We start from the raw sequence: 56,135 nt of genomic DNA on the forward strand, positions 1-56,135 counted from the left end.
GAACAAGTACAATCTAGTAGGGTTGTGCTTTTTTATGTGTACAAATGGTCAAGCACGAGGCGCAGAGGAGCTCTGTGCCGGGAGGAACAGCGTCATCTGCGAAAAAGCCGATGGATCATCGTGAAGAAGCACCAAGAGAAGCAACGTGTCCCCCTGTGAGACGAATGGTTCCTCTTCGTGAAGCACCAAGAAAGCCATCGAGGAGTGTCATCAAGTGAAACGTCCCCGTAGAAGAGGAAGCAAGAGCCAGGACGTTGCCGGGCGAACAAGTACAATCTAGTAGGGTTGTGCTTTTTTATGTGTACAAATGTTCAAGCACAAGGCATAGAAGAGCTCTGTTTGAATGATTGGTTGAAGTGAAAATGTAACAAATCTATTATTTTTAAAACCTAGTAACTAGGAATGATCCTATAAAAAGTGGGTATACTAAAAGCATTAGGGTTGCAATTTCAAAATAAAGTAATTATAATGTGTTTAAAGTCAAAGATAGTCAAAGTCAAATAATAATTAATTTATAGAAAGGGGGGATAACATATGCGAAATATTTCAGATATTATTGAAGAGTATCTCAAAGCAACCATTCAAAAAAGTGGAGGAACTCCACTTGAAATAAAAAGAAGTGAGATTGCCAAAAGATTTCAATGTGTCCCCTCACAAATTAATTATGTTATTCAAACACGATTTACATTAGAAAAAGGCTATCAAGTGGAAAGTAAAAGAGGCGGAGGTGGATATATACGAATTGTCAAAGTTAGTCCACATAATCAACTTGACTTATTTGAACATATGATTCAATTAATCGGAAAACGTATTGATCAACATACAGCTGAAAATATTATCATAAGGTTGTATGAGGAGCAGATCATTACTAAGCGCGAAAGTCTTTTAATGCTAAGTGTTGTTGATAGATCTAATTACCAATCGACTATAGCGCACCGTGATGAAGTCCGAGCAAATATGCTGAAATCAATGATTAATTGTTTGAAATACAAAGAATTACATTAATGGAGAGGAGGCTGTCTTGTGTTATGTCAAGAATGTAATCAACGTGAGGCAACATTACACTTTGCGAAGATTATTAATGGTGAAAAAACAGAATTTCATATTTGCGAAAAATGCGCAAAGGAAAAAGGAGAGTACTCGCCTGGTTCTAATAGTTTTTCCATACATCAGCTTCTTTCCGGATTGCTACATTTTGAACAACCAGTCCAAAGTGATAATGGCCAAACAAAAGCTCATGAGGATCTAAAATGTTCAAAGTGCGGGATGACTTATGTTCAGTTTACAAAAGTCGGCCGATTTGGCTGTGATCATTGTTATAAGAGCTTCTCTTCAAAACTAGACCCAATCTTAAAACGGGTTCACAGTGGAAATCATACACATGCAGGGAAGATTCCTAAACGGATTGGAGGAGGCATTCAAATACAAAGGAAAATTGATGGACTTAAGCAAGAGCTAAGGGGATATATTGATGATGAGGCATTTGAAAAAGCTGCCGAAATACGTGATCAAATACGTGCATTAGAAAAAGAAAAAAATGAGCAAAAGGGGGGATGATCGATGTCGCTTGAACAATTTATATCAGAGGCACTAAGTCCATGGATGAAAAAGGACGGGCCGGATTCAGATATAGTCTTAAGCAGTCGTATTCGTCTCGCCCGTAATATAGAAGAATATAAATTTCCAATATTAGCAACTATGGAAGAATCCTATGCTGTCATCAAACATGTAGGAGAGGCATTAACAGTAAGTCCTTATGAGAGATTGGCCCACTTGAAGTGTTTCATGTAGATGATATGAAAGCTAATGAAAAGCGAGTACTAGTGGAAAAGCACTTAATTAGCCCCCACCTTGCTGATCATGCTAAGCACGGAGCGGTGTTATTAGATCGTGACCAATCTGTCAGTATAATGGTTAATGAAGAAGATCATTTACGTATTCAATGTCTTCTACCAGGATTTCAATTAGATGAAGGGTTAAAGAAGGCAAGTAATATAGATGATTGGGTAGAGAAGCGTGTAACGTATGCTTTTGATGAAAAAAGAGGTTATTTAACAAGCTGCCCTACAAATGTTGGGACTGGTTTACGAGCATCGGTCATGATGCACTTACCTGCATTAGCGATGACACAGCAATTAAATCGAATCTTACCGGCAATTAATCAATTAGGACTCGTTGTTAGAGGGATTTATGGTGAAGGTAGCGAAGCTTTAGGTAACCTCTTTCAAGTTTCTAATCAATTAACATTAGGTAAATCAGAGCAGGATATTGTCGAGGATTTGCAAGGGGTTGTGGCCCAACTTATTCAACAAGAGCGAGTTGCTAGACAATTGTTAATTGAACAGTCTAAATTACAATTAGAGGATCGTGTATATCGTTCCTTTGGCATTTTAGCTCATAGCCGTATGATTGAATCGAAGGAAGCTACTCAACGATTGTCGAACGTCCGATTAGGAATTGATTTAGGTTTGTTAAAAGGTCTATCAGGTAATATTTTAAATGAGTTAATGATTTTAACACAGCCTGGTTTTTTACAGCAATATGCACAAGAGGTGTTAACACCGGAACAACGCGACGAACGAAGAGCCACTTTAATTCGTGAACGTTTAAAACTAGAAGAACAAATGGGGTAACTATTTTCGGAGGTGAATGAATGATGATGTTTGGACGATTTACAGAAAGAGCACAGAAAGTATTAGCATTAGCACAAGAAGAAGCTGTTCGATTAGGGCATAATAACATTGGAACAGAGCATATTTTATTAGGGTTAATTCGCGAAGGTGAAGGAATTGCTGCTAAAGCATTACAAGCATTAGGGCTTGGATCGGAGAAAATCCAAAAAGAAGTTGAATCGTTAATTGGAAAAGGGCAAGAAGGGTCTAAGACGATCCATTATACACCAAGAGCGAAGAAAGTAATTGAATTATCAATGGATGAGGCTCGTAAACTAGGCCATTCCTATGTCGGAACAGAGCATATTTTATTAGGACTCATTCGTGAAGGAGAAGGTGTCGCGGCTAGGGTTTTAAATAATTTAGGTGTAAGTTTAAATAAGGCGCGTCAGCAAGTTCTTCAATTACTAGGTAGTAATGAAGTGAACAACTCTTCGTCACAAGGAAGTGGAGCCCCTCATGCTAACACACCAACACTAGATAGTTTAGCTCGTGATTTAACGGCAGTTGCGAAGGAAGAATCACTAGATCCAGTGATTGGACGTAGTAAAGAAATTGAGCGTGTGATTCAGGTGTTAAGTCGTCGAACAAAGAATAACCCTGTCTTAATTGGGGAGCCAGGTGTAGGTAAGACGGCAATAGCAGAAGGGTTAGCACAAGCGATTATTAATAATGAAGTCCCGGAAACATTGCGTGGGAAGCGCGTTATGACATTAGATATGGGGACGGTTGTAGCAGGTACGAAATATCGTGGAGAATTTGAAGATCGTTTGAAAAAAGTGATGGATGAAATTCGCCAAGCACAAAATGTCATTTTATTTATTGATGAGCTTCATACTCTCATTGGGGCAGGTGGCGCAGAAGGGGCGATCGACGCTTCCAATATTTTAAAGCCATCCCTTGCTCGTGGAGAACTACAATGTATCGGTGCAACAACATTAGATGAATATCGTAAGTACATTGAAAAGGATGCAGCGCTTGAGCGTCGTTTTCAGCCTATTCAAGTGAATGAACCTACACTTGATGAGTCTATTCAAATTTTAAAAGGGTTGCGAGATCGATATGAGGCTCACCACCGCGTGACGATAACAGATGGTGCTATTGAAGAAGCAGTTAAGTTATCAGATCGTTATATTTCAGATCGTTTCTTACCAGATAAGGCGATTGATTTAATTGATGAGGCAGGTTCTAAGGTACGACTTCGTTCGTATACAGCCCCGCCAAACTTAAAGGAGCTTGAGCAACGTTTAGAGGAAACACGTAAGGAAAAGGATGCAGCTGTTCAAAGCCAAGAGTTTGAAAAAGCAGCTTCATTGCGTGATTCAGAGCAACGTTTACGTGAAGAATTAGATGAAATGAAGAATGAATGGAAGAAGAAGCAAGGTCAAGAAGCTACGGAAGTGACAGTGGATGACATTGCCCAAGTCGTTGCAAGCTGGACGGGAATTCCTGTATCAAAACTAGCTGAAGAGGAAGCAGATCGACTACTTAAGATGGAAGAAATCCTGCATGAACGTATCGTTGGCCAGGAAGAAGCTGTTGATTCAATTTCAAAAGCGATTCGCCGAGCAAGAGCTGGATTAAAGGATCCAAAACGCCCAATTGGTTCGTTCATTTTCTTAGGGCCAACAGGTGTAGGTAAAACAGAGCTAGCTCGAGCTGTTGCGGAAACATTATTCGGTGATGAGGATTCTGTTATTCGAGTAGATATGTCTGAATATATGGAAAAGCATGCGACAAGCCGCTTAGTCGGATCACCACCAGGGTATGTCGGTCATGATGATGGCGGTCAGTTGACGGAAAAGGTACGTAGAAAGCCTTATTCCGTTATCTTACTTGACGAAATTGAAAAGGCTCATCCAGAAGTCTTTAATATTTTGTTACAAGTATTAGAGGATGGGCGTTTAACAGATTCAAAAGGACGTTCAGTGGATTTCCGTAATACGGTTATTATCATGACGTCCAACGTTGGAGCAAGCACATTACGAAAAAATAAATTCTTAGGTTTTGCCGTTGATGGTGATAATCAAGAGTATTCTGATATGAAGAGCAAAGTGATGGATGAGCTAAAACGTAGCTTCCGTCCGGAGTTCTTAAACCGTATTGATGAGTTAATCGTATTCCACTCATTAGAGAAGAAGCATATTCGTGAAATTATTACGTTAATGGCTGATCAGTTGAAAAAACGCTTGAAAGAGCAAGGAATTGAATTTGAATTAACAGAAGCTGCAAAGGATAAGATTACTGACTTAGGCTATGATCCGGAATATGGAGCACGCCCATTACGACGAGCACTTCAAAAGCAAGTCGAGGATCGCTTATCTGAAGAACTTCTTAAAGGAACAATTGTAAAAGGACAAAAAGCGATTATCGATGTAAAAGATGATGAGCTGTTTGTTCAAACAAAAGAAGACGTGCAGGTGTAATAAGTAAAGTGAAGAGTACGCCACTTAAAAGAGTGATGTTAGACCGTAGACCAAACGCTTTGAGAATCAATTTCTCAAAGGCGTTTTTGACGTTATTTCGTCTATCTACTGTTGGCAACATTTGAGGATAGGTATTTCTTTAATGACATAGGGCTAATTTTATGGAGTTCATGACAGCATAAACTAACATCGCTTGTATGGAATTTTTCAATCTGTCAGCGCAACTCAAACCATTCTTTTGTTTCAGCTAGGCAAAGAAACGTTTAATCTAATCCTTTGCGTAAAGTTCTTTGTTTATATCTGTGTGCCGTAGTACCAGCTTTTGGTGCATTACCAACAAGATTGTGGCTCTAAAGCGAGTGGCTGAAGCGCAATGGAGCGACAATGCGGAAGCTCTCCAAAAAAATTTCACTGGCTTTCATTTCAGAGGAGGGTTTTGTCCCAGACTCACTTTATTGATTAAGAAAAGCTCTTTAGGTCATCCCGAAATGCTTTTTTGTCATATCAATGAATGCAGACAAAGGAGCGGAGAGTGTTTTATCGTTATGCCATGCAAGCTGAGTATAAATATTTCTCACTTGTCCTTTCCATATGATCTCCGAAACGATTCCTTGATTGAGCTCTTTTTCGACCGCCATTCTTGGTAAGAGGGCTACTCCTAATCCGGCGACAATGCACTGTTTTAATGCTTCAATACTAACAAATTCAATTTTGTCCAATGGATCAAGCTTTGAAAGGGAAAAGAGATCCTCTAGAGCACTGCGGTATGAGCATCCAGTTTCAGTAAGAAGCAATGTTTCTTTTGTGAGATCTTCAGGTGTAACATAATCTTTATGAGCGATCTGATGCTCAGGTGACGCGATAAGTACTAAATCTTCTTTGAGTAAAGGCATAATGGTAAAATTTTTGTTTTTAGTAAGGGAATCCATAATAAATGCAATATCTAATTTTCCATGGATAAGGTCATCTCTACCAGCCTCATTAGAATGAACCGGTTTAAAGACCATTTTTACTTGTGGAAAGGACTTTTTGAATGTTTTTAATATCGGGGGAAGACGATAAGTACACTGGCTTTCCTGAGCACCGATGATAAGAGTACCAGAAACCTTACTATGATTTTCTACAACCATTTTTGCTTGATGTGAGAGTGTCACGATGTTCTCTGCGTAATCTTTAAAGAGCTTACCAGTTTCTGTTAATATAATACGTTTTCCTAAACGTTCGAATAGCGGGCTTCCTAGTTCTTTTTCCAGTGTTTTAATTTGTGCTGTCACACTCGATTGGGCAAAATTTAGTTTCTTAGCTGTTTTTGTAAAGTTTAAACTTTCTGAAGCATCTATAAACGTTATTAATTGCTTGATTTCCATATTTCCCTCCTTATAAATCATAAATATCGATTGATTCAAACGAAATAATCAGCTTTAACGATTTATAATTCTAGTATAGGATATACCTATAGCGCATTTCAACTAGAGCTAATGAAACGAGATCGTCGATCGGTAAGGTAATAGAACAAGTTATGATGAATGTGAAGGAGTGTGGAATTCGTGAGTGTGGAGTCAGCTTCAGTTAAACAAGGTGTAATATTTCTTTTGGAAGAAGTTAATAGAAAAGGTACTCTTAATAAAGTTAGATTAGCAAGTTATAAGAAGTCCATGAATATTTTGATCGAGATAGATCTTTTAGAAAAAGGTGAAGGAGAAAGTTATTGTTTAAAGAAAGAGGAGATAAAGGAACTTTCTACTTTATTTAAACGGATTTGTCCTGATAGTGAGGATGATCTTTTAAGATTAAAGCCAAAGTATTATATGTTTTGAAAAAAATCTAAACGCCTTAGCACCAATTTTGGAGCTGGGGCGTTTAGATTCTCTTTACCCATAGACAGGTTTTCGTGAATAAAAAAATTGGTAATGTTTTTATCTTTTACATAGACTAAAGAGTGACTATTTGAGCATGAGGGAGATCCGTCGTTTTTCTCTAAAAACTTTGCTACAATAAAGAGGAAGTGACCGTAAAGGAGAGAACGGCATGGCGAAAAAGAAAACAAAATTTGTTTGCCAAGAGTGTGGTTATGAATCGGCGAAATGGATGGGGAAATGTCCCGGCTGTCAAGGCTGGAATACAATGGTCGAAGAGTTTGAACCAAGTGCGAAAAGCACAAGTCGAAGCTTTGTCACGTCAACAAGTACGGCAGGTTCAAAACCGCAATCGATTACTTCCGTAAAAAGTGAGACAGAAGCTCGTATTAGTACGACAATGCTGGAGCTTGATCGTGTACTTGGTGGTGGTGTCGTGCCTGGATCACTTGTTTTAGTTGGTGGAGATCCTGGTATTGGAAAATCAACGTTGCTTTTACAGTTAAGCTCGAAGCTTGCGGATGCCAAGCAACGAGTTCTATATATTTCTGGTGAGGAATCTGTTAAACAAACGAAGTTGCGTTCTGATCGATTAGGTGTGTCTTCTTCCGAACTGTATGTATTAGCTGAAACGGATATATCGTTTATTGAGCGTGCTATCGATGAAGTTGAGCCGACACTTGTAATTATTGACTCGATTCAAACGGTTTACCAAGAAGAGGTGACATCTGCGCCCGGAAGTGTGGCACAAGTGAGAGAATGTACGGCAGCATTTATGCGCATTGCGAAAACAAAGGGAATTGCGATCTTTATTGTTGGTCACGTAACAAAACAAGGGTCGATTGCTGGTCCAAAGTTATTAGAGCATATGGTAGATTCGGTTTTGTACTTTGAAGGAGAGCGTCACCATACATATCGAATTTTACGAGCGGTGAAGAACCGTTTTGGTTCGACGAATGAGATGGGGATTTTTGAAATGAAGGAAAGTGGCTTAGAGGAAGTGTTAAATCCTTCTGAGATCTTTTTAGAAGAAAGGTCGGATGGGGCTGCTGGGTCGATTGTAGTAGCTTCAATGGAAGGAACAAGACCTGTCTTAGTGGAATTACAAGCTCTTATATCCCCTACAAGCTTCGGAAACCCACGGCGAATGGCTACAGGAGTTGACCATAACCGTGTATCCTTGCTTATGGCTGTGCTTGAAAAACGCGTTGGTCTCCTGCTTCAAAATCAAGATGCTTATCTAAACGTCGCAGGGGGTATAAGATTAGATGAACCGGCTATAGATTTAGCTATTGCATTAAGCATTGCTTCGAGTTTCCGTAATCAAGTAACGAATCCGATGGATGTTGCCATCGGAGAGGTCGGTTTAACAGGTGAGATTAGACGGGTTTCACGAATTGAGCAACGTGTGAATGAGGCTGCGAAGCTTGGCTTTAAGCGGGCCATTATCCCTGAAAAGAATTTAGGAGGCTGGACTTATCCAAGCAATATACAGATTGTAGGCGTTCCAACTCTAGAAGAGGCGTTGGAAGTCGGACTAGGAGGATAGCTATGGCAGAAGCACAGAAAACAGAAGCGTTTGTTCAGAATTTATTGAAGTTTGTTGCACCTGGTACGCCATTGCGTTCAGGAATTGATAATGTGTTACGTGCTAAGACAGGTGGGCTGATTGTTGTAGGCTATAATAATGGGATGGTTCCGATTGTTGATGGGGGATTTTTCATTAACTCGGATTTTTCACCAGCTCATTTATATGAGCTGGCGAAAATGGATGGTGCGATTATTATAAGTGAAGATGCAAAGAAAATTTTATATGCAAATACACAATTAGTGCCAAACAATACGATTTCATCAAATGAAACAGGGATTCGTCATCGTACAGCTCAGCGAGTAGCGAAACAAACGGGTCATTTAGTTATATCGATTTCTCAAAGGCGTAATGTCATTACACTCTACCAAGGCGACTATCGTTATTCATTACGGGATATTGGGGTCATTTTAACAAAGGCTAACCAAGCGATTCAGACGTTAGAGAAGTATAAGGTTGTTCTCGACCAAGGCGTTACTAATTTAGGAGCACTTGAGTTTGAACAGCTGGTGACATTACATGAGGTGACACAAGTTATTTATCGGATTCAAATGGTATTACGCATAAAACGAGAAATTATTAAGTATGTCAATGAATTAGGTAGTGAAGGTAGACTTGTCTCCATGCAATTAAATGAGCTAGTAGGGAATACCGAGAGGGAAACACTCCTTTTATTAAAGGATTATGTGAAGGAGCAAGTAGATGATGTGGAAGAGGTTTCGAAGGAGTTATCGAAGCTAGATTCAGAAGAGTTGTTAGATGAACATGCGATTGTAAAAGTGCTAGGATATCCGAAAAGTGTCAATATTCATGAATATTCTTTGGCCCCACGTGGATATCGTATTTTAAATCGGATTCCACGGTTACCTGCTCCTATTATTGAAAATTTAATTGATAAATATGGAAATTTATCAAATATTATGTTCGCGAGCATGAAAGAATTAGATGAAGTGGAAGGAATTGGGGAACCGAGGGCGAAAATGATAAAGGAAGGATTAAACCGAATTCAAGAGCAGTTATTTATTGATCGACATATTTAAACATAATGATACGAATGCGGAATAATTCTCATAATTTATGTGAAATCCAGTTTGATAGGTTTTAAAACGGAAATCTTGTCTATACTAGTAGGAGGAGGTGAATATGGATGTTAAAAAGGATGGTGCAGCTTTTCTTTTTGATTACTGGTGGAACAATTGGATTTTTATTTATTCCAGATCTTATCCATATTTTAAATGTGGGCGAAATGCCTAGTTGGTTATTGCACCCATATGCAGGTGCTGTCATTGGAGCCGTTTTATTCTATGTCTTAACGTTTTGGTTAGCTGATTATATTGTTGATTTTATGAAGCTAATGGAAGAGGCGATCGTTAAAGCGCCTGTAACAGATGTCTTGTTCGGATCGATGGGATTAATTATCGGATTAATTGTTGCTTACTTGATTACAATTCCATTAAATGCTATTAATTTCCCTTTTGTAAGTACGGTCTTACCGATTTTCGTGACGATTTTCCTCGGTTATTTCGGCTTTCAAATTGGCTTTAAAAAGCGTGATGAACTTATTAATTTATTTACAATTACAAGGAATTTAGGTAAGAAAAAAGAGGAAGACGCTAGCGCAGAAGGAAAGCACCTGAAAATATTAGATACAAGTGTGATTATAGATGGTCGCATTGCTGATATTTGTAAGACAGGGTTTCTAGAAGGCACATTAGTGATTCCTGGTTTTGTGCTCGAAGAACTTCAGCATATTGCCGACTCTTCAGATGTGTTAAAGCGCAATAGAGGTCGAAGAGGATTAGATATCTTGAATAAGATTCAAAAGGAATTACCGATTGCAGTTGAAATATATGAAGGTGACTTTGAGGAGATTGCTGAAGTCGATAGTAAGCTAGTGAAGCTCGCTAAATTACTATCTGGTATGGTCGTAACAAATGATTTTAATTTAAATAAAGTATGTGAGCTTCAAGGTGTATCCGTCTTGAATATTAATGATTTAGCAAATGCAGTTAAGCCAGTTGTGTTACCTGGTGAAGAGTTGACGATTCAAGTCATTAAAGATGGTAAGGAGCAGCATCAAGGTGTTGCTTATTTAGACGATGGAACGATGATCGTTGTTGAAGGTGGTCGTGATTATATCGGTAAAGACATTGAAGTTGTTGTGACAAGTGTGTTGCAAACAAGTGCAGGTCGTATGATATTTGCGAAGCCTAAAGTACTTGAGAAAGCACTTTAAGAGGTTTAAAAAGGGCGGTTTTTGGCCACTTAAAAAGTCGTTTCTAGTAATTCAAAGAAGAGTAATGGCTCCGCTCGTTGCGCGCTTGATATGAGAAACCCACTCATATCAAGGCTTTCAAAATCGGGCAACGGCTACGCACATTACTTAAAGGCCACTGGAAAAGTGCGATTTTCACTTTTTCAGTGGCCTCTTCTATGATTGCGAGGAGGAACGTGCTAAAATAAGAACGATTTGGGATGTGTTAGGGGCGAGTGAGATGAAATATAGTGTAGTCATTGTAGCGGCAGGGCAAGGGAAAAGAATGAAAGCAGGAAAAAATAAAATGCTGCTGGAGTTAAGAGGTGAACCACTTGTGATTCATACTCTTCGCTTGTTTGTTCATGATGACCAATGTAATGAGATGATTCTTGTTGTGAATGAACATGAAATAGATGCTATGAAGAAACTAGTTGGAGTAGTTGAAATGAATAAGCCATGTAAAATCGTAGCAGGAGGTAAGGAACGTCAGCACAGTGTTAAGAACGGAATAGATCAATTGCATCATAAAGGAATTGTGTTAGTGCATGACGGAGCGAGGCCATTTGTACGAAAAGATGTCTTACAGAAGCTTGTTGCTCAAGCAAAGCAATGCGGAGCAGCAACAACGGCTGTCGCTGTTAAAGATACAGTAAAAAGGGTTTTGCGCCATCGAGTGGTCGAGACATTAAATCGAAGTGAGCTATGGGCGGTACAAACGCCTCAAGCGTTTGAAGTTGCATTATTGCAGCAAGCACATGAGAAGGCGGAAGAAAAGGGTTTCTTAGGAACTGATGATTGTAGTTTAATTGAGTGGCTTGGCCACGAGGTTGTGATTGTTGAAAGTGACTATCATAATATTAAGCTTACAACACCCGAAGATTTACTTTTTGCTGAGGCGATTTTACAAGAAAGGGAGAGGCATTTATGAGAATAGGACAAGGATTTGATGTTCATCAGTTAGTGGAGGGTAGACCACTTATTTTGGGAGGAATTGAAATTCCATATGAGCAAGGGTTACTTGGTCATTCAGATGCAGATGTATTACTTCATACGATTACAGATGCGGCTCTTGGAGCTATAGGGGAGGGCGATATTGGCCGCCATTTCCCAGATACAGATATGGCTTATAAAGATGCAGATTCTGCGAAACTGTTAATCGACGTATGGAAACTTGTGAAGCAACGGGGCTATCAATTAGGGAATATTGATTGTACGATTATTGCACAAAAACCGAAAATGTCCCCTTATATTGAACAGATTCGTGGCCGTATTGCTGAACTATTAGAAGCGGATGTTAGTCAAGTGAATGTAAAGGCAACAACAACAGAGAAGCTAGGATTCACAGGACGAGGGGAAGGGATCGCTGCACAGGCTGTGATCTTATTAGTTAAGTAACGAAAACTTGACCAATGTAGTGTAATTGGTGCTAAAATAGAACAATGAATGAGAGCGGAGGCTCGAATACAGGAGGTATAATGAGGATGGGAAGCGAAGTAAGAGTACGGTTTGCTCCGAGTCCAACTGGACATTTACATATTGGTGGTGCACGTTCGGCCCTTTTTAACTATTTATTTGCTAAAAGCCAAGGCGGACAATTTATTTTACGAATTGAAGATACCGACCAAGCACGAAATGTAGAGGATGCAAAAGAAAAGCTGTTAGAAAGCTTGAAGTGGTTAGGCATTCATTGGGATGAAAGCATTGATGTCGGTGGGGAATATGGTCCTTATAGCTGTATGGAACGTACTCATATTTATCAAGATTATCTTGAGCAGCTATTAAAGGATGGGAAGGCGTATTATTGTTATATGACGGAAGAGGAGCTTGAGGCGGAGCGTGAGGAGCAACGCTCACGTGGAGAAACGCCGAAGTATAGTGGTCGTGATCGTGATTTAACAGAGGAGCAGCGTAAAGACTATGAGGCAAAAGGATTAAAGCCAGTCATTCGCTTCCGTGTGCCTGAAGGACAAATCATCAAAATTGATGATGCGATACGCGGGGAGGTATCGTTTGAGTCCGATGGGATCGGGGACTTTGTCATTTCGCGAAAAGGTGGTATTCCGATGTATAATTTTGCCGTTACAGTTGATGATCATTTAATGAAAATTTCTCATGTGATACGTGGGGAGGAACACCTTTCTAATACACCTCTACAAGTATTATTATATGAAGCGTTTGGATGGGAGGTGCCACGTTTTGCTCATGCATCTTTAATCTTAAATGCTGACCGACAGAAGATGAGTAAGCGGGATGAATCCATTATTCAATTTGTAGAACAATATAAGGATTTAGGTTATAAACAAGAAGCATTAGTCAATTTCTTGGCACTGCTTGGTTGGTCTCCTGGTGGAGAAGAAGAAATCTTTACGTTGGCGGAGCTAGAAGAAATCTTTACATTAGAGCGAGTATCAAAGGCTCCAGCGATATTCGATACAGATAAATTAGCATGGATGAATAATCAATATTTAAAGGATGCTGATCTTGATGAGGTTGTTGCTTTATCATTACCACATTTAATTAAAGCAGGTAGACTTCCAGCTGATTTAAGTGAGGAACAACGAAATTGGGCAAGAGACCTTATTGCTCTTTACCAAGAACAGCTTCAATATGGAGCAGAAATTGTTGAGTTGACGGAACTTTTCTTTAAGAAGGAAATTGAGTATAATGAAGACGCACAAGTCGTATTAGATGAAGAACAAGTTCCTGAGGTACTCGCTCAATTTGCAAAAGAGCTAAGTCAGCTAGAGGACTTTACGGCGCAAGAAGTGAAGAGTGCGATTAAAGCAACGCAGAAAGCAACAGGACAAAAAGGGAAGAAGCTGTTTATGCCAATTCGTGTAGCAACGACAGGCTTAACCCACGGTCGGGACCTTCCAGAATCGATTGCGCTTATTGGAAAAGACGTTATTTTGGCACGTTTAGAGCAATTACGTGCATAAGATGGAACATCATCATAAAAAAAGCGATGAGAGGGAAAAGTAGAATGAAGAAAGCCTCACAGAGAGAACTACATTAGCTGAAAGTAGTTTAGGTAGACTTCCTTTGAACATGCACCCTTGAGCCTCTTTCTGAACGAATATCTGTGTAGGAAAGAGCGTGTTGCGGCGTTATTCGCATAGAGATAACAGATTTTGATCTGTTAAACAGAGTGGAACCGCGTAAATAAAGCGCCTCTGTGCTATGACGAGCACAGAGGCGCTTATCTTTTTATAGATAGAAAGAGACAATGAAGTAACGGAAAGGGGGAGATGAAGTTGAAGAGGATGATTCGAACATTGCTTAATGATGTTGATGTCGTTTTTGATCAGGATCCTGCAGCTAGAAGTAGAATGGAAGTCATATTCACTTATTCCGGTGTACATGCGATTTGGTCTCATCGGTTCGCTCACTGGCTCTGGAAACGACGTATCTTCTTTTTAGCACGATTTATCTCACAAGTTAGTCGATTTTTTACAGGCATCGAAATTCATCCTGGTGCTGTTATTGGCCAACGAGTGTTTATTGATCATGGTATGGGCGTAGTGATAGGGGAAACGTGTGAAATTGGCGATCATGTTACGATTTACCAAGGGGTGACTCTCGGTGGAACTGGAAAGGAAAAGGGCAAGCGGCACCCGACGATAGAAGATCATGTCTTAATTGCTTCAGGTGCAAAGGTGCTCGGTTCGTTTACAATTGGTCAGCATTCTCGAATAGGTGCAGGCTCTGTTGTATTAAAGGAGGTCCCTCCTAATTCTACCGTTGTTGGTATACCAGGGAAGATTGTTGTTCAAGATGGAATCAAGATTGAACACGGTTTAAATCATCATCAACTTCCAGACCCGATCGCTGATAAGTTAAAGGAATTAGAAGAAGAAATAAAAGAATTGAAGGCTGCTTTGAAGCAACAAGAGCACTCGTAAAAAGGAGGGAACTGAAGGATGTCAATACATCTTTATAATAGCTTAACGAAGAAAAAGGAGCGATTTGTTCCGTTAGAAGAAGGTAAAGTGAAAATGTATGTTTGTGGGCCAACGGTTTATAACTACATTCATATTGGAAATGCCAGACCGGCGATTGTATATGATATGGTACGACGCTATTTAGAATATCGCGGGTATGATGTTAAATTTATTTCCAATTTTACAGATGTTGATGATAAAATCATCCGTGCTGCTAAGGAAATGGGAGAGGATGTCTTTGCTGTTGCTAATCGTTTTATCGCTGCCTACCATGATGATACGTGTGCACTTGGAGTGAAAGAAGCTGATGTCCATCCGCGAGTGACAGATACGATGCCTGAAATTATAACCTTTATTGTAGGGCTTGTTGAAAAAGGTTATGCATATGAAGCTGATGGAGATGTTTATTTTCGCACACGCAAATTTAAGGATTATGGGAAGCTTTCAGCTCAGCCTTTAGAAGAGTTACGTTCAGGTGCAAGAATTGAAGTCGACTCTCGTAAAGAGGACTCGTTAGACTTTGTTTTGTGGAAAGCGGCGAAGCAAGGTGAGATTTCCTGGGAAAGTCCGTGGGGGAACGGACGTCCTGGCTGGCATATTGAGTGCTCAGCAATGGTCAAAAAATATTTAGGTGATACGATTGATATACATGCAGGGGGGCAAGATTTAACATTCCCTCACCATGAAAATGAGATTGCTCAATCTGAGGCTTTGACGGAAAAGCCAATGGCAAAATATTGGCTCCATAATGGATTTATAAATATTGATAATGAGAAAATGTCGAAATCATTAGGGAACTTCGTATTGGCAAAAGATATTATTCAACAGCATTCGGCAGAAGTTGTTCGCTTTTTTATGCTCACTGCACACTATCGAAGTCCAATTAATTTTAGCGATGAGCTTCTTGAAGGCGCGAAAAATGGTCTCGAACGATTGAAAACGGCTGTTTCGGCTATTGAACACCGTCTTGACAAATCAGCTGATTTAGGGGAGCAAGGAAATTGGATTGAAAAAATTGATCAGCTGAAACAACGCTTTATAGTAGAAATGGATGATGATTTTAATAGTGCTAACGCCATTTCAATAATGTTTGATTTAGCTAAAGAAGCCAATCGATATTTACGTGAGGAACAGACGTCCAAGGAAATTCTTTCACGCTTTTTTGAGCAATTGAAGGAGTTTGCTGATGTATTAGGACTCTCTTTACAAGATCAAAGTGAACTGTTAGATTCTGAAATTGAGAAGCTGATTGAAAAGCGTAATAGAGCGAGAAAGGAAAAAGACTTCTCGTTAGCGGACGAAATACGTGATCAATTAAAGGAACAAGGGATTATTCTTGAGGATACACCTCAAGGGGTTCGTTGGAAGAGAGGCTAATCCATTTATGAAAATTATTGATCCAACCATTGATTTGACACAAGTAAATGCCTTGGCCTTAGCATATATGGGGGATAGCGTACTTGATATGTACGTTCGCTATTTCCTCATCGCTAAGGGGAAGGTTCGACCACATCAATTACACGTAGAGGCGACGAAATATGTATCAGCTAAAGCACAAGCGAACGCTGTACGCTATCTTATCGAGGAGCAATTCCTAACCGAGCAGGAAATGGCGGTTTTTAAGAGAGGTCGTAATGCAAAATCTGGTACAATACCGAAGAATACCGATTTAAACACGTATCGCTATTCGACAGGGTTCGAAGCGGTGCTCGGATTTTTGTATTTCCAGGGGAATAATGAACGGCTAGATAAGATGATGACAAAAGCCATTTACTTTATCGAAAACGAGAGGAAAGGAGGCTAGGTGATGAGTCAAGAATTCATTTACGGGAAAAACCCTATCATTGAAGCGTTGAAGTCTGGACATGCCATAAACAAAATTTGGATTGCAGAAGGGTCACAGAAGGGGCAAATGACAAAGGTTATCCAATTAGCAAAAGAAAAAGGTGTTTTAATTCAAAATGCACCAAAGAGAAAGTTAGATCAGCTTGTTCAAGTTGAACAACATCAGGGTGTCGTTGCATCTGTGGCTGCCTATGAATACGCCGAGGTTGATGATTTGTTTAAACGCGCCAACGAACAAGGTCAGGAGCCTTTCTTCCTCATATTAGATGAAGTAGAGGATCCGCATAATCTAGGTTCAATCCTTAGGACAGCAGATGCTGTCGGAGCGCATGGAGTGATTATTCCTAAAAGGCGGGCAGTAGGATTAACGCAAACCGTTGCAAAGGCATCTACTGGTGCGATTGAATATATTCCGGTTGTGCGTGTGACCAATATTGCTCGGACAATGGAAGAATTAAAAAAGCAGGGTTTGTGGTTTGTTGGAACAGATGCAAAAGGGAAAGAGGATTACCGTCAAGCAGCGTTTGATATGCCAATTGGATTAGTCATTGGTAGTGAAGGCAAAGGGATTAGTCGATTAGTGAAGGAAAAGTGTGATTTTCTTGTGCAAATTCCAATGGTCGGTCGAGTTACTTCACTCAATGCATCTGTTGCAGCAAGTTTGCTCATGTACGAAGTATATCGAAATCGCCACGAGCTAGGAAGAACGTGATAACATGAAAGACATTTTACTAGTGGATGGCTACAACATGATTGGTGCATGGCCCGAATTGCGTGATATGAAAGAGAAAGACTTTGAATTAGCACGTGATCGCCTTGTGGAAATGATGGCTGAGTATCAAGCATTTACAGGATTTAAGGTTTACGTTATTTTTGATGCGCATATGGTTGAGGGGATTGGAAAGACGTATCATAACTTTCGAGTCGATGTGATTTATACAAGGAAAAATGAGACGGCTGATGAGCGTATTGAAAAGCTCGTTCATCAGCTTAAGCGAATAGATACAAGAATCCATGTGGCGACCTCTGATTTTACTGAGCAATCATTAATATTTGGTAGTGGAGCCTTGCGAAAATCAGCCCGTGAATTACTAATTGAAATTGAGTCAACTGAGAAAGGGATTGACAAAGAAGTACAAAATACTCGAAAACAACAGCGTTCGACAAACTTGCAATTAAAAGATGAAATTTTAGAAATTTTTGAAAAATGGCGTCGAGAGCGCTAAACAAAGGTTGACCGACTGGAAATATGTACTATATAATGTTTATAAAATTTCAATCAGAGCTGAGGTCGGAGGGGTTGTAAGTGGATATGAGCCTTCAAAGAACAGACGTAACGCCTATTTATGACAAGATTGATGATGATGCTTTAGTTTTATATGTTCGAAATGGTGATAGTGTAGCATTAGAATATTTAATTGATAAGTATAAGAATTTTGTTCGCGCAAAGGCTAGATCGTATTTTCTCATTGGTGCAGATCATGAGGACATTGTTCAAGAAGGGATGATAGGCCTCTATAAGGCTGTAAGGGATTTTAACGGGGACAAATTGTCTTCTTTTAAAGCGTTTGCAGAGTTATGCATTACAAGGCAAATTATTACAGCTATTAAGACGGCTACACGTCAGAAGCATATTCCATTAAACTCATATGTATCGCTGGACAAGCCTCTATATGATGAGGAGTCTGACCGAACATTACTAGATGTGATATGTGGAACGAAAGTAACAGATCCGGAAGAGCTATTAATTAATCAAGAAGAATTTCAAGATATTGAATTGAAGATGGGCGAATTGCTAAGTGATCTAGAAAGACAAGTGCTTATGCTCTATTTAGATGGACGAACATATCAGGAGATTTCCGTGGATTTAAATAGACATGTAAAATCGATTGATAACGCTCTTCAACGGGTAAAGCGAAAGCTAGAACGGTATGTTGAATTGAGAGGAGTATCACTTGCATAAGATTTTATAAAGAGGATACTGCTCGAATGAAAGGTACTGAAAATGGGTTCACTAGTTGCTCGCATGATACGAGAAATCCATTCGTATCATGCTTTTCAAAATTCAAGAACAAAAAAGGAGCGGTTCCTTTTGATCCATAAAACGATCACGATTCAAACGAAGCATACGGAAGTGCCTTTATATACATATTTTCTCAACCAATCACCGGAAATTGATCCAGAAAGAAAGCGGCCAATTGTGATCGTTTGCCCTGGTGGTAGTTATGAACGTACCTCAGATCGAGAGGCTGAACCAGTGGCTATTAAGTTTAATGCAATGGGCTTTCATGCGTGTGTCCTTAGATATAGTGTTAAACCTGCTCCGTTTCCAACGTCATTATTTGAATTGGCCAAAACAGTTGCCCTCATTAGGGAGAACGCGACAGAATGGAATGTTGACACGAGTAAAATTATTGTTGCTGGCTTTTCCGCGGGCGGACATTTAGCGGCGAGCTTAGGTGTATTTTGGAAGGAGTCGTTTCTCGCTGAATCTTTAGATGTATCGAGTGATGAACTGAAACCTAATGGCCTGTTATTAAGTTATCCTGTTATTTCGTCTACAGAATATGCGCATAAAGGGTCGTTTCGCGCATTGTTAGGAGATAAATATAAAGAACTTTTACCTCGAGTTTCATTAGAAAATCATGTTACGGCACATACTCCGCCAACTTTTTTATGGCATACATATACGGATGAAGCAGTGCCTGTTCAAAATAGTTTCATGTTTGCACAAGCCTTGCTCAAGTATCAAGTTCCGTTAGAGATGCATATTTATCCACGAGGAATCCACGGACTATCGCTTGGGACAGAAGAAACAAAGGCTTACAATAATCAAGCGACAGTTCAGGGTGAAGTTGCAAATTGGATTGATATGGCTGGTGTTTGGATTAGAGGCTTGTAGTCTATATGATAGAATGAATATGAATGGGAGTGGCAAACGATCATAGCGGTTTTGTCACTTCTTTTTTTGTAGGAGTGATTGACGTCCTGATTTGACAGATTTATGTAGTGTAGGCTTTTGGTCTATTAACACTTAATTTAAGCGCTTTCAAATTAGTAAATTGACATTGTAGGTTGTTTATACTAGAATAAAATAGTATGTATGTCAGAAGGTGATGGTGCAAAGTGCGAACAAAGGTTGTACTAGCTTGCGAGAATTGTCATTCTAGAAATTACACAACACAAAAGAATACGCAAACCAAACCAAACCGCATTGAGGCGAGGAAGTTCTGTAAGACTTGTCAAGAGCACACCCTTCATCGTGAGACGAAGTAATGGAGCGGTTCTTTTTTATGAGCGGAAATGAACCTGCCTGTTTGATGGACAAGTGATTGTTTTATTTGTCCGAATAGATTTTGGCTCGTTTGTCTATATTGAATTGTGCTGGAGGTGTCTGTCATGGCTGACGGAGAAAAGAAAGGAATTGGCAACTTTTTTAGAGGTGTTGTAGCAGAGATGAAGCGCGTATCTTGGCCGACGCGTAAGGAATTAACACGCTACACGTGGGTTGTTATTGGTACAGTTATCTTTATTTCTATTTATTTCTTTGTAGTAGATTTAGGAATTTCTGAACTAGTTCGCCTCCTACTCGGTTAATGAAGCCACTGAAAAAGTACAAGTCGACTTTTTCAATACCTTTCATTTGAATAGCAATGGCTTCACTCGTTACTCGCTTGATACGAGAAACCCACTCGTATCAGGCTTTTAAAAAAAGTAACGGTTTCGCTCATTGCTTTAAGGGTACCAAAAAAGTTTAAACCAAACTTTTTCAGTGCCCTCGGTTAATGTTGGTTGATTTTGGTGAAACTGCTAAAATAGAGAGGAGGGAAGGGCACAATTGTCCGATTAACTGTGGAGAAAAATTGGTATGTAGTACATACGTACTCTGGTTATGAAAATAAGGTGAAGACAAATTTAGAAAAGCGTGTCGAGTCAATGGAAATGGCCGACAAGATTTTCCGCGTGCTTGTTCCTGTTGAGGAAGAAACGGAAACGAAAAATGGGAAGAGTAAGACAGTTACCAAAAAGGTCTTTCCTGGCTACGTTATTGTTGAAATGATTATGACTGATGATTCATGGTATGTTGTTCGTAATACACCTGGAGTGACTGGGTTTGTTGGATCATCTGGTGCTGGCTCAAAGCCAACAGCGCTTCTACCTGAGGAAGCGGAAGTGATCTTGAAGCAAATGGGTGTTGAGCAACCGAAAGTAGAAGTTGATTTTGAGTTAAAGGAATCCGTCAAAGTCAAAGAAGGTCCTTTTGCTAACTTTATTGGGGTCATTGAAGAAATTCAGGACGATAAGCAGAAGTTGAAAGTTCATGTAAATATGTTTGGGCGCGAAACGCCTGTTGAGCTCGAATTTAACCAAGTTGAAAAGATTTAAGAAATAACTTGATATCTTTCTCTGGAAGTGATAAAATCTTCATGATTGACATTGGTTTATTACATGAGCCACCGGGTGCATGAATGCATCCGTTTTTTGAGTGGGAGGGTATGAGAATACGTACCCGATAACCACATCACGGACTAAGGAGGTGTGTCACGTGGCTAAAAAGGTAATTAAAATGGTAAAGTTACAAATCCCTGCTGGGAAAGCTAATCCAGCGCCACCAGTTGGTCCTGCATTAGGTCAAGCAGGTGTAAATATCATGGGTTTCTGTAAAGAATTTAACGCGCGTACTTCAGATCAAGCGGGTCTTATTATTCCTGTTGAGATCACTGTTTTTGAAGATCGTTCGTTTACATTCATCACAAAAACTCCGCCGGCAGCGGTTTTACTTAAAAAAGCTGCTGGAATCGATTCAGGTTCTGGTGAGCCGAACAAAACAAAGGTTGCTACATTAAAGCGTGATAAAGTACGCGAAATCGCTGAGACAAAGATGCCTGATTTAAACGCTGCAAACGTTGAGTCTGCAATGCGTATGGTTGAAGGTACAGCACGTAGCATGGGAATTGTGATTGAAGATTAATTAGTTTGATGAGATTCGCTAGCGTGAGGTTGCAACCAGTTGGTTCGCAACCTTTCATAGTGGGAGGTAACTACCGCTAAAACCACATTCGAGGAGGAAATAAACATGGCTAAGGGAAGTAAGAAGTATACAGATGCTCTTAAGCTTGTAGATCGTGATGCAGCGTACCAAGTAGAAGAAGCAATTGAATTAGTGAAAAAGACGTCTACGGCTAAGTTCGATGAAACAGTAGAAGTGGCTGTTCGACTTGGTGTAGACCCGAAGAAAGCAGATCAACAAATTCGTGGAGCTGTTGTCCTTCCGAACGGAACAGGGAAAACACAACGCGTATTAGTATTTGCTAAAGGTGAAAAAGCGAAAGAGGCAGAAGCGGCTGGTGCAGATTTTGTCGGAGAAGAGGATTTAATCAATAAGATCAACCAAGGTTGGTTTGACTTTGATGTAATCGTAGCGACTCCTGACATGATGGCGCAAGTTGGTAAGCTAGGTCGTGTGTTGGGGCCAAAAGGTTTAATGCCGAACCCTAAGACTGGTACGGTAACATTTGATGTTTCTAAGGCTGTTAATGAGATCAAAGCGGGTAAGGTTGAATACCGTGTTGATAAAGCTGGGAACGTTCATGTTCCGATTGGTAAAGTTTCATTTGAATCAGAGAAGCTTGTTGAAAACTTCAAGACGATCATTGAAACATTAGTAAAAGCAAAGCCTTCAGCAGCTAAAGGAACGTACATGAAGAATGTTGCTGTCGCTTCAACAATGGGACCGGGTGTGCGTGTGAACGCAACAGCTTTTGCAAAATAAAGATTGACTTCATTCATTCGTGTCTGTATACTGATTAAAGTGTCATAACAGATACGCTAAAATTTAAAAGTCATACCGTAGACAGTAGGAGTGCTTTGCACTTAATCGCCTACCGAGGTAAGCAATAGATGCAGATAATAAACTGTGTTTGTGTGCCCTCATGTCTACATGAGGGCACTTTTTATGCTTGAACGGTATAGGACAGCATAATAGGAGGTGTAAGGATGAGTGTATTAGAACAGAAGAAACAGGTTGTTTCAACGATTGCGACTAAGCTTCGTGATAGTAAAGCGACGGTTGTTGTTGATTATCGTGGTCTAAATGTTGCAGAAGTGACAGAGCTACGTAAACAACTTCGTGAAGCTGGAGTAGAATTTAAAGTATATAAGAATACGTTAGCTCGTCGTGCGACAGCTGAAGCGGGACTTACAGAGCTTGATGAGCAATTGGTAGGTCCGACTGCGATTGCCTTTAGTGAAGAAGATGTTATCGCTCCGGCGAAAGTGTTGAATAACTTTGCTAAGGAACATGAAGCGTTAGAAATTAAAGCAGGTGTTCTTGAAGGTAAAGTTGTTTCTGTTGCGGAAGTGAAGGCTCTTGCAGAACTTCCATCAAGAGAAGGACTTCTTTCTATGCTTGCGAATGTTCTTCAAGCACCAGTTCGCAACTTCGCGTTGGCTACAAAGGCCGTTGCCGATCAAAAGGAAGAACAAGGCGCTTAATAGTGCTTAGTGAAATGCGATTATTAATCGTATAGCTCGATTCGAAATAAAACCAATAAATAGGAGGATTTAAATCATGAGTAAAGAACAAATCATTGAAGCGATTAAAGAAATGTCAGTATTAGAGCTTAACGACCTAGTTAAAGCAATTGAAGAAGAATTTGGTGTAACAGCAGCAGCTCCTGTAGCTGTAGCGGCAGCTGGCGGAGACGCTGGTGGCGCTGAGCAAACTGAGTTTGACGTTGTTCTTGAATCAGCTGGTGGTTCTAAGATCAATGTTATCAAAGTTGTTCGTGAGCTTACTGGTCTTGGTCTTAAAGAAGCGAAGGCGCTTGTTGATGGTGCTCCAGCTCCAATTAAAGAAGGCGTTGCGAAAGAAGAAGCTGAAGAAGCGAAAGCTAAGCTTGAAGAAGCTGGTGCTTCAGTAGAAGTTAAGTAAGTTTAATGGTGATATGAAAGGAGACTCGCATTTGCGAGTCTTTTTCAATATAATCAAGATTTATAAGTAAAGCATCGAACAATATGGTGATGGCTTGGTTCGCTATGGTCTTGAGCTGAAATGCAATCGACACAAGGCTTTTAAGAGATATAGCGACTACTCTCATTGCTTCGGAGGCATTCAAATAAGGAGAAAAATCTTCCTTTTTGAACAACCCGTATAAGAAAAGGAGGATAAGCGAACATTGTCAGATCATTATTATAGTGAGAAGCCGACTGTCGAAAGTGATGTGAAGGAATGGTCGGTCAATTTAAAGGGTAAGGACTTTCTATTTGCGTCTGACCGAGGTGTCTTTTCGAAAGAAGGGATCGATTTTGGAAGTAGGTTATTAATTGAAACATTTGAGATGCCGTCATTTGCGGGTGACATTGTTGATGTAGGGTGTGGCTATGGGCCGATTGGACTTTCGGTTGCGTCCATGGACTCGTCAAGGGTGGTTCATATGGTTGATGTGAATGAAAGAGCGCTTGCCCTGGCTAAGGATAATGCCAAACGTAACCGATGCGGAAATGTTGAGATTTACAAAAGTGACTGCCTTACGCAGGTTAAAGGCACTTTCGCTGCTATTGTGACCAACCCACCGATACGTGCAGGAAAAAAAGTGGTTCATACCATCTTTGAACAGGCATCATCATTACTTAGGGAACAAGGTGAGTTATGGGTTGTTATTCAAAAAAAGCAAGGAGCCCCTTCTGCAATTGAACGTTTAAAACAATTATTTAATTCAGTTGAAGTTGTCGTAAAGAAAAAAGGTTACTTTATTTTATTAGCAAAAAAAGTTTGACCTGACTTGTCTTTTGTGATATTGTTATTTAATGCGTATAACTACCTATTTTTAGATCAAATCGTTCAAGAAAGTCAAGACTTTTTTGATGAATAGACTTGGATAAATGTGGTTATACTGGAGTAATCGTAGGGAAACGTACATAATTGTGTGTGCGCATTTTTGTGTGAATCTTAAAAATCATTCATTTCCCTTCATTATATAATGAAATTGAAGATGAAGAGATTTGATTGTTTTTAGATACTATAACGCCAGATTTGAGGGGTGAATCAGTTGACAGGTCAACTAGTTCAGTATGGACGCCACCGCCAGCGAAGAAGTTATGCAAGAATTAATGAAGTGTTGGAGCTGCCGAATTTAATCGAGATTCAAACAGCATCCTATCAGTGGTTTCTTGATGAGGGATTAAGGGAAATGTTCCAAGATATTTCTCCTATTCAAGACTTCACAGGAAATTTAGTCCTAGAATTTATTGACTATAGTCTTGGAGAGCCGAAATATCCAGTCGATGAATCAAAAGAACGTGATGTCACTTATGCAGCACCATTACGAGTGAAGGTTCGATTGATTAATAAAGAGACTGGGGAGGTCAAGGAACAAGAAGTCTTTATGGGAGATTTTCCATTAATGACTGAGACGGGTACGTTTGTTATAAATGGAGCAGAACGTGTCATTGTTTCACAGCTTGTTCGTTCGCCAAGTGTTTACTACAGTCAAAAAACGGACAAAAACGGTAAAAAAGGTTTTACAGCAACTGTTATTCCGAATCGTGGGGCATGGTTAGAGCTTGAAACAGATGCGAAAGATATCGTTTACGTTCGAATTGATCGTACGCGAAAGGTGCCTGTTACAGTTCTAGTGCGTGCGTTAGGTTTTGGATCTGATCAAGAGATCATTGATTTATTAGGGGAAGATGAGTATCTTCGTAATTCGTTGGAGAAGGATAATACAGACGGGACAGAAAAGGCACTTTTAGAAATTTACGAGCGCCTTCGTCCGGGTGAACCGCCAACTGTTGAGAATGCGAAGAGCTTACTTGATTCGCGTTTCTTTGACCCTAAAAGATATGATTTAGCTAATGTTGGTCGCTATAAAATCAACAAAAAGCTTCATATAAAGAACCGCTTATTTAATCAGCGTCTAGCAGAAACGCTGATTGATCCTGAAACAGGTGAAGTGATTGCTGAAGAAGGAACGTTATTAGATCGACGTACGTTAGATCGTATACTTCCTTATCTTGAAAACAACGTAGGCTTCCGCCGTGTACGCGCATCTGGTGGGGTTGTTGAAGATGCTGAGATTGATATTCAGTCAATCTTAATTTATGCACCAGATGATCAAGATGGAGAGAATACTATTCGAGTTATTGGTAATGGATTAGTAGAGCGTGAAGTGAAGCATATTACACCTTCAGATATTATCGCTTCTATTAACTATTTCTTTAATTTATTACACAGTGTCGGTGACACAGATGATATTGATCATTTAGGAAACCGTAGACTTCGTTCAGTTGGAGAGCTTTTACAGAACCAGTTCCGTATTGGTTTATCACGTATGGAGCGTGTTGTTCGTGAACGGATGTCTATTCAAGATCCGAACATGATCACACCACAAGCGCTTATTAATATTCGTCCGGTCATTGCTTCTATTAAGGAGTTCTTTGGTAGCTCGCAGTTATCTCAGTTTATGGATCAAACGAATCCGTTGGCAGAGTTAACTCATAAACGTCGTCTTTCAGCGCTAGGACCAGGTGGATTGACTCGTGAACGTGCTGGCTTTGAAGTGCGTGACGTTCACTATTCTCACTATGGTCGTATGTGTCCGATTGAAACACCAGAAGGTCCTAATATTGGTCTTATTAACTCGTTATCTTCTTATGCTAAGGTGAATGAGTTTGGATTTATGGAAACACCTTATCGTCGTGTAGACCCTGATACGGGTAAAGTTACCGATCAGATCGACTACTTAACGGCTGACGAAGAAGATAACTACGTTGTTGCACAGGCGAATGCATCTTAAAAGATGATGGGTCATTTGTGAATGATAATATTATTGCTCGTTTCCGTGGTGAAAATACAGTTGTTCCACGTGAACGTATTGATTATATGGATGTATCACCAAAACAAGTTGTTTCAGCGGCGACATCGTGTATTCCGTTCCTAGAAAACGATGACTCTAACCGAGCATTAATGGGAGCGAACATGCAACGTCAAGCGGTACCATTGCTTGTCCCTGAAGCGCCGTTTGTTGGAACAGGTATGGAACACGTTTCAGCGAAAGATTCCGGTGCTGCAATTGTTTCGAAGACGAAGGGTATTGTTGAGCGAGTGACAGCGAAAGAAATTTGGGTACGTCGATTAGAAGAGGTTGACGGTAAAGAAGTCAAAGGTGATTTAGACAAATATCGATTACAAAAGTTTGTCCGTTCGAACCAAGGTACTAGTTACAATCAACGTCCGATTGTTGCGGAAGGTAATGTTGTTGAGAAACGTGAAATCTTAGCTGACGGTCCTTCAATGGAACAAGGCGAAATGGCACTAGGACGTAATGTGCTAGTCGGGTTTATGACTTGGGAAGGGTACAACTATGAGGATGCCATTATTTTGAGTGAGCGTCTTGTGAAAGATGATGTTTATACATCTGTCCACATTGAAGAATATGAGTCAGAAGCACGCGATACTAAATTAGGTCCTGAGGAAATCACTCGTGATATTCCGAATGTTGGTGAAGATGCGTTAAGAAATCTTGATGAACGTGGAATTATTCGTGTCGGTGCTGAAGTGAAGGATGGAGACATTCTTGTCGGTAAAGTAACGCCAAAAGGTGTAACGGAATTGACAGCAGAAGAGCGTTTATTACATGCGATCTTCGGTGAAAAGGCTCGTGAAGTTCGTGATACGTCGCTTCGAGCACCTCATGGTGGTGATGGAATTGTCCTTGATGTGAAAATATTTAATCGTGAAGATGGCGATGAATTACCTCCGGGTGTGAATCAGCTTGTACGTGTTTACATTGTACAGAAGCGTAAAATTCATGAAGGGGACAAAATGGCTGGACGTCACGGTAACAAAGGGGTTATATCACGAATTCTTCCTGAAGAAGATATGCCTTATTTACCAGATGGAACACCAATTGACATCATGTTAAACCCATTAGGGGTACCATCACGTATGAATATTGGGCAAGTACTTGAGCTTCACTTAGGTATGGCTGCAAGGAAACTAGGTATTCATGTTGCTTCACCAGTATTTGACGGTGCGAGTGAGGATGATGTGTGGGATACGTTAGAAGAAGCGGGTCTTGCTCGTGACGGTAAAACGATCCTTTATGATGGACGTACTGGTGATCCGTTTGATAACCGAGTGTCTGTTGGTATTATGTATATGATTAAATTGGCGCACATGTTGATGACAAGTTGCATGCTCGTTCTACTGGGCCGTACTCACTCGTTACCCAACAACCATTAGGTGGTAAAGCACAGTTTGGTGGACAGCGTTTTGGTGAGATGGAGGTTTGGGCACTAGAAGCATATGGTGCTGCATACACCCTTCAAGAAATCTTAACAGTGAAATCAGATGATGTTGTTGGACGTGTGAAAACGTACGAAGCGATTGTTAAAGGCGAAAATGTTCCTGAACCAGGTGTACCAGAGTCATTTAAAGTATTAATTAAAGAGCTTCAATCGTTAGGTATGGATGTGAAAATGCTCTCGAGCAATGAAGAAGAAATTGAAATGAGAGAGCTTGATGATGAAGACGATCAAGCGAGTGAGAAGCTTAACCTAAATTTTGAATCAAGTGAATCGAACGTTTAATGGACATTTTGGGGGCTAGTTAGGTAACTAGTTCCCAGAACTGTCTCAGTCTCATTATAGTTGAATGATTGGCAATTGAATTGATCCGGAAACCAAAAGGGAGGTTAGCCCCTTGATAGATGTAAACAACTTCGAATATATGAAAATTGGTCTTGCTTCACCAAAGAAGATTCGTTCTTGGTCAAGAGGAGAAGTTAAAAAGCCAGAAACCATTAACTACCGTACTTTAAAGCCAGAGAAAGACGGGCTTTTCTGTGAGCGTATTTTTGGTCCGACAAAAGATTGGGAATGCCACTGTGGAAAGTATAAACGTGTACGCTACAAAGGTGTTGTCTGTGACCGTTGTGGTGTGGAAGTAACACGAGCGAAGGTTCGCCGTGAGCGTATGGGTCATATTGAACTCGCTGCTCCTGTATCGCATATTTGGTATTTCAAAGGAATACCAAGTCGAATGGGGTTAGTATTAGATATGTCTCCTCGTTCTTTAGAAGAGGTCATTTATTTTGCCTCGTATGTTGTTACAGATCCAGGTGATACAGCGCTTGAAAAGAAGCAGTTGCTATCTGAAAAAGAATACCGTACGTATCGTGATAAGTATGGTCGTTCATTCCAAGCTCAAATGGGTGCCGAAGCGATTCGTAAGCTACTTGCGGATATTGATCTTGAAAAAGAAGTTTCGCTATTGAAAGAGGAGCTTGTCACTGCGCAGGGGCAACGTCGTACACGAGCGATTAAGCGTTTAGAAGTACTAGAAGCGTTTCGTAATTCAGGGAACGAACCATCATGGATGATTCTTGATGTGTTGCCTGTTATCCCGCCAGAGCTACGACCAATGGTACAATTAGATGGTGGTCGATTTGCTACATCTGATTTAAACGATTTATACCGTCGTGTTATTAATCGTAATAACCGATTAAAGCGTTTATTGGATTTAGGGGCACCTAATATTATTGTCCAAAATGAAAAACGAATGCTTCAAGAAGCGGTTGATGCGTTAATTGATAACGGTCGTCGTGGTCGTCCAGTTACTGGACCTGGTAATCGTCCGTTGAAGTCTCTTTCCCATATGTTAAAAGGAAAGCAAGGACGTTTCCGTCAAAACTTATTAGGGAAACGTGTTGACTATTCTGGTCGTTCGGTAATCGTTGTAGGACCGAATTTAAAGATGTATCAATGTGGTCTACCGAAGGAAATGGCACTTGAGCTCTTTAAGCCGTTTGTTATGAAGGAATTAGTAAGCAAGGGGTTAGCTCATAACATTAAGAGTGCGAAACGTAAAGTGGAGCGCGTTCATCCAGAGGTTTGGGATGTACTTGAAGAAGTGATTCGTGAGCATCCGGTACTATTGAATCGTGCACCTACATTACACCGTCTTGGTATTCAAGCGTTTGAACCAACATTGGTAGAAGGACGTGCGATTAGATTACATCCTCTTGTATGTACAGCGTATAACGCTGACTTTGACGGAGATCAGATGGCTGTGCACGTACCATTATCAGCAGAAGCGCAAGCAGAAGCTCGTATTTTAATGTTAGCTGCTCAGAACATTTTGAATCCGAAAGATGGTAAGCCAGTCGTTACGCCATCTCAAGATATGGTTTTAGGAAACTATTATTTAACGATGGAGCGTAAAGATGCGATTGGTGAGGGATCTGTCTTTAAGGATACTAACGAAGCGTTGATTGCTTATCAGAATGGCTTTGTACATTTACACAGTCGTGTTGCTATCCCTGTTCAATCACTAGGGAAAACAACATTTAGAGATGATCAATATGATAAGTTGCTCTTAACAACTGTTGGAAAGCTAATTTTTAATGAGATCTTACCTGGTTCGTTCCCTTATGTGAATGAGTCAACGTTGATGAATTTAGAAGTAGCAACACCTGATAAATATATTGTGCCAAGCTCGACAGATGTGAAGAAGCACTTTGCTGAAAATGAATTAGTTGAACCATTTAAGAAAGGCTTCCTAGGTCTTGTTATTGCTGAAGTATTTAAGAAGTTTGCGATTGCTGAAACATCTAAAATGCTTGATCGTATGAAGGAGCTTGGATTTAAATATTCTACACGCGCTGGTATTACAGTAGGTGTCGCTGATATTGTTGTATTAGCTGAGAAGAAAGAAATTTTAGCTGATGCTGAAAAGAAAGTTGATAAAGTACAAAAGCAATTCCGTCGTGGTTTAATTACTGAAGAGGAACGCTATGATCGCGTCATCTCAATCTGGAGTGAAGCGAAGGACGTTATTCAAAGTAAGCTAATGGGTACGTTGGATCGTAGTAACCCAATCTTTATGATGAGTGATTCAGGTGCCCGTGGTAATGCCTCTAACTTCACACAGCTTGCAGGTATGCGTGGATTAATGGCGAATCCATCTGGACGAATTATTGAATTACCGATTAAATCAAGCTTCCGTGAAGGGTTAACCGTATTGGAATACTTTATCTCCACACATGGAGCGCGTAAAGGTCTTGCGGATACAGCTCTTAAGACAGCCGATTCAGGTTACTTAACACGTCGACTCGTTGATGTTGCTCAAGATGTTATCGTCCGTTCTGATGACTGTGGAACAGACCGTGGCTTAGAAGTGAAAGCCATTAAAGAGGGTAATGAAGTTATCGAAGATCTATATGACCGTTTAGTTGGTCGTGTAGCCTTTAAGACGGTTAAGCATCCTGAAACAGGTGAAGTGTTAGTAGCAAGAAATGAACTTATCCATGAGGACATTGCGAAGCAAATCATTGAAGCTGATATAGAAGAAGTGACGATTCGCTCTGTGTTTACATGTGATACACGCCACGGTGTGTGTAAGAAGTGTTACGGGCGTAATTTAGCGACCGGTAGTGATGTCGAAGTAGGGGAAGCAGTTGGAATTATCGCTGCTCAATCAATCGGTGAACCGGGTACACAGCTTACAATGCGTACATTCCATACTGGTGGGGTTGCAGGAGACGATATTACACAAGGTCTTCCGCGTATCCAAGAATTGTTTGAAGCACGTAACCCTAAAGGGCAAGCTGTTATTACTGAAATTGATGGAGAAATTATTGACGTCAAAGAAGGCGATAAGCGCGAAGTCGTTATTAAGAGTGAAATGGAAACGAAGAATTATGCGATCCCTTATGGTTCTAGGCTGAAAGTGACAGTGGGTGACGTCGTTCAAGCTGGTGAGCCTATTACAGAAGGTTCCATTGATCCGAAAGAACTTCTGAAAGTGAAAGGTATGAATGGTGTTCAAGAGTACCTTTTAAGAGAAGTGCAGAAGGTTTATCGAATGCAAGGGGTAGAAATCGGTGACAAGCACGTAGAAGTGATGGTTCGTCAAATGCTACGTAAAGTACGTGTCGTTGACGCAGGTGAAACGGCTGTTTTGCCTGGTTCGTTAATTGAGATTCAGCAATTTAACGATGAAAACAAAAAAGTACTGCTTGATCGTAAGCGACCTGCTACTGGGAAGCCTGTCTTGCTTGGTATTACAAAAGCATCTCTTGAAACAGACTCATTCTTATCTGCTGCTTCCTTCCAAGAAACAACTCGTGTCTTAACCGATGCAGCGATTAAAGGAAAGCGTGATGAGTTATTAGGTCTCAAGGAAAATGTTATCATCGGAAAGCTTGTCCCAGCTGGGACAGGAATGAATCGTTATCGTAATTTAGCGATCCGTTCTAAGTATGATGAAGAACAGCCAGAAGTGACGGATGAATTCGTGGCTGAAGAAGCTCTAACACACGAATAAATTTTGTTGAAGACTTGTTCAAGAAAATCTAATGGTGATGATGGATCTGTTCGTTAGTAGTCTTGTGGTGAGCAAAGCGCTCACCACAAGACATTTAAAAAATACAGCGGCTACGCTCATTGCTTAAAGGATACCTTTTTTGAATAACCTCTAAAAGAAACGTTGACACGTGATAGATCAAAGTGTTAATATATCAAAGTGTGCCTGATAAACCTGTTGCTTTGGAGGATCATTCATGTCTTATGAAAAAGTTTTACAGGCTAATAACCTAATTATAGGGACAAAACAAACCCTTAAGGCGCTTGATGATGGAATTGTTTCTGAAGTATTAATAGCAAAAGATGCGGAGTACCGTGTAATCTATAAGGTTGAGGCATTAGCTAAGGAGAAGCAAGTCCCATTAGTATATGTCGACTCGATGAAGCGACTTGGAAAGGCTGCTGACATCGAGGTCGGTGCAGCCACTGTAGCTTTAAGGAAATAAATATGTTTTTGCCAGACGGGGCCATCCGGATGGCAAAAACTTTCCTTTTGTCTAAAGATGATCCACCAGGATCAGTGGTCTTAATTCAGTATGAGAGAGGAGGAAAAAAAGATGCCTACTATTAATCAGTTAATTCGTAAAGGTCGTGTAGCAAAGTCTAAAAAGTCTGACTCGCCAGCACTTAACAAAGGTTATAATAGTTTCAAAAAGTCACAAACAAACCTTTCATCACCACAAAAACGTGGCGTGTGTACGCGTGTTGGTACAATGACACCGAAGAAGCCAAACTCAGCTCTTCGTAAATATGCTCGTGTACGTTTAACGAATCAAATCGAAGTAACAGCATATATCCCAGGTATTGGTCACAACCTTCAAGAGCACAGCGTTGTTCTTATCCGTGGAGGACGTGTAAAAGACTTACCAGGGGTTCGTTACCATATTGTTCGTGGTGCGTTAGATACTGCTGGTGTTCAAGATCGTATGCAAGGTCGCTCTAAGTATGGTACGAAGCGTCCTAAGAAATAATAAATGAGAATGGAAAGGAGGGGGAATTATGCCTCGTAAAGGACCAGTCGCTCGTCGTGATGTATTACCTGATCCGATTTACAAATCTAAGCTTGTTACACGTCTTATCAACCGTATTATGGAAGATGGTAAGCGTGGTAAAGCACAAACGATTCTTTACAATGCATTTGAACTTGTGAAGGAGCGTAGTGGTAACGATCCAATGGAAGTATTTGATCAAGCACTTAAAAACATTATGCCAGTTCTTGAAGTTAAGGCTCGCCGTGTTGGTGGTGCAAACTATCAAGTACCAATTGAGGTTAAGCCTGAGCGTCGTACAACATTAGGTCTTCGTTGGTTAGTCAATTATTCACGTTTACGTGGAGAAAAGACGATGGAAGAACGTCTTGCTAATGAAATCCTAGATGCTGCGAACAACACAGGTGCTTCTGTTAAGAAGCGTGAAGATACTCATAAGATGGCAGAAGCGAACAAAGCATTCGCTCACTATCGTTGGTAAGATTAAACTATTAATAAACTTTGAATTAGGAAGGAGAAAGACATTATGGCAAGAGAGTTCTCCTTGAAAGATACGCGAAATATCGGGATCATGGCTCACATTGATGCTGGTAAAACAACAACAACGGAGCGTATTCTTTTCTACACTGGACGTATTCACAAAATTGGTGAAACTCACGAAGGTGCTTCACAAATGGACTGGATGGCACAGGAGCAAGAGCGTGGTATCACGATCACTTCTGCTGCGACAACAGCACAGTGGAAAGACCATCGTATTAATATCATTGATACTCCAGGGCACGTCGATTTTACAGTTGAAGTAGAACGTTCATTACGTGTATTAGATGGAGCTGTAGCGGTACTTGATGCTCAATCAGGTGTTGAACCGCAAACAGAAACTGTATGGCGTCAAGCGACAACATACGGAGTACCGCGTATTGTGTTCATTAACAAAATGGACAAAACAGGTGCTGATTTCCTTTATTCAGTAGGGACGCTTCGTGACCGACTTCAAGCGAATGCTCACCCAATCCAATTACCAATTGGAGCTGAAGATGATTTTAACGGTATTATCGATTTAATTGATATGGTTGCGTACTTCTATGAAGATGACCTTGGTACTCGTACGGAAGCGAAAGAAATTCCTGATGAGTATAAGGACAAAGCGCAAGAATTACATGAGCAACTTGTTGAAGCGGTAGCTGAACTAGATGAAGAGCTCATGATGAAGTATTTAGAAGGTGAAGAACTAACAAAAGATGAATTAAAAGCAGCGATTCGTAAAGGTACGTGTAATGTAGAATTTTACCCAGTACTTTGTGGATCTGCATTTAAGAACAAAGGTGTTCAGTTAATGCTAGATGCTGTACTTGATTATCTTCCATCACCTCTAGATGTACCAGCAATTAAAGGTACAGTACCTGAAACAGAAGAAGAAGTAACACGCGAACCGGGTGATGATCAGCCTTTCTCTGCATTAGCATTTAAGGTTATGACAGATCCATTCGTTGGTAAATTAACATTCTTCCGCGTATATTCAGGAACATTAGATTCAGGTTCATATGTAAAGAACTCTACTAAGGATAAGCGTGAGCGTGTAGGCCGTATCCTACAAATGCATGCGAACTCTCGTGAAGAGATCTCTACTGTGTACTCTGGTGATATTGCAGCAGCAGTAGGTTTGAAAGACACATCTACTGGGGATACTCTATGTGATGAGAAGAATCTTGTTATTCTTGAATCTATGGAATTCCCTGAGCCTGTTATCTCACTATCTGTTGAGCCGAAATCAAAGGCTGACCAAGATAAGATGGGAATTGCATTAGCTAAGCTAGCTGAAGAGGATCCGACGTTCCATACTGAAACGAACGAAGAAACAGGTCAAACGATTATCTCTGGTATGGGTGAGCTTCACCTTGACATTATCGTTGACCGTATGAAGCGTGAGTTTAAAGTAGAAGCTAACGTTGGTGCTCCACAAGTATCGTATCGTGAAACAATTAGACAATCAGCTCAAGTAGAAGGAAAGTTTGTCCGTCAATCTGGTGGTCGTGGACAATTCGGTCACGTTTGGGTAGAATTCTCTCCAAATGAAGAAGGCGCAGGCTTCGAATTCGAAAATGCGATTGTCGGTGGTGCGGTTCCTCGTGAATATATCAGTTCTGTTGAAGCTGGTATTAAAGAGTCTATGCAAAATGGTATGATTGCTGGATATCCAGTTATTGACCTTAAAGCGAAACTTTATGATGGTTCATATCATGATGTTGACTCGAGTGAGATGGCATTTAAGATTGCCGCTTCTATGGCACTTAAGAATGCTAAATCAAAATGTAGTCCTGTACTACTTGAGCCACTTATGAAAGTAGAAGTTGTTATTCCAGAAGAGTACATGGGTGATGTAATGGGTGACGTTACAGCACGTCGTGGACGCGTTGAAGGAATGGAAGCGCGCGGAAACGCACAAATCGTTAAAGCGTTTGTTCCTTTAGCAGAAATGTTTGGTTATGCAACTTCACTTCGTTCGCGTACTCAAGGTCGTGGAACTTACTCAATGTTCTTTGATCATTATGAAGAAGTGCCTAAGAGTGTTGCTGAAGAAATTATTAAGAAGCAAACTGGCGAATAATTTTTCGTTTAGGAATTGTTTCGACATGATGTTTGTTGTAAGCTAAGAAAGGTGATATTCTACAATGGGTACGCACCTTTCTTACCCATAAAATACTTATACTTTTCTTAATTAAGGGAGGAAATGAATCATGGCTAAAGAAAAATTCGACCGTTCCAAAACACATGCCAACATTGGTACAATTGGACACGTTGACCACGGTAAAACAACTTTAACTGCTGCAATTACAACAGTATTAGCTAAGCAATCTGGTAAAGGTACTGCAATGGCGTATGACGCTATTGACGGTGCTCCGGAAGAGCGTGAGCGTGGAATCACAATCTCAACTGCTCACGTTGAGTACGAAACTGAAAGTCGTCACTATGCACACGTTGACTGCCCAGGACACGCAGACTACGTTAAGAACATGATCACTGGTGCTGCACAAATGGATGGAGGTATCCTAGTAGTATCTGCTGCTGATGGTCCAATGCCTCAAACTCGTGAGCACATTCTATTATCTCGTCAAGTAGGTGTTCCTTACCTTGTTGTATTCTTAAACAAGTGTGACATGGTTGATGACGAAGAATTACTTGAGTTAGTAGAAATGGAAGTACGTGACCTTCTTTCTGAGTACGATTTCCCTGGTGACGATGTTCCTGTTATTCAAGGTTCTGCTCTTAAAGCACTAGAAGGAGATGCTGCATGGGAAGCGAAAATCATCGAGCTTATGGAAGCTGTTGATAGCTACATCCCAACTCCTGAGCGTGACAACGAGAAACCATTCATGATGCCAGTTGAGGATGTATTCTCAATCACTGGTCGTGGTACAGTTGCTACTGGTCGTGTTGAGCGTGGACAATTAAATGTTGGTGATGAAATTGAAATCATCGGTATTACAGAAGATGCTCAAAAAACAACTTGTACTGGAGTAGAAATGTTCCGTAAGCTTCTTGACTATGCAGAAGCTGGAGATAACATTGGTGCGTTACTTCGTGGTGTAAGCCGTGAAGAAGTACAACGTGGTCAAGTACTTGCAAAGCCAGGTTCTATTACACCACACACAAACTTCAAAGCTGAAGTTTATGTTCTTTCAAAAGAAGAGGGTGGACGTCATACTCCATTCTTCTCAAACTACCGTCCTCAGTTCTACTTCCGTACAACTGACGTAACTGGAATCGTTCAACTTCCAGAAGGTGTTGAGATGGTAATGCCTGGTGACAACATCGAAATGACGGTTGAGCTTATCGCTCCAATCGCAATCGAAGAAGGTACAAAGTTCTCTATCCGTGAGGGTGGACGTACAGTTGGTGCCGGCGTTGTTGCTTCAATTCAAAAATAATTAATGTCTATTTGAAGAAAACTCCTGTCATGTGACAGGAGTTTTTTCTATTCTTTTGAAAGCAGTCATACAGACTGGTGCGATCAAGGAAAGAAGACCAATAGTCGTAAAGGCAGCTCCCCATGAATAATAGTCTAGGACGATTCCAAAGAACAATGGAGCGAATACAGTAGCTGAAAACCCAAGAATAGATTGAATTCCTAAAGCTAAGCCTGTTAACTCTAGATCCGTTACTTCAGTAATCGCTGTGTTGTAAATGGGTGAGTCTGCAATAATACTGAAACCATATACAATTAAAAGAATAACCATGAATGCAATCGGTAAGGATGTAAGCCAACCGATAATTATCGAATAACTAATGCTTGTCACAAGAAACCACGTTGATGTTGTTCCTCTCCCGAATCGATCAGAAATTTTTCCTCCGATATAAGAAGCGAATCCGCCTAGCATGATGATAAAGGAAGCTAATATATTTCCGTAGTTAATCGCATTTGTTGTTTGAACACCATGAACGGTAAAGTAATAGACTAAAAAAGGACCTATCCATGACCACATCGCATATAACTCCCAACAGTGAGCGGCATATCCTCCGTTTATGAGGACGTTCCTTTTTCGAAATACTCGTTGTATTAATTGTTTAGAAATGACTAGAGGTGTAGAAGGAATCTGGGGTATCTTTGTCATGAAAACAACGAAACCAGCGATTAAGCTAAACACAGAGGTTAACAGTATGACACCTTTCCAGCCAATAGAAGAAATAAGAAATCCTGAAATGAGTAATGAAAATCCTGAGCCGATGACAAGTGACCCAACATAGATCCCCATTGCCTTCCCGAGAGTCGAGGGTGGGAATAATTGAGATACTAGCTTCATACCGGGAACGTATATCCCCGCAACACCAATTCCTGTTACTGTTCGTAAAATGACTGCTGTCCAAAATCCATTAGCTAGAAGCGGGAACAATACCCCGGATACACCTGCAATTAGAGCCCCAATTACGATAATGTACTTTGGGTTATATGCAGATAGAAAGAAACTGTAAATAATAATAGCTAGAACGTATCCAATATGAAAAAAAGCGATAATGATACCAGCTTGAGTTGCTGTTAACATCCATTCGCTTTCTAAGACAGGTATAATAGAAGAAAAATTAAACCATACTTGCATAATAAGAAATTGCGCAATAGATAAAGTCCACAAAAGCTTCGTTGATTGCTTCATTCTTTGCTGCCTCCGTCTATGATCATTTTTTACGATACGATAATGTATTGTACCATGAAACATATGGTAACGAAGAAATTTGTGATTTCTTGAATAAAACATTGCTTTTTGTATTTGAGACTATTATAATAGATAAGGTGTGATCAGCGTAGGTTCTTCACTTGCACTGGTTTTTATTTTTGTGTATAATGGTGAACGTTGGTCACTGACAGCGATGAAGCGAAAGGTTGCTGACACACCCGGCTCCTTTGCCATGGCAGGGTGTAGGAAATTTTCGCAGAGTATGTCTGTTTATAAAATGGACGATAAAGGAGGGGCTATTATGGCAAAACAAAAGATTCGCATTCGTTTGAAAGCATATGATCACAGAGTCCTTGATCAATCAGCAGAGAAGATTGTAGAAACAGCAAAACGTTCTGGTGCTAGTGTATCGGGTCCGATCCCACTACCAACTGAAAAGTCTGTTTACACGGTTTTACGTGCTGTGCATAAGTACAAAGATTCTCGTGAGCAATTTGAAATGCGCACACATAAGCGTTTGATTGACATTGTGAATCCTACACCGCAAACGGTAGATGCGCTAATGCGTCTTGATTTACCATCTGGTGTGGACATTGAAATTAAGCTATAAACATTTTGATGAGAAGGCTGTTTCTCATTTAATGATATGAAAATGGCAAAATAAACTGAACAATAATAGGAGGTGTAACGGATGTCCAAAGGAATCTTAGGTAGAAAAATTGGTATGACACAAGTATTTGCTGAGAATGGTGAAGTAATCCCGGTTACAGTTATTGAAGCAGAGCCAAACGTAGTTCTTCAAAAGAAGACGGTTGACTCTGATGGATATGAAGCTATCCAAATCGGATTTGCTGATCAAAAGAAAGCAAATGTCAACAAGCCAGCTGAAGGCCATGCTGCTAAAGCAAACACGGCTCCTAAGCGCTTCATCAAGGAAATCCGTAACGTTAATCTTGACGATTATGAAGTTGGTCAAGAAGTTAAGGTAGATACATTTGCAGAAGGTGACACAGTTGATGTGACAGGTACTTCTAAAGGTAAAGGATTCCAAGGTGCGATTAAGCGTCACAATCAATCTCGTGGACCAATGTCCCATGGTTCTCGTTATCATCGTCGTCCTGGTTCAATGGGTCCAGTTGATCCGAACCGTGTATTTAAAGGGAAGCTTCTTCCTGGACGTATGGGTGGAGAGCAAATTACAGTACAAAATCTAGAAATCGTTAAAGTGGACACAGAGCGCAACTTGCTACTAGTGAAAGGAAATGTTCCTGGAGCTAAGAAAAGTTACGTAGAAGTTCAAAGTGCGATTAAAGCAAAATAAGATTGACAGAAAGGAGGACACATCATGCCAAAAGTAGCTTTATTTAATCAAAGTGGATCTCAAGTTGGAGATGTTGAATTAAATGATTCGGTATTTGGTATTGAACCAAATAACAGTGTGCTTCATGACGCAGTAGTTATGCAACAAGCATCTCTTCGTCAAGGTACACATAAAACAAAAGGACGTTCTGAAGTACGTGGTGGTGGTCGTAAGCCATGGCGTCAAAAGGGAACTGGACGCGCTCGCCAAGGGTCAATCCGTTCTCCACAATGGGTTGGTGGTGGAGTTGTATTTGGACCGACTCCTCGTAGCTACAGCTACAGCCTTCCAAAGAAAGTTCGTCGCTTAGCGATTAAATCTGCTCTTTCAAGTAAGGTAAAAGCAGAAGAGATTATTGTTCTTGAAGAGCTTGCATTCGATGCTCCGAAGACAAAGGAAATGAAGTCAGTACTTGCTAATATTTCAGCTGATCGTAAAGTGCTAGTCGTAACAGCTGACTACAATGAGCAAGTTGCATTATCTGCTCGTAATATCCCAGGCGTTACTTTTGTTTCAGCAGACGGAATTAACGTTCTTGATCTATTAAAGCATGATAAGCTTGTCATAACGAAAGGTGCCGTTGAAAAGGTAGAGGAGGTGCTTGCGTAATGTCAAACGCTCGTGATATCATTAAGCGCCCTGTAATTACAGAACGTTCAACAGATTTAATGAGTGAAAAGAAATACACGTTTGAAGTGGACGTTCGAGCAAACAAAACTCAAATTAAAGATGCAATCGAAGAGATCTTTGATGTGAAGGTTGATAATGTGAATACGCAAAATTACAAAGGTAAATCTAAACGTTTTGGTCGTTATACAGGTTTTACTGCTCGTCGTAAAAAAGCGATTGTTACATTGTCAGCAGATAGCAAAGAGTTAGAATTCTTTGAAGGTGTTTAAGAACTACTAGTGAAGGAGGGAATTAAAGATGGCGGTAAAGAAGTATAAACCAACCAGTGCCGGTCGTCGTGGTATGTCTGTATTAGATTATGCAGAGATCACTACAGACAAACCAGAAAAGTCATTGCTTGCCCCTTTACACAAAAAAGGTGGACGCAATAACCAAGGTAAATTAACTGTACGTCATCAAGGTGGCGGACATAAGCGTCAATACCGTGTGATTGACTTTAAGCGTAATAAAGATGGAATTCCAGGACGCGTTGCTACAATCGAGTATGATCCTAACCGTTCAGCGAATATCGCACTTATTCATTATGTTGATGGTGAAAAGCGTTATATTTTAGCACCGAAAGGTCTTAAGGTTGGATTAATGATTGAATCAGGTCCGGAAGCTGATATCAAAGTTGGGAATGCATTACCACTTAAGAACATCCCTGTTGGTACAGTTATTCATAATATCGAATTGAAGCCAGGTAAAGGTGGTCAATTAGTACGTTCAGCCGGTGCAGAAGCACAGCTTTTAGGTAAAGAAGGCGAGTATGTACTTGTTCGATTGAAGTCTGGTGAAACTCGTTACATTCTAGCAACTTGCCGTGCGACAATTGGTCAAGTAGGAAATCTTGAACATGAACTTGTTAACATCGGTAAAGCAGGTCGTTCACGCTGGTTAGGCAAGCGCCCAACTGTTCGTGGATCTGTTATGAACCCGAACGATCACCCACATGGTGGTGGTGAAGGTCGTGCGCCGATCGGTCGTAAATCTCCTATGTCTCCATGGGGTAAACCGACTCTTGGCTACAAGACTCGTAAGAAGAACAAAGATAGTGATAAGTATATTGTACGTCGTCGTAAAAAATAACGGGATTGGGCTACGGTTCTTATTAAGAACCGTGGAACGGTCACGAAGGGAGGAATTCTCATGGGTCGCAGTTTGAAAAAGGGGCCTTTTGTCGATGATCATTTAATGAAGAAAGTTGAAGGATTAAATGAAGCAAATGACAAGAAGGTTGTTAAGACATGGTCTCGTCGTTCAACTATTTTCCCTGAATTTATCGGTCATACAATCGCAGTATATGATGGCCGTAAGCATGTACCTGTTTACATTTCTGAAGACATGGTAGGACACAAGCTTGGTGAGTTTGCACCTACTCGTACGTATAAAGGTCATGCAGCAGATGATAAGAAAACAAGACGTTAAATGTAAGAGGGGAGGTCAATCCTATGCAAGCTAAAGCTGTAGCAAAACAAGTCCGTATTGCTCCTCGTAAGGTGCGTCTAGTCGTGGATCTTATTCGTGGAAAGCAAGTCGGTGAAGCTATTGCCATTCTTCGCCACACACCAAAAGCAGCATCTCCTGTAGTAGAGAAGCTTTTGAACTCAGCGATTGCGAATGCAGAGCACAACTATGAAATGGAGCCAAATAATCTTGTAATTAGTGAAGCTTTTGTTGATGAAGGCGTAACGTTGAAACGTTTCCGTCCTCGCGCAATGGGACGCGCAAGTCGCATCAACAAGCGTACTAGTCATATCACATTAGTGGTAACAGAAAAGAAGGAGGGATAAAACGTGGGTCAAAAAGTAAATCCTACCGGACTTCGAGTCGGTGTTATCCATGACTGGGAGTCAAAATGGTATGCTGATAAAGATTTTGCTGATCTACTACACGAAGATATTAAAATTCGTGAGTATATCGAAAAGCGTTTGAAGGATGCTTCAGTTTCTAAGGTTGAAATTGAGCGTGCAGCAAACCGTGTAAATATTACCGTTTCTACTGCTAAGCCAGGTATGGTGATCGGTAAAGGTGGTTCAGAAGTAGAGGCACTACGTAAAGCTCTTAATACATTAACAGGTAAAAGAGTTCATATTAACATTTTTGAAATCAAGCAAGCAGATTTAGATGCGAAGCTTGTTGCAGAAAACATTGCTCGTCAATTAGAAAATCGTATTTCATTCCGTCGTGCGATGAAGCAAGCGATCCAACGTACAATGCGTGCAGGTGCAAAGGGGATTAAGACTCAAGTATCTGGTCGTCTTGGTGGTGCGGATATCGCTCGTGCTGAACATTATAGTGAAGGAACTGTTCCACTTCACACACTTCGTGCTGATATCGATTATGGTACAGCAGAAGCTGATACAACATACGGTAAGTTAGGTGTGAAAATCTGGATTTATCGTGGTGAAGTCCTTCCTACAAAAGGAACGAACAAAGTGGAAGGAGGCAACTAATCATGTTAATGCCTAAACGCGTAAAATATCGCCGTGAGCACCGTGGTAAGATGAGAGGTCGTGCTAAGGGCGGTACTGAAGTACATTTTGGCGAATATGGTCTACAAGCACTTGATGCTTCTTGGATCACGAACCGTCAAATTGAAGCTGCTCGTATTGCAATGACACGTTACATGAAACGTGGCGGTAAAGTTTGGATTAAAATCTTCCCTTCAAAGCCATATACTGCTAAGCCATTAGAAGTTCGAATGGGTTCTGGTAAAGGGGCTCCTGAAGGTTGGGTAGCTGTTGTTAAACCAGGTAAGGTTATGTTTGAAATTGCTGGTGTTTCTGAGGAAGTTGCACGTGAAGCATTACGTCTGGCTGCACATAAGTTACCAGTTAAATGTAAGTTTGTAAAACGCGAAGAAGTGGGTGGTGACGCAAATGAAAGCTAATGAGATTCGTAACTTAACCACTGCTGAAATTGAGCAAAAGACACAATCATTAAAAGAAGAGTTGTTTAACCTTCGCTTTCAACTAGCGACTGGTCAATTGGATAATCCAACCCGTATTCGTGAAGTTCGCAAAGCAATCGCTCGTGCGAAGACAGTATTACGTGAACGTGAGCTTGGAATTAACAACGGCTAAAAAGGAGGTTTGCTTAAATGGAACGCAACCAACGTAAGGTTTATACAGGGCGCGTTGTTTCAGACAAGATGGATAAGACCATTTCGGTTCTTGTTGAAACATATAAGAAAGATCGTCTTTACGGTAAACGCGTAAAGTATTCTAAGAAGTTCAAGGCGCACGATGAAGAAAATAGTGCAAAAGTTGGCGATATCGTTAAAATCATGGAAACTCGTCCACTTTCTAAAGATAAACGTTTCCGCTTAGTAGAGATCGTTGAAGAAGCGGTAATTATCTAATAAGATCCTTTAGTTGAAGGGAGGTAAGATCTTATGATCCAACAAGAAAGTCGTTTAAAAGTTGCTGATAACTCTGGTGCTCGTGAAGTGCTTTGTATTAAAGTACTAGGTGGCTCAGGTCGTAAAACAGCTAATATTGGTGATGTAATTGTTTGTTCGGTAAAACAAGCAACACCAGGCGGCGTTGTCAAGAAAGGTGAAGTCGTTAAAGCGGTTGTTGTACGTACGAAGAGTGGTGCTCGTCGTAAAGATGGTTCTTACATTAAATTTGATGAGAATGCAGCGGTTATTATCCGTGACGATAAGAGCCCAAGAGGTACTCGTATTTTTGGACCTGTTGCACGTGAACTTCGTGAAAACCAATTCATGAAAATTGTTTCTCTTGCTCCAGAAGTTCTTTAATTAAGATATAAGTTAGGCCCGCTCAAGGAGGTGCAATAATGTCAATGCATGTCAAAAAAGGTGATACGGTTAAAGTCATCTCAGGAAAAGACAAAGGAAAACAAGGTGTAATTCTAGAGGCATTTCCTAAGAAGAGTCGTGTTCTTGTAGAAGGAGTTAACATGATCAAGAAGCATGCGAAGCCTTCTCAAGATAATCCACAAGGTGGGATCTTGAACCAAGAAGCGCCAATTCACTCTTCTAACGTAATGCCAATCGATCCTAAATCTGGTGAACCTACCCGAGTAGGTTACAGAGAAGAGAATGGTAAAAAGGTAAGAGTTGCGAAAAAGTCTGGCGAAGTTTTAGATAAATAGTCAGAGTGTGAAAGGAGGTCAATCGTATGAGTCGTTTAAAGGAGAAATATTCAACTGAAATTGTTCCTTCTCTTGTTGAGAAGTTCAACTATTCATCAGTGATGGGTGTACCTAAGCTTGAGAAAATCGTTGTCAACATGGGTGTTGGTGATGCAGTATCAAATGCAAAGGCACTTGATAAAGCTGTTGATGAATTAACAGAAATCACAGGTCAAAAGCCATTAATTACGAAGGCGAAGAAGTCTATTGCTGGATTCAAATTACGTGAAGGTATGCCGATCGGTGCTAAGGTGACATTACGCGGGGAGCGTATGTATCAATTCCTTGATAAGTTAATTACTGTTGCTTTACCTCGTGTACGTGACTTCCGTGGTGTATCAAAGAAAGCATTTGACGGCCGTGGAAATTACACATTAGGTGTAAAAGAACAATTAATTTTCCCTGAAGTTGACTATGATAAAGTGGATAAAGTTCGTGGAATGGACGTTGTTCTTGTAACAACTGCTGAAACGGATGAAGAAGCTCGTGAATTATTAACACAAATGGGAATGCCATTTCAAAAATAATCGAAGACTTTTCGAAGAGGAGGGAAAACGTTGGCGAAGAAATCAATGATTGCAAAGCAAAAGCGCACACAAAAGTATAAAGTACAAGAATATACTCGTTGTGAACGTTGCGGTCGTCCTCATTCAGTATTACGCAAGTTTAAACTTTGCAGAATTTGTTTTAGAGAACTTGCGCATAAGGGTCAAATCCCTGGTGTGAAAAAAGCTAGTTGGTAATCCCTAGAACGGGAAGGAGGTAAAGAATAATGGTCATGACAGATCCAATTGCAGATATGCTTACTCGTATCCGTAATGCTAATACAGTACGTCACGAGAAGCTGGAACTACCTGCTTCAAAGGTAAAGAAGGAAATTGCTGATATTCTTAAGCGCGAAGGGTTTATTCGTGATTATGAATACATTGAAGATAACAAACAAGGTGTCATCCGTATTTTCTTAAAATATGGTGCAACGAATGAGCGTGTTATTACTGGTCTGAAGCGTATTAGTAAGCCTGGACTTCGCGTATATGCGAAAGCTGGTGAGCTTCCTCGTGTACTAGGTGGATTAGGAATCGCTATTGTTTCTACATCTAATGGTGTAATGACGGATAAGGATGCACGTCAACAACAAGTCGGTGGAGAAGTTTTAGCATACGTTTGGTAATAGATAAGATAAGAACGGAGGTGTAGACGAATGTCTCGTATTGGTAAAAAGCCAGTTGAGGTCCCAAGTGGTGTTTCTGTAACACTTGATGGTCATCTTATGACAGTTAAAGGTCCTAAAGGCGAACTTAAGCGTAAGCTACATGAAGAAATGAAGATCAATATTGCTGAAAATGAAGTGACAGTAGAACGTCCTTCAGATAATAAAGTACATCGTGCTCTTCATGGTACAACTCGTAGCTTAATTCAAAATATGGTTGAGGGAGTAACAAAAGGTTTCGAGCGTTCTCTTGAACTTGTCGGTGTCGGTTACCGTGCTAGCAAATCAGGTCAGAAGCTTGTACTAAACGTTGGTTACTCACATCCGGTTGAAATTACTCCTGAGCAAGGAATTGAAATTGAAGTTCCTTCGAACACAAAAGTGATTGTAAAGGGAATTGATAAGGAACGCGTAGGTGCGATTGCATCTAACATCCGTTCTGTTCGTTTACCTGAACCTTATAAAGGTAAAGGAATTCGTTATGAAGGCGAATATATTCGTCGTAAAGAAGGTAAAACAGGTAAATAATCACTAACATACGGAAAGGATTGACGTTCAATGATTACGAAGCCTAATAAAAATGCGGCACGTAAAAAACGACACTTACATGTACGTCGTTCAATCACTGGAACACCTGAACGTCCTCGTCTAAATGTATTCCGTTCTTCTAAGCACATTTACGCGCAATTAATTGACGATGTAAATGGGGTTACACTTGCAGCAGCATCTACTTTAGATAATGAAGTAAATGCGAGTGAGTTAACAAAGACGGAAGCAGCGAAGGTCGTAGGCGAACTAGTTGCAAAACGTGCAGTTGAAAAAGGTCATGAATCAGTAGTATTTGATCGTGGCGGATATTTATATCATGGTCGAGTAGCGACGCTTGCAGATGCAGCGCGTGAAAACGGTTTGAAATTCTAAAAAAGGAGGGAAAAACGAATGCGTCGTATTGACCCTAACACGTTAGAACTTGAAGAAAAAGTAGTAGCTGTCAATCGTGTAGCGAAAGTTGTTAAAGGTGGACGTCGTTTCCGCTTTGCTGCGCTTGTTGTTGTCGGCGATAAGAATGGACACGTAGGATTCGGAATGGGTAAAGCACAAGAGGTTCCAGAAGCAATTCGTAAAGCTGTCGAAGATGCTAAGAAGAACCTTATTGAAGTACCAGTTGTGGGTACGACAATCCCTCATGAGATTGTTGGACACTTCGGTGCAGGTCGCGTTCTACTTAAGAATGCTTCTGAAGGTACTGGAGTTATTGCTGGAGGACCGGTACGTGCGGTACTAGAGCTTGCTGGTGTTGGTGATATTCTTTCTAAATCACTCGGTTCAAACAATCCAATCAATATGGTTCGTGCTACAATCGAAGGCTTAAAGAACCTAAAACGTGCTGAAGAAGTTGCAAAACTTCGCGGAAAATCAGTAGAAGAACTGTTAGGTTAAGGGAGGGATAGGAATTGGCTAAGAAATTAGAAATTACCCTCACTCGTAGTCTTATCGGACGTCCAGAAGACCAACGTGTAACGGTTAAGACACTTGGTTTACGTAAAATGCACCAAACGGTTGTTCAAGAAGATAATGCTGCGATTCGCGGTATGGTGAACAAAGTTTCTCACCTTGTAACTGTAAATGAAATCGAAGCATAATAGGATTACTTAAATTTGAGGAGGTGTCAACATGAAACTTCATGAGTTGAAGCCTGCAGAAGGATCTCGTAAAGTACGTAACCGTGTCGGACGCGGGATCGGTTCTGGTAATGGGAAAACAGCAGGAAAAGGGCACAAAGGTCAAAATGCTCGTTCAGGCGGTGGAGTAAGACCAGGTTTTGAAGGTGGTCAAAATCCAATTTACCGTCGTCTACCTAAGCGCGGATTTACGAATCCTACTCGTAAGGAATTGACGATCGTAAACGTAGAAACGCTGAATCGTTTTGATGCAGGAACTGAGGTAACTCCTGAGTTGCTAATTGAAACGGGTGTAGTAAAGAACGTTAAGCATGGTATTAAGATTTTAGGTAACGGAAATCTTGAAAAAAGCCTAACTGTGAAAGCTCACAAGTTTTCTTCTTCAGCATTAGAAGCGATTGAAGCAGCTGGCGGAAAAACTGAGGTGATTTAATGTTCCGGACGATCTCCAACATTTTTCGGGTGGGTGATTTACGAAATAAAGTAATTTTCACCCTACTCATGCTCATTGTTTTTCGGATCGGAAGTTTTATTCCTGTTCCAGGTACGAACAAGGACGTATTAAATTTCTATGACGATCAAGCAAATGCATTTGGGTTTTTAAACACGTTTGGTGGTGGAGCATTAGGGAACTTTTCTATTTTTGCGATGGGGATTATGCCATACATTACAGCATCGATTGTTGTTCAATTGTTGCAAATGGATGTCGTCCCTAAATTCGCAGAATGGGCAAAAGAAGGGGAAGCTGGTAGACGTAAATTAGCTCAGTTTACCCGCTATGGAACAATCGTATTAGGCTTTATCCAAGCACTCGGGATGTCAATCGGGTTTAACTCGATTTTCCCAGGATTAATTCCAAATCCATCTGTGCCAACATATATTTTTATTGCACTCGTTTTAACAGCTGGTACGGCCTTCTTAATGTGGTTAGGTGAACAAATCACAGCTAAAGGTGTTGGTAATGGTATTTCTATCATTATCTTTGCAGGTATCGCTGCTGGTATTCCAGGTGGAGTCAATCAATTATATGCGACACAAATTGAGACTGCTGGAGAACAGCTATTTTTAAGTATTGTTACAGTGCTTCTTCTTGCACTTGCCGTGTTAGCAATTGTCGTTGGAGTCATCTTTGTTCAGCAAGCACTAAGAAAGGTGCCTGTACAATATGCAAAGCGTTTAGTTGGTCGTAGCCCAGTAGGCGGACAGTCTACTCATTTACCGTTAAAGGTTAATGCAGCTGGGGTAATTCCAGTTATCTTTGCACTCTCTCTTTTTATCTTCCCACCAACGATTGCTGGATTTTTTGGTTCAGGAAATGAGATTGCAACGTGGGTAACGAGAATTTTCGACTATACGAATCCTATCGGCATGGTCATCTATGCTGCGTTGATCATTGGGTTTACGTATTTTTACACGTTCATTCAGGTTAACCCTGAAAAAATGGCTGATAACCTGAAGAAGCAAGGTGGTTATATTCCAGGAATCCGTCCAGGTAAAACAACGCAATTTTACTTAACACGCATTTTATATCGTTTGACGTTTGTTGGCGCGCTATTCTTAGCTACAGTTTCCATTATTCCTGTGTTCTTCACAAACTTAATGGACTTACCAGCCGCTGTACAAATTGGCGGTACTGGATTATTGATTGTAGTTGGTGTAGCATTAGATACGATGAAGCAAATTGAAAGTCAGTTGATAAAACGTTCTTATAAAGGCTTTATTAAGTAATAGGGGGAACAGGGGAAGATGTTCTTCCTGTTCGCCTGTTGTTAAGACCGAAGATGGGGTGAATGAACGAATGAATCTTATTTTGATGGGTTTACCTGGCGCTGGTAAAGGAACTCAGGCTGAGCGTATTGTCGAGAAATATGAGATCCCTCATATTTCAACGGGTGATATGTTCAGAACTGCAATTAAAAACCAAACCAAGCTCGGTTTAGAAGCGAAATCTTACATGGATAAGGGAGAGCTTGTTCCAGATGAAGTAACGATTGGAATTGTGCGTGAACGCTTATCTGAGTCAGATTGTCAAAAGGGCTTCTTGCTAGACGGTTTTCCTCGAACAGTAGCACAAGCTGAAGCATTAGAAGAAATGCTCGATTCTATGGGTCGTAAGCTTGACTTCGTTCTAAATGTTGAAGTTCCTGTTGAACTTTTGCTTGAGCGCCTAACAGGTCGTCGCGTCTCTCCAACGACAGGAAGAACATATCATGTCTTATTTAACCCACCAAAGGTTGAAGGCAAATGTGATGTCGATGGTAGTGAATTAGTTCAACGTGATGACGATAAACCCGAAACTGTTAAGAAAAGGTTAGAAGTTAACCAACAACAAGCTAAGCCGCTCTATGATTTCTATTCAGAGAAAGGGTATCTCAAGAACGTCAATGGCGATCAAGATATCAATGAAGTTTTTGCAAATATTGATTCATTGCTGAAAGGGATTCATGCATGATCATTTGTAAAACGGAACGAGAATTAGAAATCATGAGGGAAGCTGGTAAGATTGTTGCTCTGACACATCAAGAGTTAAAGCAGCATATTCAACCCGGTATATCTACTAAGGAATTGGATGGGATTGCAGAGAAGTTGATTCGTTCACATGGTGCAACACCCTCATTCAAAGGTTATAATGGATTTACTGGTAGCATCTGCGCTTCGGTAAATGAGGAATTGGTGCACGGTATTCCTGGTAAGCGAGTGCTTAAAGAAGGTGACATCATTAGTATTGACATTGGTGCAAAGCTAAATGGCTATCATGGAGATTCAGCTTGGACCTATGCCGTTGGCGACATTACTGAAAAAGATCAAGAACTATTAGAAGTGACGGAAACGTCTTTGTATCAAGGCCTTGATCAAGCAAAAGCTGGCGCGCGATTGTCTGATATCTCTCATGCGATTCAATCCTATGCAGAGCCATTAGGTTATTCAATTGTACGTGAGTATGTCGGGCACGGTGTTGGGCAAGACTTACATGAGGATCCACAAATTCCTCATTATGGTCCACCTGGGAAAGGTCCACGTTTAAAGCCGGGTATGGTGTTAGCGATTGAGCCGATGATTAATGCTGGAACCAGGTACGTACGCACACTTTCTGATCAGTGGACAGTTGTTACGGTTGACGGAAAGAATTGTGCGCACTTTGAGCATACAATTGCAATCACAGAATCAGGGTATGAGATTTTAACAAAAGCTTAAATGTAGGTGATGGTATTTATGAATGACTCTGGTCCAAGTCCAGAGCTTGGTCGAATCGTACTTATTAAGAAAGGTCGTGACCAAGGGCAGTTTGGTATCATTGTTGAATTGGTCGATGATCGCTTTGTTGGTATCGCAAACGGTGATACTCGTAAGGTTGACCGTGTCAAAAGGAAAAACCTCAATCACCTTGAGCTCGTTGATTATATTGCTGATGAAGTACGCAATAGCTTTGTAGAGACAGGACGTGTTACTAATGGAAAGTTACGGTATGCAATTACAAACTTTCTTGAGCAACACTCTGATTTACTGAAGGAAGGAGAGTAAATCCATGGCAAAAGAAGATGTTATCGAGGTAGAAGGAACGGTTATTGAACCTCTTCCAAATGCAATGTTTCGTGTTGAATTAGAAAATGGTCATAAGATTCTTGCCCATGTTTCTGGTAAAATTAGAATGCACTTTATTCGTATTTTACCAGGTGATAAGGTGACAGTGGAGTTATCACCTTATGATTTAACACGTGGACGAATCACATATCGATATAAATAAATTGTTACGCTGATTGTATAATCAGACGACTCCGTACTAAATAGGAGGTAAAAAAAATGAAGGTAAGACCATCAGTCAAGCCTATTTGTGAGAAGTGTAAGGTTATCCGTCGTAAGGGTACGGTTATGGTTATTTGTGAAAACCCTAAGCACAAACAAAAACAAGGTTAATTTACAAGGAGGTGCGCATACATGGCACGTGTTGCAGGTGTTGATATTCCTCGTGATAAGCGCGTTGTAATTTCACTTACGTACGTATTTGGAATTGGTAAAGCAACAGCTTCTCAAGTTCTTGCTCAAGCAGGTGTTTCTGAGGATACTCGTGTACGTGACTTAACAGAAGAAGAGTTAGGACGTATTCGTGAAGCAGTAGAAGGTCAAACAGTAGAAGGAGATCTTCGTCGTGAAGTTTCTCTAAATATTAAGCGTCTAATTGAAATTGGTTCATATCGTGGTATCCGCCATCGTCGTGGGTTACCAGTACGTGGCCAAAATTCTAAGAACAATGCTCGTACACGTAAAGGTCCTCGTCGTACGGTAGCAAATAAGAAGAAGTAGGAAAGGAGGTAGCATAATAAATGGCTAAGAAAACGAATACTCGTCCAAAGCGTCGTCAACGTAAAAATATCGAATCTGGTATTGCTCACATTCGTTCTACTTTTAACAACACAATTGTGACAATTACAGATCCACACGGTAATGCTATTTCTTGGGCAAGTGCTGGCGCGCTAGGGTTCAAAGGCTCTCGTAAATCAACTCCATTCGCTGCACAAATGGCTGCTGAAGCTGCTGCAAAAACAGCGATGGAACATGGCATGAAAGTAATTGAGGTTACTGTTAAAGGTCCTGGTGCTGGTCGTGAGGCAGCAATCCGTTCTTTACAAGCTGTTGGACTTGAAGTAAACATGATCAAAGATGTTACTCCGGTTCCGCACAACGGTTGCCGTCCACCAAAACGTCGTAGAGTGTAACCTGACACATATTGTATAGAATCTTCTAATTTGTCTATAATGGATAGAGCGATAATCGTCCGTTAGAAGATTAGTATCATGCAAAGGAATTGCCGACTGGATCACCGGTCAGGCAATCCCTGCAAGTCTACCGGAGTTCGACGTTTTGAAGGAGGGTTTGTTAATGATTGAAATCGAAAAGCCAAATATTGAAGCGGTTGAAATAAGTGAAGACGCAAAGTATGGAAAATTTGTAGTTGAGCCACTCGAAAGAGGTTACGGGACAACACTAGGTAACTCCTTACGTCGTATTCTACTTTCTTCTTTACCTGGCGCCGCTGTTTCAACGGTTCAAATTGACTCGGTCTTACATGAATTCTCAACCATTGAAGGGGTTGTAGAGGATGTAACGACGATCATCTTGAATGTAAAGAACCTTGCCCTGAAGATCTATTCTGAAGAGGAAAAGACTTTAGAAATTGATGTTCAAGGTGAAGGGGTCGTAACAGCAGCAGACATTACTCATGATAGTGATGTTGAAATCTTAAATCCAGACTTACACATTGCAACGTTAGCAAAAGGAGCTCATTTGCATATGCGTTTGACGGCTCAGCGTGGTCGTGGTTATGTGTTAGCAGAAGGGAATAAGAGAGACGATCAACCTATCGGAGTTCTTCCTGTTGATGCCATTTACACACCTGTTTCTCGTGTGAATTATCAAGTTGAGAATACGCGCGTCGGTCAAGTGACCAACTATGACAAACTAACTCTTGATGTCTGGACTGACGGAAGCATTCGCCCTGAAGAGGCTGTTTCACTTGGGGCAAAAATCTTGACTGAGCATTTGAATATCTTTGTAGGATTAACTGATCAAGCGCAAAATGCTGAGATTATGGTTGAAAAAGAGGAAGATCAAAAAGAGAAAGTTCTTGAAATGACGATTGAAGAGCTCGATCTATCTGTTCGTTCTTATAACTGTTTAAAGCGTGCTGGCATCAATACGGTGCAAGAGCTTACTCATAAATCGGAAGAAGATATGATGAAAGTGCGTAACCTTGGTCGTAAATCTTTAGAAGAAGTTCAAGAGAAATTAGGAGAACTTGGTTTAGCCCTTCGCAATGAAGAATAAGCTAAGTCACATAGTGAATTGTAATAGTGACAAAGGAGGGGAATTTACATGGCATATGCAAAATTAGGTCGTGATAGTGCTGGTCGTAAGGCGTTGTTCCGTGACCTTGCTACGGATCTTATTATTAATGAGCGCATTGAAACAACAGAAGCAAAAGCAAAAGAGCTTCGTTCAATCGTAGAGAAAATGATCACTCTTGGTAAGCGTGGAGATCTTCATGCTCGTCGTCAAGCAGCTGCATTCATTCGTAAAGAAGTGGCGAATGAAGAGTCTGGTCAAGATGCTGTACAAAAGCTATTCTCAGACATCGCACCACGCTTTGAAGACCGTCAAGGTGGATACACTCGCATTTTGAAAGTCGGTCCTCGTCGTGGAGATGGTGCACCGATGGCTATTATCGAGCTTGTTGAAAAAGGTGAATAAGTAACGTGATTTTAAAGGGCAAATCAGATCCGGGCTATTACGCTCTGACACTGGGCCCTTTTTTTGATAGATATGAAAGTATTAAATGCAAGATACTTCATCAAGGAGGAAGTAAGCGAATTTGCAGGGGGCGTCGGTCTCGCTCGTTACAGGCATGTATGATCGAACTGCATTTTCATAAATGCTCACCCCCCTAGCACGACAGACAGAAGAAAAGTCTGCTTTCAGTCTCTCAGATGGAGTGGAGAGTGGATGGACGGAAGGGGTATAGGTCCGTACTGTGTGCGGTTCCTCATTCCTTTATTTTTCCTCTATTTCGCTTTTGCGTGTCGTTACGGTTCCTCATTCCTTTATTTTGGCTTTTATCACTCGTCTTGTCCTTCCTTTGTTTAAATAGCGGAATGAGGATTCCCGTTAACTCTCATGCAGCTAGTTTTCCTCAATATAGAGGAACGAGGATTCCCTTTGTCTTTTGTGCGCTCATTCCGTTGGACAGCAGAGAAGGTGGGAGTAGACGGGGTTGGACTGTATACGGTTTTTTTGGCTTTTTGAACGCTTTCTCCTCGCTTAGAAAGTATTCAAAAGGGAATCTATAAAGTTAAAATTAAACTTTTTCAGAAAGAATCTTGCTTTTATAAAAACTTAAACCCGTTGTAACGGCTCCACGCAACGCTTCCAAGAAAAGTCCGCTAACTCGGTGTTTCTTGAAGCTCTAGTTTTGTTGGTTGTATAGTTGAACACTATGGAAAAAGGTGTTGGTCGGTTTGTCGAGTTTACTTGCAATGAAGGATGTTTTTTTCCGGTATCAAGATGAAGCACCATGGACGTTACAAGCGATGAATGTAACAGTAGAAAAAGGTGAATGGCTGACGATTGTTGGGCGTAATGGCTCGGGGAAGTCAACGTTTGCTAAGCTACTAAATGGACTTCTTCTCCCCACTGAAGGTGAAGTGATCGTCGACGGATGTAATACGAAGAATGAGCAAGCTTTGTTTCCAATCAGGCAAAGGGTTGGAATGGTCTTTCAAAACCCTGATAACCAGTTTGTTGCGACAACGGTGGAGGATGATATCGCATTTGGCCTTGAAAATATGGGAATAGAACCTGATGAGATGAAGGCGCGTATTGAGAAATATGCCTCCTTAACAGGAACCCAACATTTGCTTAAGGAAGAGCCTCATCGCTTATCAGGAGGTCAAAAGCAACGAGTCGCGATAGCAGGAGTTGCAGCGATGGAGCCAGAATTAATTGTATTTGATGAAGCCACGTCTATGCTCGATCCCTCGGGACGTGAAGAAGTGTTGACTACGATTAAAAATCTTCAACAACAAGGCTCTGCAATTGTGACGATTACACATTACATGGAAGAAGCGTTACAGAGTGATCGAGTTGTGTTGATTCAAGAAGGTCAAGTGATGGTCGATGAGGATCCGCTATCCTTTTTCGAAAAAACGGATCGAATTCGTGAAGCGGGCTTAACGGTACCACCGCTTATCGCATTGCAGCATCAATTACGGGAAAGAGGCATTCCACTTCAGCGTCTTTTCTTGAAGGAAGAGGAGTTGATGGAGCAGTTATGGATATTGTCTTCAACAACGTAAGTCATATATATATGCGTAATACACCGTTTGAGAAGTATGCATTAAAGGATATTAAGGTTACGATTCCATCACGCTCATTTACGGCGATTATCGGAGCAACAGGCTCTGGGAAATCAACGTTAACTCAGCATATTAATGGGCTCCTAACGCCTTCAAAGGGGACGGTCCAGATTGGATCACATCACATCACTCGAAAAGTGCGACGAGATATGAGGGCTTTACGTCAGGATGTTGGCTATATCTTTCAATATCCAGAGCATCAACTGTTTGAGGAAACTGTTGAGAAAGATATTTGCTTTGGACCGCTTAATTTTGATGTTTCTGAAACGATTGCCAAGCGAAAGGCGCATGAGATGATTGAATTAGTCGGGTTATCTAAGGATATTCTCCAAAGGTCTCCTTTTGAATTAAGTGGGGGCCAAATGCGCCGTGTGGCGATTGCGGGAGTGTTGGCAAGCGAACCAAAGGTGATCGTCCTTGATGAGCCAACAGCAAGTCTTGATCCGATTGGGAGAGAAGAAATGATGACGTTATTTACAACGTATCAAAAGGAGCATGAGGCGACGATCGTGCTTGTGACCCATCAAATGGAGGAGGTCGCTCAGTATGCTGATCACGTAATCGTGATGAACAAAGGTGAAATAGCGATGCAAGGGACACCTTCAGAAGTCTTTTCACAAAGCGACATGCTTTCTGCGATCGGCTTACATCCCCCACCTATCATGAAGCTTGGGCATCAGTTTAAGAGGCGATTTAACTTGGACGAGTGGCCAACGGTATTTGATGAAGGTGAGCTAGCAGAGCATATGGCGGCATTTCTTCTTTCAGGGAGGGAGAAATGATGTTTCAACATATTTTGATTGGTCAATATTTCCCGGGACAGTCGATTGTCCATCGCCTTGATGCAAGAGCGAAATTACTTGCTGTCATGATCTTAGTGGTTGTGATCTTCCTAGCGCGAAATTGGCTTTCCTTAGGGATCATCTGCTTCTTACTATTTGTTCTCGTTCTACTATCAAGAATTACTATTTCTTATATTTGGCGTGCGATGAAGCCGATTTTATTATTAGTTATCATTTTATTTCTTATTCAGTTATA

67 protein-coding genes, 2 pseudogenes and 2 other annotated features (1 of these 71 running past the window's edge) are annotated in these 56,135 nt (G+C 40.7%); of the genes and pseudogenes, 67 read left to right on the forward strand and 2 right to left on the reverse strand.

Features of this window, described 5'->3' with window-relative positions:
• The first annotated feature begins 534 nt into the window (after positions 1-534).
• The 4 genes and pseudogenes from JCM9152_RS13215 to clpC all read left to right on the forward strand — a co-directional run bounded on the left by JCM9152_RS13215 (position 535) and on the right by clpC (position 5,098).
• Positions 535-1,005, forward strand: a complete 471-nt coding sequence (locus JCM9152_RS13215; protein ID WP_035345126.1) for a CtsR family transcriptional regulator — start codon at positions 535-537, stop codon at positions 1,003-1,005.
• Positions 1,006-1,023: 18 nt separating this feature from the next.
• Positions 1,024-1,557, forward strand: coding sequence for a protein-arginine kinase activator protein McsA (gene mcsA, locus JCM9152_RS13220; RefSeq protein WP_035345129.1), 534 nt, complete (start codon positions 1,024-1,026; stop codon positions 1,555-1,557).
• A 3-nt stretch (positions 1,558-1,560) separates the two neighbouring features.
• A pseudogene (gene mcsB / locus JCM9152_RS13225) lies at positions 1,561-2,633 on the forward strand (protein-arginine kinase McsB).
• A 23-nt stretch (positions 2,634-2,656) separates the two neighbouring features.
• Entirely contained in the window at positions 2,657-5,098 is a 2,442-nt protein-coding gene (gene clpC / locus JCM9152_RS13230; RefSeq protein ID WP_035345351.1) for an ATP-dependent protease ATP-binding subunit ClpC, read from the forward strand.
• A 473-nt stretch (positions 5,099-5,571) separates the two neighbouring features.
• On the opposite strand, the gene JCM9152_RS13235 is transcribed toward clpC, so the two are convergent.
• Positions 5,572-6,465 (reverse strand): LysR family transcriptional regulator, encoded by an 894-nt coding sequence (locus tag JCM9152_RS13235; RefSeq protein ID WP_035345132.1) that lies wholly within the window; start codon positions 6,463-6,465, stop codon positions 5,572-5,574.
• Positions 6,466-6,645: 180 nt separating this feature from the next.
• Between JCM9152_RS13235 and JCM9152_RS13240 the strand changes: the two genes are divergently transcribed.
• From JCM9152_RS13240 to tuf, 29 genes and pseudogenes are all read left to right on the forward strand, one after another.
• Entirely contained in the window at positions 6,646-6,915 is a 270-nt protein-coding gene (locus JCM9152_RS13240) for a hypothetical protein (RefSeq protein WP_035345135.1), read from the forward strand.
• 211 nt (positions 6,916-7,126) lie between these two features.
• Positions 7,127-8,503, forward strand: a complete 1,377-nt coding sequence (gene radA, locus JCM9152_RS13245; protein WP_035345138.1) for a DNA repair protein RadA — start codon at positions 7,127-7,129, stop codon at positions 8,501-8,503.
• 2 nt (positions 8,504-8,505) lie between these two features.
• Positions 8,506-9,582 (forward strand): DNA integrity scanning diadenylate cyclase DisA, encoded by a 1,077-nt coding sequence (gene disA, locus JCM9152_RS13250; RefSeq protein WP_035345141.1) that lies wholly within the window; start codon positions 8,506-8,508, stop codon positions 9,580-9,582.
• Between the two features lie 107 nt (positions 9,583-9,689).
• Positions 9,690-10,778: a PIN/TRAM domain-containing protein gene (locus JCM9152_RS13255; RefSeq protein WP_035345144.1), complete on the forward strand. Its 1,089-nt coding sequence runs from the start codon at positions 9,690-9,692 to the stop codon at positions 10,776-10,778.
• Positions 10,779-11,037: 259 nt separating this feature from the next.
• Entirely contained in the window at positions 11,038-11,727 is a 690-nt protein-coding gene (ispD, locus tag JCM9152_RS13260; RefSeq protein WP_035345353.1) for a 2-C-methyl-D-erythritol 4-phosphate cytidylyltransferase, read from the forward strand.
• The gene (ispF, locus tag JCM9152_RS13265) at positions 11,724-12,194 is read left to right on the forward strand and encodes a 2-C-methyl-D-erythritol 2,4-cyclodiphosphate synthase (RefSeq protein ID WP_035345147.1); all 471 of its coding nucleotides are present in this window, start codon (positions 11,724-11,726) and stop codon (positions 12,192-12,194) included. Before ispD ends, ispF begins: the two co-directional genes overlap by 4 nt.
• Before the next feature lie 86 nt (positions 12,195-12,280).
• On the forward strand, positions 12,281-13,738 hold the full coding sequence (gene gltX, locus JCM9152_RS13270) for a glutamate--tRNA ligase (RefSeq protein ID WP_035345150.1): 1,458 nt from the start codon (positions 12,281-12,283) through the stop codon (positions 13,736-13,738).
• A gap of 17 nt (positions 13,739-13,755) precedes the next feature.
• Positions 13,756-13,977: a binding site (T-box leader), on the forward strand.
• Between the two features lie 85 nt (positions 13,978-14,062).
• Positions 14,063-14,701: a serine O-acetyltransferase gene (gene cysE / locus JCM9152_RS13275; protein WP_035345354.1), complete on the forward strand. Its 639-nt coding sequence runs from the start codon at positions 14,063-14,065 to the stop codon at positions 14,699-14,701.
• A gap of 18 nt (positions 14,702-14,719) precedes the next feature.
• A complete protein-coding gene (cysS, locus tag JCM9152_RS13280; protein ID WP_035345153.1) occupies positions 14,720-16,117 on the forward strand; it encodes a cysteine--tRNA ligase in 1,398 nt (465 codons plus the stop codon).
• A 7-nt stretch (positions 16,118-16,124) separates the two neighbouring features.
• Complete coding sequence (locus tag JCM9152_RS13285) at positions 16,125-16,544, forward strand: Mini-ribonuclease 3 (protein WP_035345156.1); 420 nt, start codon at positions 16,125-16,127, stop codon at positions 16,542-16,544.
• A gap of 3 nt (positions 16,545-16,547) precedes the next feature.
• On the forward strand, positions 16,548-17,297 hold the full coding sequence (gene rlmB, locus JCM9152_RS13290; RefSeq protein WP_035345158.1) for a 23S rRNA (guanosine(2251)-2'-O)-methyltransferase RlmB: 750 nt from the start codon (positions 16,548-16,550) through the stop codon (positions 17,295-17,297).
• 4 nt (positions 17,298-17,301) lie between these two features.
• Positions 17,302-17,811, forward strand: coding sequence for an NYN domain-containing protein (locus tag JCM9152_RS13295; protein WP_035345161.1), 510 nt, complete (start codon positions 17,302-17,304; stop codon positions 17,809-17,811).
• 86 nt (positions 17,812-17,897) lie between these two features.
• On the forward strand, positions 17,898-18,548 hold the full coding sequence (sigH, locus tag JCM9152_RS13300; RefSeq protein WP_035345356.1) for an RNA polymerase sporulation sigma factor SigH: 651 nt from the start codon (positions 17,898-17,900) through the stop codon (positions 18,546-18,548).
• A gap of 129 nt (positions 18,549-18,677) precedes the next feature.
• Complete coding sequence (locus tag JCM9152_RS13305) at positions 18,678-19,487, forward strand: alpha/beta hydrolase (protein ID WP_035345357.1); 810 nt, start codon at positions 18,678-18,680, stop codon at positions 19,485-19,487.
• A gap of 224 nt (positions 19,488-19,711) precedes the next feature.
• The gene (gene rpmG, locus JCM9152_RS21950) at positions 19,712-19,861 is read left to right on the forward strand and encodes a 50S ribosomal protein L33 (protein ID WP_081728048.1); all 150 of its coding nucleotides are present in this window, start codon (positions 19,712-19,714) and stop codon (positions 19,859-19,861) included.
• Positions 19,862-19,984: 123 nt separating this feature from the next.
• Positions 19,985-20,182 (forward strand): preprotein translocase subunit SecE, encoded by a 198-nt coding sequence (gene secE, locus JCM9152_RS13310; RefSeq protein ID WP_173402078.1) that lies wholly within the window; start codon positions 19,985-19,987, stop codon positions 20,180-20,182.
• 255 nt (positions 20,183-20,437) lie between these two features.
• Positions 20,438-20,971: a transcription termination/antitermination protein NusG gene (nusG, locus tag JCM9152_RS13315; protein ID WP_035345168.1), complete on the forward strand. Its 534-nt coding sequence runs from the start codon at positions 20,438-20,440 to the stop codon at positions 20,969-20,971.
• A gap of 160 nt (positions 20,972-21,131) precedes the next feature.
• Positions 21,132-21,557, forward strand: a complete 426-nt coding sequence (rplK, locus tag JCM9152_RS13320) for a 50S ribosomal protein L11 (RefSeq protein WP_035345171.1) — start codon at positions 21,132-21,134, stop codon at positions 21,555-21,557.
• A 105-nt stretch (positions 21,558-21,662) separates the two neighbouring features.
• Positions 21,663-22,358: a 50S ribosomal protein L1 gene (gene rplA, locus JCM9152_RS13325; protein ID WP_035345174.1), complete on the forward strand. Its 696-nt coding sequence runs from the start codon at positions 21,663-21,665 to the stop codon at positions 22,356-22,358.
• 57 nt (positions 22,359-22,415) lie between these two features.
• Positions 22,416-22,549 (forward strand) — a sequence feature (ribosomal protein L10 leader region).
• A gap of 33 nt (positions 22,550-22,582) precedes the next feature.
• The gene (gene rplJ, locus JCM9152_RS13330) at positions 22,583-23,080 is read left to right on the forward strand and encodes a 50S ribosomal protein L10 (RefSeq protein ID WP_035345177.1); all 498 of its coding nucleotides are present in this window, start codon (positions 22,583-22,585) and stop codon (positions 23,078-23,080) included.
• Between the two features lie 76 nt (positions 23,081-23,156).
• On the forward strand, positions 23,157-23,519 hold the full coding sequence (gene rplL / locus JCM9152_RS13335; protein WP_035345180.1) for a 50S ribosomal protein L7/L12: 363 nt from the start codon (positions 23,157-23,159) through the stop codon (positions 23,517-23,519).
• A 244-nt stretch (positions 23,520-23,763) separates the two neighbouring features.
• The gene (locus JCM9152_RS13345; protein ID WP_035345188.1) at positions 23,764-24,363 is read left to right on the forward strand and encodes a class I SAM-dependent methyltransferase; all 600 of its coding nucleotides are present in this window, start codon (positions 23,764-23,766) and stop codon (positions 24,361-24,363) included.
• A 273-nt stretch (positions 24,364-24,636) separates the two neighbouring features.
• Positions 24,637-28,177 (forward strand): annotated as a pseudogene (gene rpoB, locus JCM9152_RS13350) (DNA-directed RNA polymerase subunit beta).
• A 112-nt stretch (positions 28,178-28,289) separates the two neighbouring features.
• Positions 28,290-31,913, forward strand: coding sequence for a DNA-directed RNA polymerase subunit beta' (gene rpoC, locus JCM9152_RS13355; RefSeq protein WP_035345191.1), 3,624 nt, complete (start codon positions 28,290-28,292; stop codon positions 31,911-31,913).
• A gap of 235 nt (positions 31,914-32,148) precedes the next feature.
• Positions 32,149-32,397: a 50S ribosomal protein L7ae-like protein gene (locus JCM9152_RS13360; protein ID WP_035345194.1), complete on the forward strand. Its 249-nt coding sequence runs from the start codon at positions 32,149-32,151 to the stop codon at positions 32,395-32,397.
• 111 nt (positions 32,398-32,508) lie between these two features.
• Positions 32,509-32,922, forward strand: coding sequence for a 30S ribosomal protein S12 (rpsL, locus tag JCM9152_RS13365; protein ID WP_035345197.1), 414 nt, complete (start codon positions 32,509-32,511; stop codon positions 32,920-32,922).
• A 28-nt stretch (positions 32,923-32,950) separates the two neighbouring features.
• Complete coding sequence (rpsG, locus tag JCM9152_RS13370; RefSeq protein ID WP_035345200.1) at positions 32,951-33,421, forward strand: 30S ribosomal protein S7; 471 nt, start codon at positions 32,951-32,953, stop codon at positions 33,419-33,421.
• 45 nt (positions 33,422-33,466) lie between these two features.
• Entirely contained in the window at positions 33,467-35,545 is a 2,079-nt protein-coding gene (fusA, locus tag JCM9152_RS13375; protein WP_035345203.1) for an elongation factor G, read from the forward strand.
• Positions 35,546-35,675: 130 nt separating this feature from the next.
• Positions 35,676-36,866 carry an elongation factor Tu gene (gene tuf, locus JCM9152_RS13380; protein WP_035345206.1) on the forward strand — a complete coding sequence of 397 codons (1,191 nt, stop codon included), beginning with the start codon at positions 35,676-35,678 and terminating at the stop codon, positions 36,864-36,866.
• A gap of 27 nt (positions 36,867-36,893) precedes the next feature.
• On the opposite strand, the gene JCM9152_RS13385 is transcribed toward tuf, so the two are convergent.
• Positions 36,894-38,087 (reverse strand): MFS transporter, encoded by a 1,194-nt coding sequence (locus JCM9152_RS13385; RefSeq protein WP_035345207.1) that lies wholly within the window; start codon positions 38,085-38,087, stop codon positions 36,894-36,896.
• Between the two features lie 322 nt (positions 38,088-38,409).
• Here JCM9152_RS13385 and rpsJ point away from each other — a divergent pair, with 322 nt between their 5' ends.
• The 34 genes from rpsJ to JCM9152_RS13555 form a co-directional block, all read left to right on the forward strand.
• A complete protein-coding gene (gene rpsJ / locus JCM9152_RS13390) occupies positions 38,410-38,718 on the forward strand; it encodes a 30S ribosomal protein S10 (protein ID WP_035345210.1) in 309 nt (102 codons plus the stop codon).
• An 81-nt stretch (positions 38,719-38,799) separates the two neighbouring features.
• Positions 38,800-39,429: a 50S ribosomal protein L3 gene (gene rplC / locus JCM9152_RS13395; RefSeq protein ID WP_035345212.1), complete on the forward strand. Its 630-nt coding sequence runs from the start codon at positions 38,800-38,802 to the stop codon at positions 39,427-39,429.
• 24 nt (positions 39,430-39,453) lie between these two features.
• The gene (rplD, locus tag JCM9152_RS13400; RefSeq protein ID WP_035345214.1) at positions 39,454-40,077 is read left to right on the forward strand and encodes a 50S ribosomal protein L4; all 624 of its coding nucleotides are present in this window, start codon (positions 39,454-39,456) and stop codon (positions 40,075-40,077) included.
• Positions 40,077-40,367: a 50S ribosomal protein L23 gene (gene rplW, locus JCM9152_RS13405; RefSeq protein ID WP_035345216.1), complete on the forward strand. Its 291-nt coding sequence runs from the start codon at positions 40,077-40,079 to the stop codon at positions 40,365-40,367. Before rplD ends, rplW begins: the two co-directional genes overlap by 1 nt.
• A gap of 28 nt (positions 40,368-40,395) precedes the next feature.
• Positions 40,396-41,226, forward strand: a complete 831-nt coding sequence (rplB, locus tag JCM9152_RS13410) for a 50S ribosomal protein L2 (protein ID WP_035345218.1) — start codon at positions 40,396-40,398, stop codon at positions 41,224-41,226.
• A gap of 60 nt (positions 41,227-41,286) precedes the next feature.
• Positions 41,287-41,565: a 30S ribosomal protein S19 gene (gene rpsS, locus JCM9152_RS13415; protein ID WP_035345220.1), complete on the forward strand. Its 279-nt coding sequence runs from the start codon at positions 41,287-41,289 to the stop codon at positions 41,563-41,565.
• Between the two features lie 23 nt (positions 41,566-41,588).
• The gene (gene rplV, locus JCM9152_RS13420) at positions 41,589-41,930 is read left to right on the forward strand and encodes a 50S ribosomal protein L22 (protein ID WP_035345222.1); all 342 of its coding nucleotides are present in this window, start codon (positions 41,589-41,591) and stop codon (positions 41,928-41,930) included.
• A 3-nt stretch (positions 41,931-41,933) separates the two neighbouring features.
• Entirely contained in the window at positions 41,934-42,593 is a 660-nt protein-coding gene (gene rpsC, locus JCM9152_RS13425; RefSeq protein ID WP_035345225.1) for a 30S ribosomal protein S3, read from the forward strand.
• Between the two features lie 2 nt (positions 42,594-42,595).
• Positions 42,596-43,030, forward strand: a complete 435-nt coding sequence (gene rplP, locus JCM9152_RS13430) for a 50S ribosomal protein L16 (protein WP_035345228.1) — start codon at positions 42,596-42,598, stop codon at positions 43,028-43,030.
• Positions 43,020-43,223 (forward strand): 50S ribosomal protein L29, encoded by a 204-nt coding sequence (rpmC, locus tag JCM9152_RS13435; RefSeq protein WP_035345231.1) that lies wholly within the window; start codon positions 43,020-43,022, stop codon positions 43,221-43,223. Before rplP ends, rpmC begins: the two co-directional genes overlap by 11 nt.
• 17 nt (positions 43,224-43,240) lie before the next feature.
• Positions 43,241-43,501 carry a 30S ribosomal protein S17 gene (gene rpsQ, locus JCM9152_RS13440; RefSeq protein ID WP_035345234.1) on the forward strand — a complete coding sequence of 87 codons (261 nt, stop codon included), beginning with the start codon at positions 43,241-43,243 and terminating at the stop codon, positions 43,499-43,501.
• 33 nt (positions 43,502-43,534) lie between these two features.
• Complete coding sequence (gene rplN / locus JCM9152_RS13445) at positions 43,535-43,903, forward strand: 50S ribosomal protein L14 (RefSeq protein ID WP_035345236.1); 369 nt, start codon at positions 43,535-43,537, stop codon at positions 43,901-43,903.
• Between the two features lie 44 nt (positions 43,904-43,947).
• Complete coding sequence (rplX, locus tag JCM9152_RS13450) at positions 43,948-44,259, forward strand: 50S ribosomal protein L24 (protein WP_035345359.1); 312 nt, start codon at positions 43,948-43,950, stop codon at positions 44,257-44,259.
• Positions 44,260-44,285: 26 nt separating this feature from the next.
• Positions 44,286-44,825, forward strand: a complete 540-nt coding sequence (rplE, locus tag JCM9152_RS13455; RefSeq protein WP_035345239.1) for a 50S ribosomal protein L5 — start codon at positions 44,286-44,288, stop codon at positions 44,823-44,825.
• Between the two features lie 30 nt (positions 44,826-44,855).
• Positions 44,856-45,041: a type Z 30S ribosomal protein S14 gene (locus JCM9152_RS13460; protein WP_012957149.1), complete on the forward strand. Its 186-nt coding sequence runs from the start codon at positions 44,856-44,858 to the stop codon at positions 45,039-45,041.
• Positions 45,042-45,070: 29 nt separating this feature from the next.
• Entirely contained in the window at positions 45,071-45,469 is a 399-nt protein-coding gene (rpsH, locus tag JCM9152_RS13465) for a 30S ribosomal protein S8 (protein WP_035345243.1), read from the forward strand.
• A gap of 30 nt (positions 45,470-45,499) precedes the next feature.
• Positions 45,500-46,036, forward strand: coding sequence for a 50S ribosomal protein L6 (rplF, locus tag JCM9152_RS13470; protein WP_035345246.1), 537 nt, complete (start codon positions 45,500-45,502; stop codon positions 46,034-46,036).
• 30 nt (positions 46,037-46,066) lie between these two features.
• Complete coding sequence (gene rplR, locus JCM9152_RS13475) at positions 46,067-46,429, forward strand: 50S ribosomal protein L18 (protein ID WP_035345249.1); 363 nt, start codon at positions 46,067-46,069, stop codon at positions 46,427-46,429.
• A gap of 18 nt (positions 46,430-46,447) precedes the next feature.
• Positions 46,448-46,948 (forward strand): 30S ribosomal protein S5, encoded by a 501-nt coding sequence (rpsE, locus tag JCM9152_RS13480; RefSeq protein WP_035345252.1) that lies wholly within the window; start codon positions 46,448-46,450, stop codon positions 46,946-46,948.
• A gap of 14 nt (positions 46,949-46,962) precedes the next feature.
• Complete coding sequence (gene rpmD / locus JCM9152_RS13485; protein WP_035345255.1) at positions 46,963-47,151, forward strand: 50S ribosomal protein L30; 189 nt, start codon at positions 46,963-46,965, stop codon at positions 47,149-47,151.
• Positions 47,152-47,182: 31 nt separating this feature from the next.
• Positions 47,183-47,623 (forward strand): 50S ribosomal protein L15, encoded by a 441-nt coding sequence (gene rplO / locus JCM9152_RS13490; RefSeq protein ID WP_035345257.1) that lies wholly within the window; start codon positions 47,183-47,185, stop codon positions 47,621-47,623.
• A complete protein-coding gene (gene secY / locus JCM9152_RS13495) occupies positions 47,623-48,918 on the forward strand; it encodes a preprotein translocase subunit SecY (RefSeq protein ID WP_035345260.1) in 1,296 nt (431 codons plus the stop codon). The genes rplO and secY overlap by 1 nt, the downstream gene beginning before the upstream one ends.
• Positions 48,919-48,988: 70 nt before the next feature.
• Entirely contained in the window at positions 48,989-49,642 is a 654-nt protein-coding gene (locus JCM9152_RS13500) for an adenylate kinase (RefSeq protein ID WP_035345262.1), read from the forward strand.
• Positions 49,639-50,385 carry a type I methionyl aminopeptidase gene (gene map / locus JCM9152_RS13505; RefSeq protein WP_035345265.1) on the forward strand — a complete coding sequence of 249 codons (747 nt, stop codon included), beginning with the start codon at positions 49,639-49,641 and terminating at the stop codon, positions 50,383-50,385. The genes JCM9152_RS13500 and map overlap by 4 nt, the downstream gene beginning before the upstream one ends.
• 18 nt (positions 50,386-50,403) lie before the next feature.
• Positions 50,404-50,712 carry a KOW domain-containing RNA-binding protein gene (locus tag JCM9152_RS13510; RefSeq protein ID WP_035345268.1) on the forward strand — a complete coding sequence of 103 codons (309 nt, stop codon included), beginning with the start codon at positions 50,404-50,406 and terminating at the stop codon, positions 50,710-50,712.
• A gap of 4 nt (positions 50,713-50,716) precedes the next feature.
• The gene (gene infA, locus JCM9152_RS13515) at positions 50,717-50,935 is read left to right on the forward strand and encodes a translation initiation factor IF-1 (protein ID WP_010896341.1); all 219 of its coding nucleotides are present in this window, start codon (positions 50,717-50,719) and stop codon (positions 50,933-50,935) included.
• Between the two features lie 56 nt (positions 50,936-50,991).
• The gene (gene rpmJ / locus JCM9152_RS13520) at positions 50,992-51,105 is read left to right on the forward strand and encodes a 50S ribosomal protein L36 (protein ID WP_003322638.1); all 114 of its coding nucleotides are present in this window, start codon (positions 50,992-50,994) and stop codon (positions 51,103-51,105) included.
• A gap of 21 nt (positions 51,106-51,126) precedes the next feature.
• Complete coding sequence (gene rpsM, locus JCM9152_RS13525; protein ID WP_035345274.1) at positions 51,127-51,492, forward strand: 30S ribosomal protein S13; 366 nt, start codon at positions 51,127-51,129, stop codon at positions 51,490-51,492.
• A gap of 20 nt (positions 51,493-51,512) precedes the next feature.
• The gene (rpsK, locus tag JCM9152_RS13530) at positions 51,513-51,905 is read left to right on the forward strand and encodes a 30S ribosomal protein S11 (protein ID WP_035345276.1); all 393 of its coding nucleotides are present in this window, start codon (positions 51,513-51,515) and stop codon (positions 51,903-51,905) included.
• Positions 51,906-52,068: 163 nt separating this feature from the next.
• Positions 52,069-53,013, forward strand: a complete 945-nt coding sequence (locus tag JCM9152_RS13535; protein ID WP_035345279.1) for a DNA-directed RNA polymerase subunit alpha — start codon at positions 52,069-52,071, stop codon at positions 53,011-53,013.
• Positions 53,014-53,061: 48 nt separating this feature from the next.
• Positions 53,062-53,436, forward strand: a complete 375-nt coding sequence (gene rplQ / locus JCM9152_RS13540) for a 50S ribosomal protein L17 (RefSeq protein ID WP_035345281.1) — start codon at positions 53,062-53,064, stop codon at positions 53,434-53,436.
• A 764-nt stretch (positions 53,437-54,200) separates the two neighbouring features.
• Positions 54,201-55,037 (forward strand): energy-coupling factor transporter ATPase, encoded by an 837-nt coding sequence (locus JCM9152_RS13545; protein ID WP_148296510.1) that lies wholly within the window; start codon positions 54,201-54,203, stop codon positions 55,035-55,037.
• Positions 55,013-55,879 carry an energy-coupling factor transporter ATPase gene (locus JCM9152_RS13550; RefSeq protein WP_035345284.1) on the forward strand — a complete coding sequence of 289 codons (867 nt, stop codon included), beginning with the start codon at positions 55,013-55,015 and terminating at the stop codon, positions 55,877-55,879. The genes JCM9152_RS13545 and JCM9152_RS13550 overlap by 25 nt, the downstream gene beginning before the upstream one ends.
• Positions 55,879-56,135 carry the start of an energy-coupling factor transporter transmembrane component T family protein gene (locus JCM9152_RS13555; protein ID WP_035345287.1) on the forward strand. 544 nt of this gene lie beyond the right edge of the window, so only the first 257 of its 801 coding nucleotides appear in the window; it begins with the start codon at positions 55,879-55,881; its stop codon lies off the right edge, out of view. Before JCM9152_RS13550 ends, JCM9152_RS13555 begins: the two co-directional genes overlap by 1 nt.

The organism is Halalkalibacter hemicellulosilyticusJCM 9152, from assembly GCF_000513115.1.
Lineage (GTDB): Bacteria > Bacillota > Bacilli > Bacillales > Bacillaceae_D > Halalkalibacter > Halalkalibacter hemicellulosilyticus.

What these genes read in the sequence shown, in the direction of transcription:
- JCM9152_RS13215 (WP_035345126.1), top strand. Translation starts at nt 535, where the DNA reads ATGCGAAATATTTCAGATATTATTGAAGAGTATCTCAAAGCAACCATT.
- clpC (WP_035345351.1), top strand. Translation starts at nt 2,657, where the DNA reads ATGATGTTTGGACGATTTACAGAAAGAGCACAGAAAGTATTAGCATTA.
- JCM9152_RS13235 (WP_035345132.1), bottom strand. Translation starts at nt 6,465, where the DNA reads ATGGAAATCAAGCAATTAATAACGTTTATAGATGCTTCAGAAAGTTTA.
- radA (WP_035345138.1), top strand. Translation starts at nt 7,127, where the DNA reads ATGGCGAAAAAGAAAACAAAATTTGTTTGCCAAGAGTGTGGTTATGAA.
- disA (WP_035345141.1), top strand. Translation starts at nt 8,506, where the DNA reads ATGGCAGAAGCACAGAAAACAGAAGCGTTTGTTCAGAATTTATTGAAG.
- JCM9152_RS13255 (WP_035345144.1), top strand. Translation starts at nt 9,690, where the DNA reads ATGTTAAAAAGGATGGTGCAGCTTTTCTTTTTGATTACTGGTGGAACA.
- ispD (WP_035345353.1), top strand. Translation starts at nt 11,038, where the DNA reads ATGAAATATAGTGTAGTCATTGTAGCGGCAGGGCAAGGGAAAAGAATG.
- ispF (WP_035345147.1), top strand. Translation starts at nt 11,724, where the DNA reads ATGAGAATAGGACAAGGATTTGATGTTCATCAGTTAGTGGAGGGTAGA.
- gltX (WP_035345150.1), top strand. Translation starts at nt 12,281, where the DNA reads ATGGGAAGCGAAGTAAGAGTACGGTTTGCTCCGAGTCCAACTGGACAT.
- cysE (WP_035345354.1), top strand. Translation starts at nt 14,063, where the DNA reads ATGATTCGAACATTGCTTAATGATGTTGATGTCGTTTTTGATCAGGAT.
- cysS (WP_035345153.1), top strand. Translation starts at nt 14,720, where the DNA reads ATGTCAATACATCTTTATAATAGCTTAACGAAGAAAAAGGAGCGATTT.
- JCM9152_RS13285 (WP_035345156.1), top strand. Translation starts at nt 16,125, where the DNA reads ATGAAAATTATTGATCCAACCATTGATTTGACACAAGTAAATGCCTTG.
- rlmB (WP_035345158.1), top strand. Translation starts at nt 16,548, where the DNA reads ATGAGTCAAGAATTCATTTACGGGAAAAACCCTATCATTGAAGCGTTG.
- JCM9152_RS13295 (WP_035345161.1), top strand. Translation starts at nt 17,302, where the DNA reads ATGAAAGACATTTTACTAGTGGATGGCTACAACATGATTGGTGCATGG.
- sigH (WP_035345356.1), top strand. Translation starts at nt 17,898, where the DNA reads ATGAGCCTTCAAAGAACAGACGTAACGCCTATTTATGACAAGATTGAT.
- secE (WP_173402078.1), top strand. Translation starts at nt 19,985, where the DNA reads ATGGCTGACGGAGAAAAGAAAGGAATTGGCAACTTTTTTAGAGGTGTT.
- rplA (WP_035345174.1), top strand. Translation starts at nt 21,663, where the DNA reads ATGGCTAAGGGAAGTAAGAAGTATACAGATGCTCTTAAGCTTGTAGAT.
- rplJ (WP_035345177.1), top strand. Translation starts at nt 22,583, where the DNA reads ATGAGTGTATTAGAACAGAAGAAACAGGTTGTTTCAACGATTGCGACT.
- rplL (WP_035345180.1), top strand. Translation starts at nt 23,157, where the DNA reads ATGAGTAAAGAACAAATCATTGAAGCGATTAAAGAAATGTCAGTATTA.
- JCM9152_RS13360 (WP_035345194.1), top strand. Translation starts at nt 32,149, where the DNA reads ATGTCTTATGAAAAAGTTTTACAGGCTAATAACCTAATTATAGGGACA.
- rpsL (WP_035345197.1), top strand. Translation starts at nt 32,509, where the DNA reads ATGCCTACTATTAATCAGTTAATTCGTAAAGGTCGTGTAGCAAAGTCT.
- rpsG (WP_035345200.1), top strand. Translation starts at nt 32,951, where the DNA reads ATGCCTCGTAAAGGACCAGTCGCTCGTCGTGATGTATTACCTGATCCG.
- fusA (WP_035345203.1), top strand. Translation starts at nt 33,467, where the DNA reads ATGGCAAGAGAGTTCTCCTTGAAAGATACGCGAAATATCGGGATCATG.
- tuf (WP_035345206.1), top strand. Translation starts at nt 35,676, where the DNA reads ATGGCTAAAGAAAAATTCGACCGTTCCAAAACACATGCCAACATTGGT.
- JCM9152_RS13385 (WP_035345207.1), bottom strand. Translation starts at nt 38,087, where the DNA reads ATGAAGCAATCAACGAAGCTTTTGTGGACTTTATCTATTGCGCAATTT.
- rpsJ (WP_035345210.1), top strand. Translation starts at nt 38,410, where the DNA reads ATGGCAAAACAAAAGATTCGCATTCGTTTGAAAGCATATGATCACAGA.
- rplC (WP_035345212.1), top strand. Translation starts at nt 38,800, where the DNA reads ATGTCCAAAGGAATCTTAGGTAGAAAAATTGGTATGACACAAGTATTT.
- rplD (WP_035345214.1), top strand. Translation starts at nt 39,454, where the DNA reads ATGCCAAAAGTAGCTTTATTTAATCAAAGTGGATCTCAAGTTGGAGAT.
- rplW (WP_035345216.1), top strand. Translation starts at nt 40,077, where the DNA reads ATGTCAAACGCTCGTGATATCATTAAGCGCCCTGTAATTACAGAACGT.
- rplB (WP_035345218.1), top strand. Translation starts at nt 40,396, where the DNA reads ATGGCGGTAAAGAAGTATAAACCAACCAGTGCCGGTCGTCGTGGTATG.
- rpsS (WP_035345220.1), top strand. Translation starts at nt 41,287, where the DNA reads ATGGGTCGCAGTTTGAAAAAGGGGCCTTTTGTCGATGATCATTTAATG.
- rplV (WP_035345222.1), top strand. Translation starts at nt 41,589, where the DNA reads ATGCAAGCTAAAGCTGTAGCAAAACAAGTCCGTATTGCTCCTCGTAAG.
- rplP (WP_035345228.1), top strand. Translation starts at nt 42,596, where the DNA reads ATGTTAATGCCTAAACGCGTAAAATATCGCCGTGAGCACCGTGGTAAG.
- rpmC (WP_035345231.1), top strand. Translation starts at nt 43,020, where the DNA reads ATGAAAGCTAATGAGATTCGTAACTTAACCACTGCTGAAATTGAGCAA.
- rpsQ (WP_035345234.1), top strand. Translation starts at nt 43,241, where the DNA reads ATGGAACGCAACCAACGTAAGGTTTATACAGGGCGCGTTGTTTCAGAC.
- rplN (WP_035345236.1), top strand. Translation starts at nt 43,535, where the DNA reads ATGATCCAACAAGAAAGTCGTTTAAAAGTTGCTGATAACTCTGGTGCT.
- rplX (WP_035345359.1), top strand. Translation starts at nt 43,948, where the DNA reads ATGCATGTCAAAAAAGGTGATACGGTTAAAGTCATCTCAGGAAAAGAC.
- rplE (WP_035345239.1), top strand. Translation starts at nt 44,286, where the DNA reads ATGAGTCGTTTAAAGGAGAAATATTCAACTGAAATTGTTCCTTCTCTT.
- rpsH (WP_035345243.1), top strand. Translation starts at nt 45,071, where the DNA reads ATGGTCATGACAGATCCAATTGCAGATATGCTTACTCGTATCCGTAAT.
- rplF (WP_035345246.1), top strand. Translation starts at nt 45,500, where the DNA reads ATGTCTCGTATTGGTAAAAAGCCAGTTGAGGTCCCAAGTGGTGTTTCT.
- rplR (WP_035345249.1), top strand. Translation starts at nt 46,067, where the DNA reads ATGATTACGAAGCCTAATAAAAATGCGGCACGTAAAAAACGACACTTA.
- rpsE (WP_035345252.1), top strand. Translation starts at nt 46,448, where the DNA reads ATGCGTCGTATTGACCCTAACACGTTAGAACTTGAAGAAAAAGTAGTA.
- rplO (WP_035345257.1), top strand. Translation starts at nt 47,183, where the DNA reads ATGAAACTTCATGAGTTGAAGCCTGCAGAAGGATCTCGTAAAGTACGT.
- secY (WP_035345260.1), top strand. Translation starts at nt 47,623, where the DNA reads ATGTTCCGGACGATCTCCAACATTTTTCGGGTGGGTGATTTACGAAAT.
- JCM9152_RS13500 (WP_035345262.1), top strand. Translation starts at nt 48,989, where the DNA reads ATGAATCTTATTTTGATGGGTTTACCTGGCGCTGGTAAAGGAACTCAG.
- map (WP_035345265.1), top strand. Translation starts at nt 49,639, where the DNA reads ATGATCATTTGTAAAACGGAACGAGAATTAGAAATCATGAGGGAAGCT.
- JCM9152_RS13510 (WP_035345268.1), top strand. Translation starts at nt 50,404, where the DNA reads ATGAATGACTCTGGTCCAAGTCCAGAGCTTGGTCGAATCGTACTTATT.
- infA (WP_010896341.1), top strand. Translation starts at nt 50,717, where the DNA reads ATGGCAAAAGAAGATGTTATCGAGGTAGAAGGAACGGTTATTGAACCT.
- rpmJ (WP_003322638.1), top strand. Translation starts at nt 50,992, where the DNA reads ATGAAGGTAAGACCATCAGTCAAGCCTATTTGTGAGAAGTGTAAGGTT.
- rpsM (WP_035345274.1), top strand. Translation starts at nt 51,127, where the DNA reads ATGGCACGTGTTGCAGGTGTTGATATTCCTCGTGATAAGCGCGTTGTA.
- rpsK (WP_035345276.1), top strand. Translation starts at nt 51,513, where the DNA reads ATGGCTAAGAAAACGAATACTCGTCCAAAGCGTCGTCAACGTAAAAAT.
- JCM9152_RS13535 (WP_035345279.1), top strand. Translation starts at nt 52,069, where the DNA reads ATGATTGAAATCGAAAAGCCAAATATTGAAGCGGTTGAAATAAGTGAA.
- rplQ (WP_035345281.1), top strand. Translation starts at nt 53,062, where the DNA reads ATGGCATATGCAAAATTAGGTCGTGATAGTGCTGGTCGTAAGGCGTTG.
- JCM9152_RS13550 (WP_035345284.1), top strand. Translation starts at nt 55,013, where the DNA reads ATGGATATTGTCTTCAACAACGTAAGTCATATATATATGCGTAATACA.